Genomic DNA, 57,552 nt, shown 5'->3' on the forward strand with positions numbered 1-57,552 from the left:
ATCTCGTTCACCAGGGCGAGCGCGGCCGCGATCAGGTTGTCGCGGCGTTCGAGCTGACGTGGAGACATCGCCTCCACCGGCCGTGGTGACAGGTCAACCTTGGTCACCCGCACCATGATACGGGCCGGGGCCGCTCAGGAGTATGACGCCGACCGGCCGCCTTCCGTTCGCCGGGCGGTCACCGCGGCGCCCGGGGGCGTCCGGGGAGGTCATCGGGGGTCGTCGGAGCCCTCCCCGGCCCGCCGGCGGCGCGGCCGCTGCCGCAGTTCGCGGATCAGCGCCTCCTGGACGGCGGAGGCGACCAGCCGGCCGTCCCGGTCGTAGAACTCGCCGAGCGCCAGGCCCCGGCCGTCCGAGGAGGACGGGCTGCGCTGGGCGAACAGCAGCCACTCGTCGGCCCGGAACGGGCGGTGGAACCACATCGCGTGGTCCAGCGAGGCCATCATCAGCCGGGGCGGCTCGGTGCGCTGGAGGAAGTTCGGCTGCTGGTGCAGGCCGGCGGTGGAGGCCAGGGTGAGGTCGGACAGGTAGGTGAGGGCGCAGACGTGCAGCAGCGGGTCGCCGCCGGGCAGCGGGGAGGCGATGCGCAGCCAGACGAACTGCTGCGGCATGCCGGGCACGGCCGGCGGCACGCCCGGGGCGTCCGCCGGGACGAAGCGCAGGTCGAGGTCGCGGAAGCCGTCGACGTCGGTGTCGGGGCCGCCGTCGCCGATCGCGGTGCGGGGCTGCCCGCCCCAGTGCGAGAAGGCGTCCGGCAGGCTCTCCGGGTCGGGCAGCTCGGGCATCTCGCGGTGCCGGTCGGTGCTCGGCTCGGCGTTCTTGAAGGAGGCGGAGAGGGTGAAGATCGCCGCTCCCCGCTGCAGCGCGGTGACGCGGCGGGTGGTGTAGGAGAAGCCCTCGCGGATCCGCTCGACCTCGTACTCGATCGGCTCGGTGGGGTCGCCGGGGAGCAGGAAGTAGCCGTGCAGGGAGTGCACGGCGCGGTCCGCGGCGCAGGTGCGGCCGGCGGCGGTGAGCGCCTGGGCGGCGACCTGGCCGCCGAAGGCGCGCATCGGGGCGCCGGCGTGGCAACGGCCGCGGAACGTGTTCTCGTCCAGCTGCTCGATATCCAGCAGGCCGGCGAAGGAGCCGGTGGCCCGGTCGGTGCGGACGTGCTGCTCGGTCAGGTCGGTCACGCGCCCATAGTGGCAGAGACCGGCGACGCCGTGGTGTGACCTGGGTAACGCGGGCGGGGGCCGGACGGCGGATAGAACCTGTTCCAGTTCGAGACCGGCGCCCCGGATTGTCGGACCCCTCACCTAGCGTGCTCGCCATGACGCAATCCGCACACGCGTACGCCTACCTGCGCCCGTCGGCCGTCCTGGACGGTGCCGGCGGCCGGCGGCTCGACCTGGCCACCTCCGGCGGCGCCACGCCGCTCGGTGCGGCGGCCAACCCGCGCTTCTTCGCCGGCTTCCTGGCCGACCCGGCGCCGGCCGCCGCCGCGCTGCTCGCCGTCGCGGACGTCGCCGCCGCCCGTTACCACCAGCCGCAGCGGCGCGCCTCGCTCGACCCGGTGGTCACCGCCAACGGGGACCGGCTGCGCTTCGAGTCCTTCTCCGGCTGCTGCGGCGTCTACGCCCGGCTCGACGTGCTCCGGGCCGGGCTGGACGGCGACGAGATCGGCCACGGCACCACCAACGTCGACGTCAACGACCCGCTGCGGGAGGCGCTGACCAGGATCGGCCCGGCCGATCCGCTGCACCTCGCGGTCGGGCCCGACGCGCTGGAGGTCACCGGCTTCGACGGGCCGCTGGTGGAGAGGAAGGTGCCGCTGCCGGAGCGCTGGCTGCGCGGCTTCGCCGAGACCCAGGTGGTCGCCGCCGGGTTCGACCTGCGCGCCGAACTGCCCGCCGCCGAGGCCGTCCGCTTCCTGCGCGCCCTGCCGCGCGGCGGCCGCGGCGCCACCGGCTGGGTCGTCCCCGCCGGGCGGACGCTGCGGCCGACCACCCGCCCGGTGCCCGGCGCGGTCTGCCTGCCCGGGCCGGAGCGGCTGGTCGCCCTGCGGAGGGTGCTGCGGCACGCGCTCGCCCTGCGGATCTACGGGCCGCCGGCCGCCGCGGCGCCGGCCGCCTCCGCCTGGGAGGTGGTGCTGCCCGGCATGCGGCTCACCCTGACCCTCTCGCCGGACGCCTCCCGCGGCTTCTCCGGCGAGGGCGGCGTGCTCACCGCGCTCGCCGGGAGCACCGTCGAGCAGGACGCCGAACTGGTCGCGGTGCTGCTCGCCTGGGAGCCGCGGATCGACATCGCCGAACTCGCCGAGCAGGCCGGGATCTCCGCCGAACGCGTCCGCGCCGCGCTCACCCGGCTCGGCACCGCCGGGCAGATCGGCTACGACGCCGCCGAGGCCGCCCACTTCCACCGGCAGCTCCCGTACGACGCCGGGCGCGCCGAGGCGGCCAACCCGCGGCTGCGGGCCGCCCGGGAGCTGGTCGCGGCGGGCGCGGTGCGGTTCGAGGAGGGCGGCGCCACGGCCGCCGTCACGGTCGGCGACCACCTCCAGCGGGTGCGCACGGACGCGGCGGGGCGGGCGGGCTGCACCTGCCTGTGGTGGGCCAAGTACCGGGGCGGGCGCGGGCCGTGCAAGCACGTGCTGGCCGTCGCGATGGCGCGGGAGGCGGCGGGGCCGGGGTCGGCAGGGGTGGAGGCACGGGGATGAGCGGGTCGACGGTGGAGAGCGTGGCGGGGGTTGTGGTGACGGGCGCGACGGTGACGGAGACGGTGACGGAGACGGGGGTGGCGGCCGTGACGGACGCGACGACGACGGTGGTGCGGGCGGCGGCCGCGGCCGAGGACCGGGTCGAGCGGCTGCTGGCCGCCGTCCGCGGCGGGCGGGTGCCCCGGGTGCCCGCGCTGGTCGACGCGATGGACCGCGCGCAGCGCCGCGCCGCCCTGCCCGCCCTCAAGGCGCTGCGCAAGGAACTGCGCGACGACTGGTCGAAGGACGGGCTCGCCGCCCGGCACGCCCTGATGCTGGCCGGAGCCGGCTGCCACCCCGGCCCGGCCGGGGCCGCCACCTGGCTGGCCGGCGGCGACTTCACCGCCCGCGACTGGGCAGGCGGCCCCGAGCTGGCGCGGATGGTCGAGGCGCAGCCCGCCGACTGGCAGGTCGAGGTGGCCGCCCGGCTGGCCGACCGCTCCGACCGCACCGGGGGCTGGTGGCCCTACTACCGGCTGGTCGCGGCCGTCATGCGGCGCACCGGCTGCCCGGTGCCGCGCAGCGAGACCTTCGTCCGCGCCTGGTTCGTCCAGGCGTTCACCGACTCCGGGCCGCGCCCGACGCTCGCCGAGCAGCTGCGGGCCGACGCCTTCACTCCGGTTCTGCTCCCCGTGGTCCTCGAACTCGCCGACGTCTCGTACGAGTTGACCAGGCGGCGCAGCCCCCGCCCCGGAGACGTCTGGCCCGAGGCGATCGCCGAACTGGCCGCCACCGGCGAACTGGACCGCACCGCCCTGGTCGACCGCTGCCTGGCCCGGTTGCTGCGCGGCGGCAAGCCGGGCGACCAGCGGGCCTTCCTGGAGGTGCTGCGCGCCCTCGCCCCCACACCCGAGGAGTACGCGGCGCGGGTGCGCGACGTCCTGGCGCTGCTGGACGGGCCGTCCACGCTCGCCGGGCACGCCCAGGAGGTGCTGGCCGGGCTGGACGAGGCCGGGCTGATCGAGCCCGAAGTCCTGGTCGAGGCCTCGGCGGTGGTGCTGTTCCGGAGCGAGAAGAAGCTCGTCCGGGCCCAGCTGGGCTGGCTGGAGCGGGCCGCCCGGCGCTCGCCCGAGCGGGCCGGCCCGGCCGCCCTCGCCGCCGCCGACGCCTTCGGCCACCCCGACCCGGGCGTGCAGGAACGGGCGCTCAACGTGGTGGCCCGTCAGCTCGCGGCGGCCGGCGAAGCGGTGCTGCCCGACCTGCGGCAGGCCGCCGAACTGCTGAACCCCGTGCACCACCCCCGCGCCGGCGAACTGTTCGGCGCGCCGGTCGGCGCCGACGCCCCGGCGGCGGACCCGGACGAACTGCTGCCGCCCGTCCCCGCACCGCAGCCGCTCGGGCCGCCGATCGACTCGGCGGCCGAACTCGCCGAGGAGCTCTCCGCGCTGCTCGCCGTCGACGTGCCCGGCGTCACCGCCTTCGAACGGGTGCTGGACGGCCTCGTCCGGCACGCCCACCGGGACCGGGACGGGCTGCTCGCCGCGCTCGAACCCGTCCGGCGGATCCACCGGTGGCAGGGCGGCAGCCGCTGGGGGGACTGCACACCCGCCGACGTGCTGTACGTCGTCGCCGCGCTCGCCGGCGAGATACCGCCGCGCCGGCTGTGGGACGCCCGGCACGGCACCGGCCGCTCCCCGCTGCGCGACTCGGACGACACCGTGTACGGCAGCGCGCTCGGCGCCCGGCTGGAGGAGGCCGCCTGGCAGGTCACCGCGACCCGCCCTCCGTACCTGCTCGCCACCCCGACCGACGCCACCGGCGCCCTCGCCCCCCGCGTGCTGGTCGAGCGGCTGGCCGGCTACGAGGCGGCGGGTGTGGAGCCCGGGCCGGCCGACCTGTCCGCGGCCCTGCTCAGGGTCGGTCCGCCGAACGGCGGCGACGCCGGGGGCGCCGAGGCGCTGCGCGCCGCCGACGAGCTGGCCTCGCCCGCCGGGCGGTGGCTCGCGCACTGGCTGCGCACCGGCGGGCTGCCCGCCCAGCCCTGCGAACGCGTCCTGTTCGCCCCCGGCCGGGGTTCCAGGAGCGGCCACCGCTACGAGGAGCGCTGGTGGGAGGACCTGCGGCGCACGGCCGTCGCCCAGCCCGGCCTCGACGCCGCGCCCAAGGGCTCGGCCGCCGAACACCTCGCCCCGGAGTTCCGGGGCCTGCTCGCCGCCACCGAGCCCAGCGTCGCCCGGGCCCGCCTGGGCGACGACTGGTTCTGGCTGCAGGGCCTCCCGGCGCACTGGGCCGCGATGCTCCCCTGGCACCGGGAGGAACTCGCCGCCCGCTGGCTCGACCACTTCGCCCAGGGCGCCGACCGGGACGAACGCGGCCCCGGCCGGCTGCTGCCGCTGCTCGCCGAATCCGGCGGCCCGGCCGGGCTCGCCCTGCACCTGGCCCTCGCCTACGGGCTCGGCGCCCGGCACGCCGAGGACCGCACCGGCGCCGTCGACGCCCTGCTGGTGCTCGCCGCCTGCGGCCAGCTGGACGCCGAACTGCTCGGGCGCGAACTCGGCGAACTCACCGCCTGGGGCACCGTCAAGGCCGGCCGGCTGGCCGCGGCCCTCGCCCTGGCGGCCGGGACCGGGGCGCACCGCACGGCGTGGTCGGTGCTCCGGGCCGCGCTGCCCGGCCTGCTCGCCGCCGCCGAGCCGACCACCCGGGGCCTCGGCGACCTGCTCGCCCTCGCCACCGACTGCGCCCGCCGCAGCGGCGCGCGCGGACCGGTCGCCGAGGTGACGGCACTCGCGGAGCGCACCGGCTCCGCCCGGGCGGTCAAGGAGGCGAGGACGCTGCGCGACCTCCTCGCGGGGTGATCCCGGGCCGGGCGCCGCTCGCGGCCTAGGGTGGGCGGATTGCCCCCCTCACTGCCCCCCTCGGGCCGACCGGAGCGACCGTGCTGCACCTGCGACTGATCGTCCCGCCCGACCTGCGGGCCGCCGTGCTCGGCTGCCTGGACGACTCGGTCGGGGCGACCCACGTCGTCCTGCTCCCCGACGCGGCGGTGCGCCCCACCGGGGACGTGGTGCTGTGCGACGTCGCCCGCGAGTCGCTGGACGAGCTGCTGGCGGCGCTGCGCGGCACCGGGCTGCCCGAGCGCGGGGCGATCGACGTCTCCAGCCTCGACCTCACCCTGTCCGCCGCCGCCGACGCGGCCGAGCGGGCGGCACCGGGGGAGGGGGCCGACGCGCTGGTGTGGGAGGCGGTCTCCGAGATCACCCACGAGGAGTCCACCCTCTCCGGCGTCTTCCTGGCCTTCCTGACCGTGGCCACCATGCTCGCCGCCTGCGGCGCCGTCCTCGACAGCGCCGTCCTGGTCGTCGGCGCCATGGCGGTCGGGCCGGAGTTCGGTCCGCTGGCCGGGTTGTGCGTCGCCCTCGTCCAGCGCCGGGCACGCCCGGCGCTGCGCTCGCTGAACGCGCTGGTGACGGGCTTCGCGGTGGCGATGGCGCTGACCGTCCTGTTCGCGCTGGTGATGGACGGCCTCGGGCTGTTCAGCGAGCAGAAGTTCGACGCCGCCCGGCCGAACACCTCGTTCATCTGGCAGCCCGACGCGACCTCCTTCGTGGTCGCCTTCCTGGCGGGCATCGCCGGCCTGCTCTCGCTGACCTCGGCGAAAGCCGGGACGCTGGTCGGCGTGGCGATCTCGGTCACCACCGTTCCGGCCGCCGCCAACGCCGCCGTCGCGCTGGGCTACGGCCAGGTCCACCAGTTCTGGGGCTCCAGCGTGCAGTTGTTCCTCAACCTGCTGGGCATCGTCCTGGCCGGGGTGCTGACCCTGCTCGTGCAGCAGGAGGCCTGGGCGGCGCTCCGCCGCCGGTGGCGGAAGGCTTCCCGCGGGCAGCGGACGGATCCGGCCGGCGGCTGACGGACAACAGCTGACAGATAACAGATGACAACTTTCAGCGAACAACTTTCAGCGAACAGAATTTGAAATCTGTTCGCTGAACTCCGTCAGCTGTTCGCCGCCGGCCACCGGCGCCGCGGCGACCGGCGCCGCGTCCACCGCCGTACCCACCGGTGCGGCACCGTCCGCGTCGGACCGGGCAGCCGCGACGGCGCGCCACCACGGGTGCGGGGGCGGCGGGTCGGCGGGCTCGAAGGGCTTGCCGGGCCGGGGCGTCGCGAGGCGCGCGCCGAGGGCCCGGGCGGCGGCGACCACGCGCTCGGCGGGCTCCTCCCAGGGGTGCAGCGCCAGGTTGAAGGTGCACCAGTGGATCGGCAGCAACAGCCGCCCGCCGAGGTCGAGGTGCGCCCGCACGCCCTCCTCGGGCGTCATGTGCACCTCGGGCCAGAAGTCGCTGTACGCGCCGACCTGCATCATCGTCGCGTCGAACGGCCCCAGCCGGCGGCCGATCTCGGTGAACCCGGGGAAGTACCCGGTGTCGCCGCTGTGGAAGATCCGGTGCCCGCCGCCGCTCACCGCCCAGGACGCCCACAGGAACAGCGCGCTGGTGCGCGGGCCGCGGCTGCAGTAGTGCCGGGCCGGGGTGGCCGTGAGGGTGAGCCCGGCGACCTCCGCCGACTCCCACCAGTCCAGTTCGACGATCCGCCCGGCGGGCACCCCCCAGTGCTCCAGGTGCGCCCCGACGCCCAGCGGCACGGCGAACACCGCGTCGGTGCCGATCAGCGCGCGGATGGTCGCCATGTCGAGGTGGTCGTAGTGGTCGTGGGAGACCACCACGACGTCCACCGGCCCGAGTTCGGACAGCGGCAGCGGCACCGGGTGCAGCCGCTTCGGCCCGGTCCAGGAGAACGGGGAGCAGCGCTCGCCCCAGACCGGGTCGAGCAGGACGCGCCGCCCGCCGATCTCGGCGAGCACGGTGGCGTGGCCGAGCCAGCTGAGCCGCAGCCCGGACTCCGGGGGTGCGGCGAGGTCGGCCGGGAGCAGCCGGTGCACGGGCACGGCGGCGGCCGGGAAGCGCCGGGTCTTGTCCCCGGTGAGCTGGGCGCGGGTGATCTCCAGCGGGCTGCGCTCGTAGACCAGGCGGCGGGTGGGCAGCGGGTTGCGGAAGGCGCCGTCGGCGTACTGCGGCGAGTGGCGGATGCGGGCCAGCCGTTCGCCCCGGGGCTCGGCCCCGAAGGCCTCGGTCCGGACGCGGTGCCAGGCCGCGCGGGGCAGCCCGGCCAGGCCCGGTACGGCGCGGTCGGCGGCGGGGCCGGTGGACGGCGGGGCGAGCTGGGCGGACAGACCGGCGAGGCGGGAGAACCACGGGGCGGGGCGGGGCACGGCTCCTCCAAGGACGGTCACGGCTACCGGGCATGCCGGGGCGCGTACCGCAGGGGCCGGAGGGCCTGCTGCGGTGCGACAACCATCTCGTCGGAGGTTACTCGCCGTGGGCCGTTCGGACCCGGTGAGGAGCCGGTCGCGGGCCGAACGGCGTACCCGGGGGCCGACCGGGCCTGCCTGCCGGCCCGGGGGCCGACCGGGCCTGCCGGCCGCTCCCCCCGGCCGCTCCCCCCGGCCGCTCCCCCCGACCCGGTCAGGCGTAGAAGCGGGTGATCGTCTCCGCGACGCAGTGCGGCTTGGCGCTCGCCTCGCTGGTGATCGTGAACCGCACCACCGCCTGCACGCCGCCCGGCACCTCGGTGGCCGAGACCAGTTCGGCCCGCGCCCGGATCGCCGTGCCCACCGGCACCGGCGCCGGGAAGCGCACCTTCTCCGAGCCGTAGTTCAGCGCCATCCGCACGCCCTCGACGCTGTAGCACTCCTTCGCCAGCACCGGGATCATCGACTGCGTCAGGTAGCCGTGGGCGATGGTCGAGCCGAAGGTGCTCTCCTTCGCCCGCTCCGGGTCTACGTGGATCCACTGGTGGTCCCCGGTGGCCTCGGCGAACAGGTCGATCTGCCGCTGCTCGATCGTGTGCCACTCGCTGGTGCCCAGTTCGGTGCCGACGGCGGCGGTCAGCTCGGCGAGGGAGGCGAAGCTCGTCACGGTGCGCTCCTGGAAGGGGACGGGCCCCGAGGCGGGGCCGGAACGCCGGAAGCGTATGCCTACCCGTTGGTATCTGTCAGGAGCGGTCCGCGAATCCGGGGCGGCCCCGGGCGAGTCCGGGGCGGCCGCCGACCAGGCCCGGGCCGCCGCCGGCCGCCGACCAGGTGGCGCTCCGCCCGCGCCCGGTCGGGAACAGCCGCCGGCCGCTGACCAGTTCCGGCACCAGCCCGACGAACAGCGGCTCCGGATCGCCCACCCACGGCCGCAGCCCCGAGCGCAGCACCCGCCGTACCGTCGCGGGGTCGCGCAGCACGTCGGCCCGCCCGTGCACCAGCACGCTCCAGCCGGTGCGGGTCACCGGGTCCAGCAGGTCGGCCTGGAAGGCCACCACCGTGCCGTCCAGCCCGCGCGCCGTCGCGCTGCCCCGGCGGACGGCGAGCACCAGCAGGCCGTCCAGCACCTCGAACGAGACCGGGAGCACGGCCGGCAGCGCGTGCTCGGTGTACACCACGCGCCCCACGGGCACGGTGCTGAGCAGCCGCAGGCACTCGGCCTCGCCCAGGGTCTCCACACGGTCCTCACGCTCCATGCGTCCGATCGTCCTCCGGTCGGCGCGCGCGTCGATAGGGCCCATGGTCCCTGAGCGGACGGGTCGAGAGCCCCGCCGGCGGCCGTCCGGGGCGGTAGCCTGCCCGGCGGCGCAAGGTCGCGCGCCCGGCCGGTGGACGGCGGCGGGGCGCGGTGGGCGGCGGCCCCGGGAGCGCCCGGGGCCGGCACGGGAGGGGGCGGACGGATGGCGGGCGGGGTCGACCTGGTGGTGATCGGGGCGGACGGCGGGCCCGACCGGGCCTTCGGCGGCTCGGCGCGGGCGGCGCACGGCGCGCGGCTGCTGGCCGAGGTGCTGCCCGGGATGTTCTTCGACACCGGCGCGGCCGGCTGCCGGCTCGCCGTGGTGCCCCCGGACGCGGACGCCAACGCGATGCTCACCGCCGTGCGGGAGGCGGCGCAGAACCCGGGCCGCTGGCTGCTGGTGTGCCTGGTCGGCCAGTTGGCGGCCGATCCGCGCGGTCGCCGGCTCGCCCTGGTCACCGCGGGCAGCACCCCCGACAACGCCTACCGGCGCGGCCTGGCCTGGGACTGGGTGGTCAGCGCGATGGTCCACGGCGACCACGAGGAGGCGCTGCTGCTGGTCGACGCCGTCGCCGACCGGGACACCTGGACGGCGCTCGAACGCGGTGGTGGCGAGGACGGCGCGGGCGAACTGCTCAGCTACCCGCGTGTCCCGCTGTGGGGCCGGGTCGGCCGGTACGCCCCGGGCAGACGCGGCCGGGACGCCGTCCTGCCGGGCGGTGAGGGATCGTTCGGTCACGCCCTCGCCACCGTGCTGCGCGGCGGCGTCCCGGGAGCCCCCGCCGCCGTCTCCGTGCCGGACCTCCAGCCGGCCGTCGCCGCGCTGCTCGACGGCGGCGATCCGGCTCGCGGCGGGGCCGGCGCCCCGGCCGCGTCCGCCCGGGGCGTACCGGCCGCCGCGCCCGGCGCGCGCCTGCTCGTTCCGCCGCCGGGCGGGCGCCTGTTGATGCGCAATCGGGCCGCTGTTCGGGGCGCATTGGCCGGATTGTCGCTTTCCGAAGAACTGTTGGCCGTCCTGTGGCGGGAAAGTGCCCCGACGGAACCGCCTCCCGCGTAAGGTCAGGGGGCCTGAGGTGTTGCCGTGATGGGGTGGGTTGGCGAAGAATCGATCCCCGGCGGAAACACCGGCAGGGCGACGGAATTCTTCTGGCGGCCGTGGATCACGGATCGTTCGGTCGCGACGAGGTGGGTCGATGCGGCAGCGCGGAAATGTGTTGCGCCCTGGGGCGGTTGGGGTCGGTGGGGCGGTTCTGGTGTTGCTGCTCGGCGGGTGTGCGAGCGATGGTTCCGCGGGTTCCGCCGATCGTCTCGGGACTGCCGTGCCCACGGTTGCGGGAGTGAACCCGGTAACTCCTTCGAGTGGTTCGGCAAACGGCTCGAACGCGCCGACCGACGGGCCGGAAGGCGCCGCCGGCCGTTCCGCGCTGAGCACCTATCAGGACTGGTGGCGGGCCCAGGCGGAGGCTTTCGGACGCACCGATTCGGACGGCATCACCCTGGAGGCGTACTCCTCCGGGCGCGCACTGTCCGACACGGTGGCAGGGCTGCGGCAACTGCGTGACGCCAAACTGGTGATGACCGGCGAGCCGCGCAATTCCCCCGTGGTCAAGGCCGTCGACCTGAAAGCCGATCCGCAGACCGTCGTGATCGAGGACTGCGTCGACGTTTCGGGCTGGCACCGCGTCGATGCCGTGACCCGGGCCGCGCGCGAACCGGCCGGATCGCTGAACCGGTACGTCGCCACCGCGTCCCTGCGCAACTTCCAGGCGCATTGGCTGATCTACGACTTCAAGCGGGAGGTGGGCCGGACATGCTGAACGCGGGTGAAGCGGGCCGGCGATTCGCGGTGGCCGCATCGCTGTCCGCCGGATTGCTGTTGTCCCAGACCGTGCCGGCGATGGCGGACGAACCGCCGTCGGCCGGAGCCGAACAATGCTTTCCGAGCGTGATCTGCGAACACGCCGACAGCGGCACGAAGACCACTCCCGGCTCCGCGCAGCCCGGTGGCGGCGGTGGCGGCGGGGGCGGGGGATCGGAGGGCCCGCCGGTGTGCGGGTTCCACGACCACGTCTGGGCCTGCCACGACCCGCAGCTGGGCTGGTTCAACAACAGCGAGGGGTGCTACTTCAACACGCTGGACAAGCCGCTGCCCGAGGGCGACAAGGCGTGGGCGGGGCACAAGCCCTCCGAGGGCGTGATCTACTCGAAGGTCTGCCCGCAGACGGACGGCGGGCTGGGCGGCACCGAGTTCGTCTTCGTGGAGAACGGCAAGGACCCGCAGAAGCTGATCTCCCCGGAGGACGCCGCCCGGCAGCTGGTCTACCACGAGATCGTCTACCCGGTGCCGCAGGTCGGCATCGCGCCGCAGGGCACGGCCGTGGTGAACAGCCCGGTCTGGCTCTGGGCGAAGAACGCGACCCCGCCGAAGTCGGACCCCCTGGGGGTGTCGGGCGCCAAGGTCACCGTCACCTCCCGGCTGGAGCGCGTCGAATGGGACCTCGAAGGCCGGAAGGTCGTCTGCGGCACGGCCGGAACGCCGTACGAGGCGTCCTACGGCGCGGCCAAGTCCCCCGACTGCGGCACCGAGTTCACCACCGGCTCGGGCAGCAGGAAGGACGGCGTGTTCACGGTGACGGTGAAGGCGGTCTACGCGGCCGACGTGGTCATCACCGGCTCGGTGAACAAGACCTTCACCATCCCCGGCCTGGTCCGGGTCGGCCAGGCCACCACGCTCAAGGTGGCCGAGGTGCAGGTCCTCAACTGACCGTACGGGCAAGGGCGTACGGGCAAGGGCGTACGGGCGAGGGTGGTGAGGGGCGGGGACGCGCGGGGGCGGACCGTCCGGCGCCGGACGGCGGTCCGGGACGACGACGAGGCACGACGAGGCACGACGAGGGACGAGGGAAGGGCGGAACCCGGTGGACAACCGTACGTATCCGACGCCGGGGGCCGGCACAGCCGCGGGCGCCGCGGTGTCCGTGGCGGTTGCGGACCAGCAGGGCGACGGCGACGGCAGGCGCCGCGGACGGGCCGCGCCGCACACCCCCGGCCGGGCCATGGGGGCCCGGCGCCGCCGCCCGGCGGTGCTCGCCATGGCCGTCGCGCTGATCGCCGCCGGCGGGCTCGGCGGCGCGGCCCTCTACAACAGCACCGGCCAGCGGGTCGCGGTGCTGGCGCTCGCCCGGGACGTCCCCTGGGGGCAGGTGATCACCGAGGACGACCTGGTCACCGCCCGGATCGCCGGGGACCCGGCGCTGAAGCCGCTGTCCGCCCAGGACCGCGGCCGGGTGGTCGGCCTGCGCGCGGCCACCGACCTCAAGCGCGGCGCCATGCTCACCGGCGCCGACGTCGCCCAGGCGCTCACCGTGCAGCCCGGGCAGGTCGTGGTCGGGGTGTCCGCCAAGCGCACCCAGCTGCCCGCCGGCCGGCTCCAGGCCGGGATGCAGATCATCGTCGTCAACACCCCCGACAACGGCCGGGCCGACTCGCTGCCCGCGACCGTCATCACCGTGGGCCGGGTGGACACCGACGGCAGCCAGGTCGTCGACGTCGCGGTGGGCGCGGCGGACGGGCCCCGGCTCGCCCAGTGGGTGCAGAGCGGACGGATCCAGGTGCTGCTCGCCCCGCGCGCCGCGGCCGGCGCCGCCACCCCGGCGCCCGGCGGCGGTGCCGCGAGCCCGGCCGCCGGGGCCCCGGCGGCGTCCGGCGCGCCCACCGGGGCGTCGACCGGGGCGTCGACCGGCGCACCGGCCGGTGCGCCCGGCGGCGGTGCCGCGCCCGCCGGCACCGGCAGCGCGCCCCCGGCCGGGACGGGTGGCGCCTGATGGCGGTGATCGCGGTGGTCGGCGGCCCCGGCGCCCCCGGCGCGACCACGACCGCCCTGGCCCTGCTGCTCGCCTGGCCCCTCCAGCCCGGCCGGCGCGTCCTCCTGGTCGAGGCCGACCCGGACGGCGGCGCCGTGCTCGCCGGCGCCCTGGAGGGCCGGGTCGAGGCCGTCTACGGGCTGCGCAACCTCGCCGTCGCCGACCGGCGCGGCCTGCTCGCCCAGACCATCTGGGAGCAACTGATCGACCTCTCGCCCGAAGGCGACGCGGACCGGCTGCTGCTGCCCGGCCTGACCGACCCCGCCCAGGCCCCCGGCCTCGCCTACACCTGGGAACCGCTCGCCGAACTGCTGCACGGCCTCGAACAGCAGGGCTACGACGTCATCGTCGACCTCGGCCGCTCCGGCGCCACCGGCCCCAGCGCCGTGCTCGCCCGCCGGGCCGACGTGGTGGCGGCCGTCGTGCGCACCACGCTGCGCGGGCTCAGCGCGGCCCGCCCCCGGCTCGCCGCGCTCGCCGAGGACCTGGCCGCCGGCGGCACCGGGGCCGACGCGCTCGCCCTGCTGCCGGTCGGCGAAGGGCCGTACCCGGCGGCGGAGGTGTCGCGGGAGCTCGGGCTGCCGGTGCTCGGGCTGCTGCCGCACGCCGCCCGCACCGCGCGGGTGCTCTCGGACGGCGGCGACACCACGGACCGGCGGTTCGTCCGCTCGGAGCTGATGCGCACCGCGCGCTCGGCGGCCGACCAGGTGCAGCTGCTGGTGCGCCGGCGGCGGCAGCGGCTCGCGCCGGGCGCGGCGTCGCTGCCCGCGGCGGGGGCGGCGCCGGTTCCGGTGGGGCCGGTTCCGGCCGGGCACGTTCCGCCGGGGCCCGCGGCCGCGCAGCCGACGCCGACGCCGACGCCGGTCCCGCCGTCCGTCCCCGTGCCCGGCCCGGTCCCGCCGTCCGTGCCCGTGCCCGGCCCGGCGGCCCCGTACAACGGCACACCGCCGTACAACCGCACGCCCCCGTACAACGGCACGCCCCCGTACGGCGTGCCGGGCCCGTACGGCCCCGTCGACCCGGCGGAGCAGCCCTCGTACGCCCCGCCGCAGGCCGTCCCGCCGGTGATCACCACCGGGCCGGTGGCGCCGCTCGCCGGGCTGGCGCCGCAACCGGCCGCACCGGCGCCGTTCCCGGCGCCGTTCCCCGCGCACGTCCAGCCGCAGCAGCCCGGGTACGGGTGGCGGCCGGCCGACCACGCCGACCGGCCCGGCCCGGACGAGCAGTGCCGGCTCCGGCAACCGGAGATGACGGATGGTCGGGAAGCAGCGAACGGCGGCCGGTACCCGCACAACCCCGGGGAGGTGCTCCGTGCGCGGTAGCCCCCTGCACCAGCACCCGGCGGCCGACCCGGCCGCCCTGCCCTGGGTCGCACCCGCCCCCGCCGGGCAGGCGCCCCAGCAACCCCAGCAACCCCAGCAGCCCCAGCAGCCCCAGCCCGCCCAGTACCCGCAGTACCCCCAACAGCCTTACCGCCCCGGCCCGGTGGCGCCGCAGCCCGCCGCCCCGCAGCAGGGCGGCGGCCCGGCCGGTCCCACCGCAGGTCCCACCGCCGTTCCCTCCCAGCTGCCCTCGCTCGACCTGCGCGGCGCCGCCACCCGGCCGGCCGTCGACCCGCAGGTCGCGCGCGAGCTCAAGCGCCAGGTCGCGGCCGAACTGCACCAGCAGATCAGCCGGTTGACCGCCTCCTCCGGCTCCGAGCCGGACCGGGCCACCCGCCGCCAGCGCGGCCGGGCGCTGATCGAGGAGGCCGTCGCCCGGTGGTCCGACGCCTACGCGCAGACCCACGGCATCCCGCCCACCCGCGAGCAGGACCGCGCCCTCGCCGAGGCCGTCTTCGACCTGCTCTTCCGGGCCGGCCGGCTCCAGCCCTACCTGGACGACCCGGAGATCGAGAACATCCTGATCAACGGCTGCGACGACGTCTGGGTCTCCAGGGTGCACCAACCCCTGCGCCAGGTCCCGCCGGTGGCCGACAGCGACGCCGAACTCGTCGAACTCCTCCAGGACCTGGCCCGCCAGCACGGCGGCGGCGAACGCGGCCTGTCCACCGCCAGCCCGACCCTCGCGCTGCGCCTGGAGGGCGGCATGCGCCTGCAGGCTCTCACCGAGGTCACGCCCCGCCCGTACGTGGCGATCCGGCGCCACCGGGTGGCCTCCGCGACACTGCCCGAGATGGTCGAACTCGGCACCCTGGACGGCACCCTGGCCGCCTTCCTGGCCGCCGCGATCCGGGCCCGGAAGAACGTGATGATCACCGGCACCCAGGGCGTCGGCAAGACCAGCCTGCTGCGCGCGATGGCCGCCGAGATCCCGCCGGACGAGCGGATCGGCACCCTGGAGTCGGAGTTCGAACTCTGGCTGCACACCCTCGGCCACCTGCGCCAGGTCGTCCCGATGGAGGCCCGCGAGGGCAACGGGGAACGCGTCGATGGCCGCCTGGCGGGCGAGTTGACGATCGGCGACCTCATCCCCGCCGCGCTGCGGATGACCCTGTCCCGGATCATCGTCGGCGAGGTCCGCTCCGGCGAGGTCGTCCCGATGCTGCGCGTCATGACCAACGGCGAGGGCGGCTCGATGTGCACCCTGCACGCCCGCGGCCCGCACATGGTCGTCGACCGCATCGCCGAACTCTGCCTGGAGTACGGATCGCACATGTCCGACGCGCTCGCCTACCGGCTCACCGCCAACGCCCTGGACCTCATCGTGCACGTCGCCATGGTCGACGAGACCGCCGTCGGCGGCCGCCGGCACCGCTTCGTCTCCCACGTCCTGGAGGTCACCGGCCTCGGCGAGAGCGGCCGGCCCGCGCTCAACACCGTCTTCGGCCCCCGGCCGGAGCTCGGCGAGCCCAGAGCCGTCCCGCACACCCCGCCGCAGTGCCTGGACGACCTGCGCCGGGCCGGCTTCGACGCCGCCCTGCTCGGCTCCCGGTACGGGAGTTGGGCCGCCCCGCTGCAGCTGCGGATCGGCGGTGGCGCGCGGTGATGCTGCTGTACGCCCTGTGCGGGCTGGCCGTCGCGGCCGGCCTGGTCGCGCTCGCCGCCTGGGCCCGCGGCTCCGAACCGGCCGGCACGGACGGCGAACCGCCCCGGGAGAACCCGCTGGCCGGCCGCGCCCATGTGTTCTGGTACGGCGCCCCCGGCACCGCCTCGCTGCGGATGGTCCGGCTGCGCCGCGTCCAGCTGCCGCTCGCGCTCCTCGGCGCCCCGCTGGCCTGGCTGTTCACCGGCATCCCGCTGACCGCGCTGCTGGTGCCGCTGGCCGTCTTCGGCCTGCCCTGGCTGTTCGACACCACCAGACCGGACACCCACCGGATCGAGCGGCTGGAGGCGCTGTCCGAGTGGACCCAGCGCATCGCCGACGTGCTGCTGCTCGGCGTCGGCCTCAACCAGGCCATCGTCACCAGCCGCCGCACCGCCCCCGCCGCCCTGGAAGCCGAGATCGGCGAACTCGCCGCCCGCCTGCAGGCCCGCTGGCGGCCCGAGGAGGCCCTGCGGTCCTTCGCCGACAGCCTGGCCGACGCCACCGCCGACAAGGTGCTCGCCGCCCTCGTCCTGCGGGCCGGCGACAGCGGCCCGGGCCTGGCCCGCACCCTCGCCGACATGGCCGACTCGGTGCGCGAGGAGGTCCGCCAGCGCCGCGCCATCGAGGCCGACCGGGCCAAGCACCGCACCACCATCCGCTGGCTGGTCGGCATCATCGTGCTGGTCGTCACGGCCGGCTCGTTCAACACCGAGTACACCCGCCCGTACGGCACCTTCCTCGGCCAGGCCGTGCTCGCCGTCGTCGCCGCGCTGTTCGTCGCCGTCATCGCCTGGATGCGGGCGCTGGCCTCGCACCCGCCGGTGCCCCGGCTGCTCGCCCCCGACCGGCGCAGCAAGGGCGGGCGCCGGGTGGGCGCGAGCCGTCCGGAGCCCGCCGAACCGCCCCTGGAGGCCCGGTGATCTCCCCCTGGTCCGTGCTGGCCGGCGCCGCCGCGGCCGGCGGCCTCGCCCTGCTGATCGCCGAACTGCGGCCCGCGCCACCGGACCTGCACCAGGCGCTGGACCGGCTGCACCGCGCCCCCGCCGACGGCCCGGAGGACCCGGACCATCGGCCGGGCTGGTACGACCGGATCGGCGAACGCACCCTGCAGGTGCGCGGGCTGTCCATCCCGCGCCGCGAACTCGCCCTGATCGGCCGCAGCCCGGCCCGCTTCATGGTGCACAAGCTGCTGTTCGCCGCGATCGGCCTGGTGCTGCCCGCCTACCTCGGCGCGATGGCCGTCCTGGTCGGCCTCGGCCTGCCGTTCGCGCTGCCGCTGGTCGCCGGTCCGCTGCTGGCCGGCCTGCTCTGGTTCGTCCCGGACGCCATCGTGCGCGGCGAGGCCAAGGAGGCGCGCACCGAGTACCTGCACGGCATCGCCGCCTACCTCGAACTCGTCGCGATGGAACGGGCCGCCGACTGCGGCCCGGCCGAGGCGCTGCGCCGCGCGGCCTCGGTCGGGCAGGGCGCGGTGTTCCGGCGGATCCGCGACGCGCTGGAGCGGGCCGCCACCGACCGGCTCCCGCCGTGGGCCGGACTCGACGCGCTGGCCGAGGAGTTGGGGCTCGCCCCGCTGCAGGACACGGCCGACATCATGCGGCTGTCCGGCAACGACGGCGCCGCCGTGTACGACACCCTGCGGGCCCGCGCCAAGGGCCTGCGCGGAGAACTCCTCGCCGAGGACCTGGCCCGGGCCAACGCCGACAGCGAGCGGATGGTCGCCCCCGGGGCCGCGCTGACCCTGCTGATGACCGTCCTGATCGTCTTCCCCGCGATCCACCAGATCCTCAACTGAGGCCGAGTGGCCCCAGGTTGTCACCTCACCACACCCCCGTCACCACACCCCCGGGAGACCCCGATGACCGTACGACTCGCCCGCCGGGCCGGCCGCCTGCTGTGGCCCGTCCTGCGGCCCGCGCTGCTGCCGGTGCAGTTCGCGGTGCTGTTGCTCACCTTCCGGCTCGGGCGGCTGCGGGCCGCCCGGGCGCGCGGCGACCGCGGCGCGATCAGCATCGAACTCGCCCTCGCCATCATCGCGTTGGTGGCCGTGGCCGGAGCGGTCGCGACGGCGCTGTACCTCCTGAAGGACAAGGTGGTCAAGAAGGTCGAGCAGGACCCGAACATGCCCGGCGGCGGCGGTGGCGCGGGCGGCGCCACCCCGTGACGCGCCGTACCCGCCGCCGCCGGGGCGACCGGGGGGCGATGAGCCTGAGCCTGGCCATCGTCTTCCCGGTCGTCCTGCTGCTCGTGCTGCTCGTCGTCCAGGCCTCGCTGTGGTGGTACGACCGGCAGGTCGCGCTCACCGCCGCCCGCGAGGGCGTGGACGCCGGGCGGGTGCAGGGCAACGCGACGGACGAGGTGAAGAACCGGGCGGCGCTGCGGCAGGCCGAGGGCTTCCTCGACCGGACGGGCGTGCAGGGCTACCGGGTGGGCACCGACGGGAGCACGGCGGACACCATCCGGGTCACCGTCGAGCTGACCCCGCCGCTGCTGATCCCCGGGCTCAAGGGCCCCACCGTCCGGCAGGTCGCGCAGGCGCCGCGCGAGCGGTTCGTGCCGCCGGCGGTGACGGGGTGAGCGGGCGGCGGCCGGGCTCCGGGCCGCCCCGGCCACGGTGGTGGCCGCGGCCCCGGCGGCGGGACCGGGGCGGGGTGGCGATCGAGGCGGCGATCATCGCGCCGGTCGTGGTCGCCCTGGTGCTGCTGGCGGTCGCCGCCGGCCGGGTGCAGACCGCCGCCGGCACCGTCGAGGCGGCCGCGCGCGCCGCCGCCCGGACGGCCTCGCTGCAGCGCAGCGTGGACGGCATGACCGGGCCCGCCGAGCAGACCGCCCGGGCCACCCTCGACCAGCAGGGTGTGGTCTGCCGGGACAGCCACGTCCGGGTCTCCACCGGCCCGCTGGACCTGCCGGGCGGCGCCGTCACCGCGGTGAAGGTCGTCGTCGAGTGCGACGTCGAACTGGCCGACCTGATCGGCGGGCCGTCCGGACTGCCCGGGACGAAGCACCTCGTCGGCGAGTTCACCTCCGTCGTGGACCGCTACCGGGGCACCTGACGGCGGGCCGCGGGCCCGGCGGGGACGGGTACGCAGGACCGGATGCGGCGCGCGGGCGCGCTGGGGGATTGGACACGGCCCGGGCGGGGGATGCGCAAGCGGAGAGCGCCCGGGGGGTGACGCGACGGAACCGAACGGCGCCCGGTGGGGGCCGGTGGGGAGGACGGCGTGCGGAATCGGGAAGGGGGATGAGCATGCGGCTCGATGCACGGCGGGCCGGAGCGCGGTGGGCCGGTGCCCGGTGGGCCGGGGCTCGGCGCACCGGTGCCCGGCGGCGCGGGTCCGATCGGGGCGCGGTCGCCGTGTTCGTGGCGATCTGTGCGGGCGCCCTGGTGCTCGTCATCGCCCTGGTGATCGACGTCGGCGGCCGGCTGCGGGTCGCCGAACGGACCGACGCCTACGCCCAGGAGGCCGCCCGGGTCGGCGGCCAGCAGCTCGACCAGGCCTCGGTGCTGCAGGGCCAGGGCATCAAGGTCCAGCAGACGTACGTCCGCGAGGCCGCCGACGCCTACCTCGCGATGTACGGCCTGCGGGCCGACGAGATCGATTTCTCCGACGACGGCAAAGTCGTCACCGTGACCGTGCGGGCCGACTTCAAGCCGGTCCTGCTGGGCGGCCTCGGGAAGCGGAAGGTTACGGGCAAGGGCAGTGCGACCCTCGTCCACGGAGTCGAGAAAGCGGAGACCTACTGATGGCCGCGCCACGTGCTGAGGACCAGGCCCGACCCGCCCAGGCCGGCCCGGTGAAGGGCCGAACCGCGAGCCGCCGGGCCGGCGCCCGCGCCGATGGCGGTGGCGGTGGACGGAGCGGGCCCGGAGCCGGACACCGCTCCGGACCGGGTACCGGACGCGGGCCGGGCCGTGCCCCCGGTCACGGGCCGGGCCGGCGGGGGCGGCGCGGCACCGGCGTGCTCACCGCGCTCGGCGCGCTGGCCGCCCTGCTCGCCCTGCTGCTCGGCCTGCCCGCCCTGCTGCTCTACGGCACCCGGGCGGTCGCCGCCATGGGCGAGGTCGCGCCGGACGGCGTCGGCCAGGCGCTCACCAGCGCGGACGACGGACGGCTGTTCCTGTGGTTGCTGGTGGTCGTCGGCTGGCTCGCCTGGGCCTGCTTCGCGCTCTCCGTCCTGCTGGAGATCCCGGCCCAGCTGCGCGGCCGGATCGCCCGGCGGATCCCCGCCTTCGGCTGGAGCCAGCGCCTCGCGGCCGGTCTGGTCGGCTCCGTCCTCGCCCTGCTGCCGGTGGCCGGTTCGGCCTTCGCCGCCGTCCCCGAACTCACCCACGCCGCCACCGCCCCGGCCCAGTTGGCGTCCGGCACGCAGCGGGCAGCGCTGCCCGCCGCGCAGTCCGCGCCCGCCCTGGCGCCCGCCGCCGAGCAGCAGCCCGGCTACACGGTGCGCGACAGCCGGCCCGCCGACAGCCTGTGGTCGATCGCCGAGCACCAACTGGGCTCGGGCGAACGGTGGGTGGAGATCGCCAAGCTCAACGACGGCCGGGTGATGGACGGTTCGGGCACCCGCTTCGACGCCGAGCGGCCGATCCAGCCCGGGTGGGAACTGCTGATGCCCGCCGACGCCAAGCCGGACCCGGCGAAGGCGCCCGCCACCTCGCCCGCTCCCGCTCCCTCCGCCGATCCGGGGGCGCAGCCCGCGAACCCGGCGCCGGCCGGGTCGGGGCAGGCCCCGCAGGCCGGCACGGAGCCGGGGGCGGGGGGCCACGCCACGGTGACCGTGCAGGAGGGGGACAGCCTGTCCGCCATCGCCCAGCGGGAGTTGGGGGACCCGGAGGCGTGGCCGAAGCTGTTCGACGCCAACAAGGGGGTGCAGGCACCGGACGGGGAACGGCTGACCGACCCGGACATGGTGGTGCCAGGGATGGTGCTCTCGGTGCCGGGGGCCACCGCCCCGAACCCCGCGCCCGCCCCGGCGCCCGCGCAGCCGCCGGCCACCCCGGCTCCGGCCACCCCGGCTCCGGCGACTCCGGCGCCCGCCGCCGGGACCCCGGCCCCGCAGGCCCCCGCGACCCAGGCCCCCGCGCCGTCGCAGGCGCCCGCGCCGGCCCAGGCGCACGCCGATCCGGCGCCCGGCGACGACAGCTACACCGTCGCCCTCGCCGCCTCCACGGTCGGCGTGCTGCTCGCCGCCATCATGATCGGCACCGTCGCCCACAAGCGTGGCACCCAGCTGCGCGCCCGCCGCCCCCGGCACCGGATCACCATGCCCGAGGCCGAGGCCGCCGCCTTCGAGAACGAACTGCGGGCCCGCCAGGACGACACCGGCCTCGACCTGCTCGACCGCGCCCTGCGCACCCTCGCCCGCAACACCGTGCGCGGCGGCAAGCGCCTGCCCGCCATCGTCGCGGCCCGGATCACCCCCGGCCACACCGTCGAACTGCACCTCTCCGGCCCGGCCGTCCCGATCGCCCCGTTCCGGGCCGCGCACGCCCCCAACGTCTGGTGGTGCAGCGAGGACTCCGGCGACCTGCTGGGCGCCGCCCAGGCCCGCCGCACCGCCGCGCCCTACCCGGCGCTGGTCACCCTCGGCACCGCGCCGGACGGCTCCGTCGTCCTCGCCGACCTGGAGGCCGTCCGGCTGCTCCACCTCTCCGGCCACCCGGACGACGCCCGGGACGTGCTGCGCACCCTCGCCGTCGAGCTCGCCCACAGCCCGCTCGCCGACAAGCTCCACCTGCACCTGGTCGACCTCGCCGAGGAGGTGCCGATCAGCGGCCCGGCCGCCGAGCGCGTCCACCGCCACGCCACGCTGGAGGCCGCGCTCGCCGCCCTCGGTCCGCGCACCGCGAAGGCCCGCGCCACCCTGGTCGCCGCCGACGCCGTCAGCCCGCGCGACGCCCGCAGCCGGGGCCAGGCCGACGAGTCCTGGATCCCGGAGATCGTGCTCTGCGCCCACCAGCCCGGCGGCGACCTGCCCGCCGAACTCGGTCGGCTCCTCGACGCCCGCCCGCGCACCTGCGTCGCCGTCATCACCCGCGCGCCCGAGCGCGGCACCGGCCCGGTCGCCCGCTGGACCCTGCCCACCAGCGGCCAGGCCACCATCCCCGGCCTGCACCTGACCGTCGAACTCCAGCGGCTCAGCGCCCCGGAGTACGAGCACGTCGCCGCCCTGCTGCAGGCCGCCGACGACACCACCCAGCACCCGGCCCCCGCCTGGACCCTGGACGGCCCGGGCTTCGACCCGGACCCGGACGACGCCGACACCGCCGAACTGCCGCCCGCCGTCCCGGTGCTGGCGACGGTCGGCGCCCCGGGCGCCCGGGACGAGGAGGAGGCTGGGACGGCGGGGCCGGTGGCGGCGGCGGGCCCGGCCGCGGCCGGGCCGCGGTTGCTCGCCCGGGTGATCGGCACCGGCGCCAGCCCGTTCGCGGGCACCGACCCGGTGGCGCCGGCTCCGGTTCCGGCTTCGGTTCCGGGGCCGGCGGCCCTGCCCGCCGCGGCGCCCGGCCAGGGCGGGGCGGGGGACGTGCCGCCCGGTCCGGCCCGGTTCGCCGTCAACGGCCAGGGCCGGCAGGCGGCGGTCGGCCCCGAGGGCGCCGACCCGTCCGGGCCGTCCGCGGCGTCCGGGCCGTCCGCGGCGCCGGAGCCGGCCGAGGACGAGGCGCAGGCCGTCGACGACCCCACCCGCGACCTGCGGCTGCCGGGCGTGCCGGAGAACGGCGACGACGCCGGCACGCCCGGGGCGGACGTGCCCACGGCGGCGCTGCCCGCCGTCGTCCCGGCCGTCCAGTCCGCTCCGTCCGCTCCGTCCGTTCCGGCGGTCCAGTCCGCCCAGCCGGTGAACGCGGTGCAGCCGGTCGCACCGCAGCCCGCCCCCGGCCCGGACGCCCCGGCCGCGGACGCCGCCGCCGGCCCCGGCGCCGTCGCGCCGCTCGCCCGGACCACCCCCGGCCGCAGCGACAGCGACGACCTGCTCGCCATCCTCCGGTCCCCGGAGGCGCACGCGACCCGCAACGCGCCCCGGATCCGCCTGCTCGGCCCGGTCGACGTGGCCGGCGCCCGCGGCACCGTCGAACCGGGCGCGCTGTCCCGGCTCACCGAACTCGCCATCTACCTCGCGCTGCGCCCCGGCGCCGACCGGCACGCGCTCGACCACGACCTGCACCCCGGCGCGGCCCACCTCGACCCGCACCCCACGGCGGCCGACACCGGCAGCCCGCTCCCGGCCAAACTCGCCGACCTGGCGGGCTGGTTCGGCACCTCGCCGGACGGCCGCGCGTTCCTGCCCACCGACACCGCCGAGGGCTACTCCTTCACCCCGGCCGTGACCTGCGACTGGGACGAGTTCCGCAGCCTCTACCGGCGCGGCATGCGCAGCACCAGCGCCACCGCCGACGCCGCCCTCGCGCACGCCCTGGCCCTGGTGCGCGGCGCCCCGTTCGCGGAGGCCCCGCCCGCCTCCTACGGCTGGGCCGAGGCCGAGCGCCAGGACATGATCGCGGCGATCGTCGACACCGCGCACGAACTGGCCGCCCGCCGCCTGCAGTACGGCGACCACCGCAGCGCCGAGGCCGCCGTCTTCCGTGGCCTCGCCGTCGCCCCCGACGTCGAACTCCTGCACCGGGACCTGTTCTACGCCTACGCGTCGGCCGGCGCCCGCGACCAGCTGCTGCGGGCCGTCAACCGCCTGGACGCCCTCAGCCGGCGCACCGGAAGGGAGTTGGACGCCGACACGGTCGCCCTGTTGCGCGACCTGCTCGCCGGGGCCTGAGGTCGACGCCTGAGGTCGACGCCCGGACGCCCGAGGTCGCGGGCCGTCCGTAGCCTGCCGCCCGCCGGGGAGGCGAGTCCGTCGACTCGCGTCCCCGGCGGGGCCGTTGTGCGGCCCGGGCGGTTCGTCACCGCACAATTCGGCGCCCCGGCCCGTGGGTTGACGGGGGTGGCGTCGGCCCGGAGGCGGTCAGGCCGCGCGCAGCCAGGTCCCGATGGCCGTGAAGTCGTCCTCACCGAGGCCGCGTTGGGGGTCGACGCGGTGGAGCAGCGTACGGGCGGGGGAGTGGGCGGCGACCCAGTGGCGGTCGGCCGGGGTGATCTCGTCGTCGACCCAGACGAACGGGCGGCCGCCGGCCCACGCGAGCAGCGGGCGGGTCTTCCAGTGCAGGCCGGGCGGTCCGCCGGGGCCCTGCGGGCCGTCCTTGCCCGTCACCGGCCAGTCCACGACGGGCAGTCGGGGCAGGCCGAGGCGGGGGGAGAGACAGTCGTTGGCGTCCTCCAACCAGGTCGTCGCCCACACCAGCGTGCAGGGCAGGCCCAGCAGGCGCGGCCCGAGCGCCGGATCGACCCGGGCGAGCAGCGGGTTGCCGTCCGGGCCGGAACCCGGGCCCGGGTAGGTGCGGTGACCGCCGGGCGGCGGCCCGCCGAAGGGGATGAGCGGTCCGTCGACGTCGAGGAACAGCAGTGGTACGTCGGCACTGGCCATGCCGGCACGATAGCGAGGGGCGCTCCGGCGCGCCGAACGGCGACCCGGCCTGGATCGGGCCCGCCGGGATCTCGTAGGGTGGCGCGCACGGAAGTGGTGAGAGACACCACGCAGGCAAGGGCATCAGACGCCGCTCTAGCGGCGGGGCGGGGCGGTGACCAGAAGATGGCGGAGACGACAGCTGTTTCCGGAGGTCCCGACCCGGCTGCGGACTCGGGCCCCTGGGACGCCGTGCCGCCGCCACCCGCGCGCCTGCCGTCCGCCGAGGAGCACCCGCCCGGCCCGGCCGCACTGTACGAGCCGCCGCCCGCGCCCCCCGCCCCGCCCGCGCCGCCGACCGGCTGGACGCTCACCGGCCTGCCCGCCGCCGCTCAGGCCGCCACGGCCACCCAGACCGCTCCGCTGGCCCCGCTGGCCCCGCACGCCCAGGTGCCGGGCGCGGGCGGGCTCGGGGCGGCGCCGCGCGGACGCATCCTGGTCGTCGAGGGCGGGTACGGAGGCACGGGCCGTCGCAGCTGGGGCGGTCGCGGCGGGGCGGGCCACGCGCCGGTGCTCTCCGCGATGCTCGCCGCCGTGTCGCCCCAAGTGCTGCTCGCCGCCGACGCGGTGGACGCCGTCCACCTCCCCGGCGCCGTCGACCCGCAGACCGTCCTCGCCCACCTGCGCGCCGCCGCCCTCCACCCCGGGCCGCTGCTGGTGCACCTGGGCGGGCACGTGATCGCCGACAAGCGCGGCGGACAGCTGCAGCTCACCCTGCGCGACGCCAAGCAGGACGGCCTGCCCTGGCAGGCGATCGCCGCCGAACTGAGCCACCGGCCGGCCGAGTGGCAGACCCTGGTCATCGCCGACCTGAGCGCCGACCAGAACGCCTGGCCCTACCTGCAGGGCACCGTCTCGCCGCTCAGCGAGGGCATCCCGCTGTGGGCCGTCGTCAGCCCGGACCCGGAGCAGATCGGCACCTTCACCCGCGCCCTGATAGAGGCCCTGCACGGCGGCCGCCCGGGCGCGGGCGACGTCCTCGCGCCGGAGCAGCTGCGGCAGCAGGTGTACTCGGTGCTGCGGCCGGACGTCGTCATCCTCGCCACGCACGCCAAGGACCGGCCGGTGTTCCGCAACACCGCGCGGCGCGGGGAGGGCCTGCCCGCCGACGCCGTGCCGGTACCCGTGCCCGCCGCCGCGCCGCCGGCCGTCCCGCCGCTGCTGCCCCGTCAGGCGGAGCCGCAGGACGCGGTCGTCGCGCCGCAGGCCGCGGCGCCGCCTGCGGTGCCGTCCTCGCCGGTGGGGGAACCGGACGTGGCGGCGGCTGGGGCGGCTGTGACGGGCGGGGTGGGGGGCGCCGGGCCGGTGAGCCTGCTCAAGCCCGGAGTGCCGCCGACCCCGCGCCGCCGGACCGGACCGGTCAGCCTGCTGAAGGCTGGCCCGGCGGTGGAGGAGGAGACGGCGGCGGGAGTCTCGCTGCGCAAGGCCGTCCCGGCCGACGCGGTGCCGGAGGCCGTGCCCGAGACCCAGGCCGAGGTTGAGGCCGTGGCCGAGGCCGCGGTGGCCGCTCCGTCCGGCGGGGTCACCCTGACCAAGCCCCGGCCGGAGCCCCAACTCCCGGAGCCGGAACTCCCGGAGCCGGAACTCCCGCAGGCCGAGCCGGAGTCGGCGCCGGTCGCGGAGGAGCCGCAGGACGCCGTTCCGGTCGATGCGGTGCCGGCCGATGCCGTGCCCGAGGACGAACCCCCGGCCGAGACCGGGCCGTCCGACGCGACCCCGGTACCCACCGAGCAGCCGGCCGCCGAGGAACTGCCCGCCGAGGCGCCGGTCACCGAGGCGCCGGTCACCGAGGTACCGACTGACGAGCCGCCCGCGGTCCAGCCCCGCGCCGACTACCGGGAGGTCATCGGACGGATCGTCCGCAGCGCCGACGCCGGCGACCACGCGGCGGCCACCGACCTCGCCTTCGCCCTCGAACTGGAGGCGATCGCCGAGCACGGCGCCGTCTCGGAGCCGGTGCTCCAGGTGCGCCAGGTCCGCGCCCACGTGTGCCGCCTGGCCGGCCGGCTCGGCGAGGCCGCGGTCATCTACCGTGAGGTCGCGCTGACCATGCTGCGCTCGCGCGGCGCGGACAGCCCGGAGACCCAGCAGGCGGCGACGAACGCCGAGGCCTGCTGGCGCACCATCACCGACCGGGCCGAGGCCGTCCGCATCGCCCCGGAGATCATCGAGCTCCGGGCCCATCTCCCGGGCCCGGACGGCCGCAAGCTGCGCGCCGCCGAGCGCCACCTCGCCCAACTGGTCGCCGCGCCCGCGGCCGACCGGACCTGAAGCCTGGGGCCCGAGGCCGCGGCGCCCCGCCGCCCGCCGCCGCCGACGTCGAAGCCGCGGCCGTCTCCCCGCCGGAGTCGGCCGCGGCTTCCGCACGGAGTCGGCGGCCGGGTAACAGGAGACAGAAAACAGCGAACAGATAACAGATGATGAAATCTGTTATCTGTTCGCTGTTACTTGTCAGCTGTCAGTCGTCAGCTCTCGGCTGCCGACCGCTGCCGCCGCTTACTGCTGGTCGTCGTCGCCCTGGATGTCGCCGGCGAGCGCGTGGACGAACTTGGCGCCGTCGATGGTGCCGAGGCCGCTGGCGAGGTCGTAGCCCTCGGTGGCGTTGTAGCCGGTGACGCCGTTCCAGCCGTTGTCACCCTGCTTGACGTCCACGATGCCGCTCCACTGGCTCGGCAGCAGGCTCAGGCCGTACAGGCGGCCGTTGATCTGGCCCAGGCGGTGGCCGGCGAGCTGGTCGGCGAGCGCGACGACGCCCGAGAACAGCGGGGTGGCCTCGCTGGTGCCGCCGGTGAGGTGCCAGCCGACCGCGGTCGGGTCGTAGGACTCGTAGGTCCAGGCGGCGCCGTCGACGGCCGCGCTCATGCTGATGTCGGGCGTGCCGCGGTGCTCGCCGGTGACGTTCGCGACGCCGGTCTGGTACCACGGGCGCGAGAAGACGCCGGAGACGCCGCCGCCGCCCGCGCCGGACTTGTCGTGCCACACCTTGTCGTCCGCGGTGCGCTTGCCCGAGTCGTCCAGGGTGAGCTGGGTGCCGCCGATGGAGGTGACCAGCGGGTCCGAGGACGGCCAGGAGTTGACCTTGTACGGGTACAGGTCGGTGCCGTTGAGCTGCGCGTCGGTGGCGCCGTTGTCGCCGGAGGCGGCGAGCACGGTGACGTTGCGGTCGGCGGCGGCCTTGAAGGCGTAGCGCAGGTCGGTGATCGACTTGAAGTCGCCCTTGTCGAAGCCCGGGAAGGTGTTCTCGGTGGCGCCGAAGCTCTGCGAGATGACGTCGCCGCGACCGGCCTTGATGAGGGACTTCTCGGCGTCCATCATCTCGGGCAGGCCGGTGGTGCCCTCGGTCTCGGAGACGCCGGTCTCGACGAGGACGATGTGCGCGTCGGGGGCGATCGCGTGGGCGTACTCGACGTCCAGCGTGGTCTCGCCGGCCCAGCCGGTGTGGTCGGGGTTCTTCGGGTCGAAGACGGGGACGTTGCCCCACTTGACGACCTCGACCTGGGTGTCGTTGATGCCCCACTGCTTGTCGAAGACCTCCAGGTCGTGCTGGATGGTCGGCGAGCCGAAGGAGTCGACGATGACGATCGTGCGGCCCTTACCGGTCACACCCTCCTTGTAGAGGGGGTTCAGGTTGTAGGCGGTGCGGTACTGCAGCGGCGAGTAGCAGTGGATGCCGATCTGGCTGACGCACTGGGTGGTGCTCAGCGGGGCGACGCGCGCCTCCGCGTTGTGGTGCCCGGCGGAGGCGGGGCGGACGTGGACGCCCGCGAGGCCGTGCGCGGGGGCGGCGGTCGCGATACCCGCGGCGGGTACGGCGACGGTGCCGGCCGTCAGGGCGGTGGCCCCCACGGCGAGCAGAGCCAGGGCGCGGCGGAGGGTAGCGGGGCTGCCCATGGGACTCCTTGGGACGCAGGGCTCGACCGGGTTCGGTCGGGTCGGTTGGGCTATCCCATCGAGTACCGCATGATCATGCCATAGTCATTCGGTGTGGTCATCGGGCCATGGGCATGGTCATCTTCGGCTACGCGAATAGGTAAAGGCCGTCCCAGGTGAAGGTAACCATGCACCAGGGACGGCCATGTGATGACACGTCAGTAGTATGGCAATGACGTCTTACCGGGCTCCGCCATTGACGTAGAGGGTCTGCCCGCTGACGTACGAGGCTTCCTCGCTGGCGAGGAAGGCGACCACGGACGCGATCTCCTCCGGCTGGCCCGCCCGGCGCAGCGGCGTGCGGTTCGCGACCTCCGCCTGGTGCTCCTCGGCGCTGCTGCCGACCCGCTCGGCGGTGGCGGCCGTCATCGCGGTGACGATGTAGCCGGGGGCCACGGCGTTGACGTTGATGTTGAACGGGCCCAGCTCGATCGCCAGGGTGGCGGTCAGCCCCTGGATGCCGGCCTTGGCGGCCGCGTAGTTGGCCTGGCCGCGGTTGCCGAGCGCGGAGCGCGAGCTGAGCGAGACGATCTTGCCGTACTTCTGCGCCACCATGTACTTCTGTGCGACGTGGCTGCAGTTGTAGGCGCTGGTCAGGTTGACCGTCAGGACGGCGTCCCAGTCGGCCTTCGGCATCTTGAAGAACAGGTTGTCCCGGGTGATGCCGGCGTTGTTCACCAGGATGTGCAGCCCGCCGAGGTCCGCCACGACCTGCGCGAACACCTCCGCCACGGCGTCGTAGTCGGCCACGTCGCAGCCGTAGGCGCGCGCGGTGCCGCCCTTGGCGGTGATCTCGGCGACCGTGTCGGCCGCCCGCTCGGCGGTGAGGTCGACGACGGCGACCGTCGCGCCCTCCTCGGCGAGCCGCCGGGCGGTGGCCGCCCCGATCCCCTGGGCCGCGCCGGTGACCACGGCGACCTTGCCTGCGAAACGCGTCACGTGAACTCCTCGAAGAGTGGGCGACGGCTGACAGATGACAGATGTCAACATCTGTTATCTGTTATCTGTCAGTTGTCGGTTGAAATCTGAAATCTGAAAGTTGAAGTCTGAAATCTGTTCGCCGTGAGCCGGGAGTGGCCCGCCGTCAGCCGTCAGCCCTTAGCCGTCAGGCGTTCTCGACCAGTACCGCCGTGCCCTGCCCGACGCCCACGCACATGGTGGCCAGCCCGCGCCGAGCCCCGGTGCGGTGCATGCGGTGCAGCAGGGTGGTGAGGATGCGCGCGCCGGAGCCGCCCAGCGGGTGGCCGAGCGCGATCGCCCCGCCGCTGGGGTTGACGATCTCCTCGGCCCGCTCCCGGCTGAACCCGATGCCGTCGGCCGAGGCGAGCGCCTGGGCGGCGAAGGCCTCGTTCAGCTCGGCGGTGTCCACGTCGTCGAGCGACCAGCCGGTCCGCCCCAGCACCTTCTGCGTGGCCGGCACCGGCCCGATGCCCATCACGTCGGGGTGCACCCCGGCCGAGGCGCCGGCCACGTACCGCCCGAGCGGCTGCAGCCCGAGGTCGCGCAGCGCCTCCTCGCTGACCAGGACCAGCCCGGCCGCGCCGTCGTTCATCGGCGAGGCGTTCCCGGCGGTGACGGTGCCGCCCGGCCGGAAGGCGGGCTTGAGTCCGGCGAGCTTGGCCAGGCTGGTGTCCTCGCGGATGCCCTCGTCCTGGCTCACCGTCACCCCGTCCGGCCGCAGGACCGGCACCAGTTCGGCGTCGAAGTGCCCGTCCTTGCGGGCGGCGGCGGCCCGCTGGTGGCTGCGCAGCGCGAAGGCGTCCTGCCGCTCGCGGTCGATGCCGTACCGGCTCGCGACCTCCTCGGCGGTCTCGCCCATGCTGAGCACGCCGTGCAGTTCGGTCATCCGCGGATTGGTGAGCCGCCAGCCGAGCCGGGTGTCGTAGGTCTCGATCCGGTGCGGGAGCGCCTCGTCGGGCCGGGGGAGGACGAACGGGGCGCGGGTCATCGACTCGCAGCCGCCGGCCAGCACCACGTCGGCCTCGCCGGAGCCGATGGCCCGGGCGGCGAGCGTGACGGCCTCCAGGCCGGAGGCGCAGAGCCGGTTGACGGTGGCTCCGGGGACGGTCTCGGGCAGTCCGGCGAGCAGGACGGCCATCCGGGCGGCGTTGCGGTTGTCCTCGCCGGCCTGGTTGGCGGCGCCCCAGTAGACGTCGTCGATGCGGGCCGGGTCGAGGGCGGGTACGTCGGCGAGCAGGGCGCGCAGCACGGTGGCCGAGAGGTCGTCCGGGCGGACCGTGGCGAGCGCTCCGCGCAGCCGGCCGATGGGTGTGCGGCGGGCCGCGGCGAAGTAGACGGGACGCACGTCGTGCTCCTTGTCGAGGGGTTTCGGGAGGGGCGTTCGGGAGGCGGTTCGGAGCTGTTCGAGGGGCGTTCAGAAGGCGTTGACGCCGGTCAGGGCGCGTCCGATGAGCAGTTGGTGGATCTGGCTGGTGCCCTCGTACAGGGTCATCACCCGGGCGTCGCGCAGGTACTTGCCGACCGGGTACTCGTCGATGAACCCGTACCCGCCGAACACCTGGAGCGCGTCGTTGGCGGCCCGGACCGCGGCTTCGCTGGCGAAGAGCTTGGCCATCGAGGACTCGGTGGCGAACGGCAGGCCGCGGTCGATGCGGTCGGCGACCTGCCAGGTGAGCAGCCGGGCGGCCTCGACGTCGACGGCGATGCCGGACAGCAGCTGCTGGACGAGCTGGTGCGACGCGATCGGCTTGCCGAACTGCTCGCGCTCGCCGGCGTAGCGGACGGCGGCCTCCAGGCAGGCGCGGGCGATGCCGACGCAGCCGGCCGCGACCGACATCCGGCCCTTGGCGAGGGCGGCCATCGCCACCGTGAAGCCCTTGCCGACCTCGCCGAGCCGGGCGCCGTCGGGCACCCGGACGGCGTCGAGGGCGAGCGCGGCAGTGGCCTGGCCGCGCAGGCCGAGCTTGCCGTGGATCTCGGTGCGGGTGAAGCTGGGCAGGTCGGTGGGGACGAGGAAGGCGGTGATGCCGCGGTGGCCGCGCTGCTCGGGTGCGTCGCCGCCGGTGCGGGCGAAGACCAGGGCGACGTCGGCCCAGGTGCCGTTGGTGATGAAGGTCTTGGCGCCGGTGATCAGCCAGTGGTCGCCGTCGCGCACGGCCCGGGTGGTGAGGTTGGCGGCGTCCGAGCCGGTGCCGGGTTCGGTGAGGCCGAAGCAGCCGAGGGCCTCGCCGGAGGTGAGCCGGGGCAGCCAGTGCCGCTTCTGCTCCTCGGTGCCGTAGGCGTTGATCGACTTGCCGACCAGGCCGAGCGAGACGGAGACGATGCCGCGCACCGCCGAGTCGCCACGCCCCAGCTCCTCCAGCACCAGGCAGTACGCGAGGTGGTCGCCGCCGCTGCCGCCGTACTCCTCGGGGAGGGTGAGGCCGAGGAAGCCGAGCTTCGCCAGCTTGCCGATGATCGCCCGGTCGACGGACTCGTCGCGGTCCCACTGGGCGGCGTACGGGACGATCTCGCGGTCGGTGAAGGCGGCGGCGAGGTCGCGGACGGCGCTCTGCTCCTCGGTCAACTCCAGGTTCACGGCGGGGCCACCTCGTTAAACTAGCGCTGCAAGTTTTACGATGGACTGTAGCCCCGCCGGACCGCGCTGGGAAGGGGCACCTGCCAGAATCGGCCCCCGGCCCGCACGGTCCCACCCGACCGGACGAACACCGCAAGAACCGCACGGACAACACGCACCGCACGGACAACACAACACCGCACGTACAGCACGCACCGCGCGTACAGCGCCTACCGCACCTACCGCACCTACCGCACGTACGGCACCTGCCGCACGGGCACGCACCGGCGTGCCGCACGAACTGGAGGCGACGACCCGATGGCCCGCCCGCGCACCCCGCTGCTCAGCCGCGAGCGCATCGTCGCCGCCGCGCTGCGGCTGATCGACGAGGAGGGGCTGGACGCCCTCTCCACCCGCCGCCTCGCCGCCGGGCTGTCGGTCAGCGGGCCGTCGCTCTACAACCACTTCGCGACCAAGGACGAGATCCTGGACGCGGTGGTGGACACGGTCATCGGCGAAGTAGATTTGTCGATGTTCGGCACGGACGGCCCGGCCTGGCCGCAGGCGCTGCGGGACTGGGCCCGCTCCTACCGGGCCGCGCTGGCCGCCCACCCCAACATCGTCCCGGTGCTCGCCCAGGGCCCGGGGCGGCGGCCGAACGCGCTGCGCCTGGCCGACGCCGTCTTCGGCCACCTCGTCGACGCCGGGTGGCCGCGCGGCCAGGCCACCCGGATCGGCGCGCTGATGCGCTACTTCGTCACCGGCTCGGCGCTCGCCTCCTTCGCCGCCGGCTTCCCGGCCGACGCCGGGGTGTACGACGCGGCGGACTACCCGCACCTGGGCGAGGCGCACCGGCTGGCCGGGCACGGCGGCCGGGTGGACGAGGGGGCCTTCGAGACCGGCCTGGAGGCGCTGCTCGACGGGCTGGCACTGCGCTACGAGCGTCTGACCGCGCGGTCGTAGCCGCGCGGGCGTAGGCGCACGGTGGTCGCCACGCGGTCGGCGCCGTGCCCCGGGCCGCAGCCCTCCCCCCTCTGTCACCGCTAGCGGATCTACCGGTTCCCAGCCGGCCTGTCGGCGCCGGCATTCCTACCAGGGCTCGCGCGCCACGAAGGCCGGACGCAGCTCCGGGTCCACCGGGTCGTAGTAGCGGTGGTACACCGGCGTCAGCCCGCCGGAGACCGGGGGCACGATCCAGCTCCAGTCCGCCGGGGTAGGCCGGCCGAGCCGCTGCTCCTGGGCGACGTGCTTGAGGAAGCGCACCGACTCGGTGTGGTGGTCGGCCATCGTCACCCCGGCCTCCTGGAAGGAGTGCAACACCGTGACGTTCAGCTCGACCAGCGCGCGGTCGCGCCAGAGCGTGCGGTCGCTGGAGGTGTCCAGGCCGAGCCGCTCGGCGACCGTGCGGAGCATGTCGTACCGGTCGGCGTCGGCGAGGTTGCGGGCGCCGATCTCGGTGCCCATGTACCAGCCGTTGAACGGCGCGGTGGGATAGCGGACGCCGCCGATCTCCAGCGTCATGTCGCTGATCGCGGGCACCGCGTACCAGCGCAGCCCGAGCCCGGCGAACCAGGCGTGCTCGGGGTGGCTCAGTGGCACCTCCAGCGTGCTGTCGTCTGGCAGCTCGAACCAGGACGGCCGTTCGCCCGGGCGTTCCTGGACCAGCAGCGGCAGCACCTCGAAGCGGTCCTCGGCGCACTTCCAGCCCAGCTCGCGGGCGCGGGCGGTGAGTTCGACGCCCGCCGGGTCGCCGACCACGGTGCCGCGCTCGGCGGCGGCGCCCTCGGCCGGGTGGCCGGCGTAGCGGACCAGCTGCTGGTTGAGGATCCGCGCGGCCGGGCGGCCCGGCCGGTCGGGGGCGAACACCGAGACCACCGGGCGGATCCGCCCGCCGTTGCCCGCCACCCGCAGGTGCTCGAAGCACTCGGCGGCGATCTCCTCGGCCGTGCTCAGGTGCCGCAGGTCGCGCACCACCAGGCTGCGCCAGTAGAGCCGGCCGATGCAGCGGGCCGCGTTGCGCCAGGCGAGCTTGGCGCCGTAGGCGAGTTCGGCGGGGGTGTGCCGGTAGCTGCCGGTGCGGTCGATCTCGTCCAGGACGGCCCGCAGCCGCTCCGCGGGCGCGCCCGCGGCGGGCTGCTCGTGGTGGAACTGCCGGATGAACGTGGCCGCTTGGCCGGGATCGGTGAACGGCGGCGGCGCGGGCGGCAGTTGCACGGCCGCCGCCGGGGGAGCGGGCGGCACCGCTACGGCCGCCGGCTCGGGCCGCACCGGGGCGTGGCGGTGGCCGTCGTAGCCCTCGCGGCCGCCCTGGCCGTCCTGGCCGTCCTGGCCGTCCTGGCCGTCCTGGCCGTTCGCGGTGTGGGCGGTGTGGACGTCGTGGGTGTGGGCGTACGGGCAGCCGCCGACGCCGGGTGCGGCGGCGGGCCTGCGGGTGCGAAGCCGGTTGAAGATCAAGGACACATCCCTCCTGGCGAACAGGAGTACCGGAGGTGGCCGGTCCGGCGCAGAGAGTGAACGATTCGGCCCCCGCACCAGCGCTCGTCGCGCTAGGGTGCGGGGGCCGAAGGTCCGACTGTCGGATCGACCGATGGTCGGTCGTCAGCTCGTGGCGTCGGCTCGTCGCGTCGGCTCGTGGCGTCAGCCCATGTCCTCCAGGCGGACGCCCTTGGTCTCCTTCAGGTACTTCGCCACGAAGACGGCCGACAGCGCCGCGAAGGCCGCGTAGGCCAGGTACGTCGCCGAGAGGTTCCAGCGCGACAGCGACGGGAACGAGACGGTGATCGCCCAGTTGGCGATCCACTGCGCCGAGGCGGCGACGGACAGCGCGGCGGCCCGGATCCGGTTGGGGAACATCTCGCCGAGCATCACCCAGACCACCACGCCCCAGGACATCGCGAAGAACAGCACGAAGGCGTTGGCGGCGATCAGCGCGACGGTGCCCTGCAGGTCGGGCAGCGTGACGTCGCCGCCGCTGCCGGTGGCGGAGGAGAACGCCCAGCCGGCCGCGGCCAGGGCGACGGCCATGCCGCAGGAGCCGATCAGGGCGAGCGGCTTGCGGCCGATCCGGTCGACCAGCAGGATCGCGATCACGGTGCCGAGGATGTTGATGACCGAGCCGATGAAGCTGATCAGCAGCGAGTTGCTCTGGTCGATGCCGACCGACTGCCACAGGATCGACGAGTAGTAGAAGATCACGTTGATGCCGACGAGCTGCTGGAAGACCGACAGGCCGATGCCGATCCAGACGATCGGCAGCAGGCCGAAGCGGCCGCCGAGCAGGTCGCGGAAGCGCGGGCGGTGGTCGGAGTCGATCAGCGCCTGGATCTCGGCGATCCGGGTGTCGGCGTCCACGCCCTCGGCCTCGACCGCGGCCAGCACCTTGCGGGCGTCGGCCAGGCGGTCGGCCTGGATCAGGAAGCGCGGCGACTCGGGGATCACCGAGGCGAGCACGAAGTAGACCGCGGCGGGGACGACGCACACGCCGAGCATCCACTGCCAGGCCTCCAGGCCGAGCAGCTGCCCGCGGGTGTCACCGCCGGCCGCCTGCGCCAGCAGCCAGTTGACCAGCTGGGAGATCGCGATGCCGAGCACGATCGCGGCCTGCTGGAACGAGGCCAGCCGGCCCCGGTAGCGGGTCGGGGCGACCTCGGCGATGTAGGTCGGGGCGATCACCGAGGCGATGCCGATGGCCGCGCCGCCGAGGACGCGCCAGACGGCGAGGTCCCAGGCCGAGAACGGCAGCATCGAGCCGACCGCGCTGACCGCGAACAGCAGCGCGCCCGCCTTCATCACCTTGATGCGGCCGTACCGGTCGGCGAACCGGCCGGCCAGCGCGGCGCCGAGCGCCGAGCCGAGCAGGGCGGACGAGACGATCAGGCCGGTCACGCCGTCGCCGACGCCGAACTTCGCCTGGATGCCGGAGACCGCGCCGTTGATCACCGAGCTGTCGTAGCCGAACAGGAATCCGCCGAGGGCCGCGGCGGCGGTGATGAAGACGACGAATCCGAGGCGGCCGGGCGCGGAGGCCTCGACCGCCCCGGAGGGCTGCTGGGTGACGCTCACGATCTGACTCCTGGTACTCAACTCTGAGCTCGGTAGCCGCGATCGTAACCCTTATTCATTCACTTGTTGTACGCCGGGTCGTTCATCTTTCGCCCCGAGAATTCGTAAGGTGAATTAGCAAATTTCGGAGCGAGCGGGGAGCGGGCGGCGGCGGACCGTTACGCCGGGGAGGACAGCGACAGCCCGAACCGGCCCTCCTGGTCCGTCCACCAGCGGTCCAGCCGCAGGCCGGCGGCCGCCAGCTCCCGCGCCACCCGCTCCCGGCGGAACTTCGCCGACACCTCGGTGCGCAGCTCCTCGCCCGCGTCGAAGTGCACCGGCAGGTCCAGGGCCGGGATCTTGACGGTCTGCGCCCGCAGCGCGCGCAGCCGCATCTCGATCCACTCCCGCTCCGGGTCCCAGAGCGCGACGTGCTCGAAGGCGTCCGGGTCGAAGTCGGCGCCCAGCTCGCGGTTGAGCACGTTGAGCACGTTGCGGTTGAACTCGGCGGTCACCCCGGCGCCGTCGTCGTAGGCGGCGACCAGCACCGCCGGGTCCTTGACCAGGTCGGTGCCGAGCAGCAGGAAGTCGCCGGGATCGAGGGCGGTGCGCAGGCCGCGCAGGAAGGCCGCCCGCTCGTCGGGCAGCAGGTTGCCGAGGGTGCCACCGAGGAAGGCGACCAGGCGGGGGCCGCCGCCCGGGGGCAGGCCGAGCCCGGCCGTGAAGTCGGCGAGCACGCCGTGCACCGCGAGGCCCGGGTACTCGGCGGCGATCGCCGCGCCGGCGCCGGTCAGCGCGCTCTCGCTGACGTCCACCGGGACGTACGTCTCCAGGCTCCCGCCGGTGCGCAGCGCGTCCAGCAGCAGCCGGGTCTTCTCGGAGGAGCCGGAGCCCAGCTCGACCAGGGTGCGGGCCCCGGTGGCGGCGGCGATCTCGCCGGCCCGGGCGGTCAGGATGGCCCGCTCGGCGCGGGTCGGGTAGTACTCGGGCAGCCGGGTGATCTCCTCGAACAGCTCGCTGCCCCGGGCGTCGTAGAACCACTTCGGCGGCAGCCACTTGGGCCGGGAGGTCAGGCCGTGCTGCACGTCGTGGCGCAGGGCGGTGCTGAAGTGGTCGGCGGGCAGCAGTCGGGTGAGTTCGAAGGTGTCCATGACAGCGTGGTTCCTCTGTTCAGAAAATGAAGGGAGAGTTCTGGTTCAGGAGCCGCTCGGGAGCCGGTGCACGGTGACCGCGCCCGCCTCGACCAGCAGCAGCGAGCCGTCCGGGACGGGCGACCAGCCCGGGGAGTCGTCGTACGGCTCGGAGGCCACCACGGTGCCCAGGCCGGGCAGCGCGAGGTGGTACAGGGTGTCGCCCCAGGCGGTGGCGGCGAGCGCGCGGCCGTCACCGAGCAGCAGGTTGAGCCGCGCGGTGGTGTGCGCCGCGACGTCCGCGACGGTGCCCGCCAGCGCCTCGCCGAGGCCGGCCCCGGCACGCAGCCGGTGCAGGGTGAGCGCCCACAGCAGCGCCGAGTCGGTGCGCGCCTCCAGCTCCAGCAGCTCGGCCGGAGGGAGCAGTGCCGCCAGCGCGTCCAGCTTGTCCGGCCAGCCCGCCACCGCGCCGTTGTGGCTGAACAGCCAGCGTCCGGCGGCGAACGGCGCGGCGGCCGCCGCGCCCGCCGCGCAGCCCTCGGTGGCCGAGCGGACGGCCGCCACCAGCGAGCGGGTGCGCAGGACCCGGGCGAGGTCGGCGAAGGCCGCGTCCGCCCAGATCGGCCCGGAGCGCCGGTAGCGGGCCGGCACCTCGTCGCCGTCCGCCCACCAGCCGAGGCCGAAGCCGTCGGCGTTCACCGTGCCGTACCGCTGCTCCCGGGGTGCCCAGGACTGCCGGTGCAGTGCGTGCGGCGGCAGCACCAGCAGCTCCTGCGGTGCCAAGGGCTCGCCCAGGTAGGCGAGGTGACGGCACATCAGGTCGTCTCCGCGTCGCGGGCGGTGCGGAACCCGGCGAAGATCTGCCGCCGGATCGGGTAGTCCCAGTTGCGGAACGTCCCCCGGCAGGCGACCGGCGCCACCGCGAAGCAGCCGCCGCGCAGCACCTTGTACTCGGGCCCGAAGAACACCTCCGAGTACTCCCGGTACGGCCAGGCCCGGAAGCCCGGGTAGGGGCGGAAGTCGCTCGCCGTCCACTCCCACACGTCGCCCATCAACTGCCGCACACCGTAAGGGGACTGGCCGTCCGGGTAGCTGCCGGCCTCGGCCGGGCGCAGGTGGCGCTGGCCGAGGTTGGCCTGCTCGGGGCCGGGCGGGCCGTCGCCCCACGGGTAGCGGCGGGAGCGGCCGGTGGTCGGGTCGTGCCGGGCCGCCTTCTCCCACTCGGCCTCGGTCGGCAGCCGCCGCCCGGCCCACCGGGCGTACGCGTCGGCCTCGTACCAACTGACGTGCAGAACCGGCTCGTTCGCCGGGACGGGCTCCACGCTGCCGAAGCGGCGGCGCAGCCACTGGCCGTCCTCGCGGCGCCAGAACAGCGGGGCGGTCAGGTCGGAGCGCAGCCGGTGCTCCCACCCCTCGGCCGTCCACCAGCGCGGGTCCTGGTAGCCGCCGTCGTCGATGAACCGCTGGTAGGCGGCGTTGGTGACCGGTGCGGTGTCCAGAAAGTAGCCGGGCAGCTCGACGGTGTGCGCCGGGCGCTCGTTGTCCAGCGCCCACGGCTCGGTGTCCGTGCCCATGGTGAACGGGCCTGCGGGGACGAGGACTTCGGCGGGCATCGTGACCGCGTCGGTCGGCGCCGGCGGGGGCGGCGGGGCGGCCAGGGCGGGCTCGCCCAGGCGCAGCTGGTGGGTGATCAGCATCGTCTCGTCGTGCTGCTGCTCGTGCTGGGCGATCATCCCGAAGGCGAAGCCGGCGTCCAGCAGCGGCGCGCCCTCCAGCGGGCTGGCGGCGAGCAGGTCCAGCACCCGGCCGCGCACCTCGTGCGCGTAGGCGCGGGCCTCGGCGGGCGGCAGCAGCGGCAGACTCGGCCGCTCGGCCCGGGGGTGCTGGAAGGCGTCGTACAGCGGGTCGATCTCCGGGTGCATCGGGTCGCGGCCGCCGACGTTGCGCAGCAGCCAGAGCTCTTCCTGGTTGCCGATGTGCGCCAGGTCCCAGACCAGCGGCGACATCAGCGGCGAGTGCTGGGCGGTCAGGTCGCGGTCGTCGACGCAGTCGGTCAGTGCGGCGGTACGGGCGCGGGCGGCCAGCAGCTCGGCGGCGATGGTGTCGCGCAGCGCCTCGGCGTCCGGCGGGGCCGCGTCGCCCGCCGCGCGGTCTGCCGGTGCGGCGGCGGGGGGTCGGACATCGGTCATGATGCGGGCTCCTTCCCGGGAGTGCGGCGGGTGCCGGAGCGCAGCGCGTCCAGCTGGTCGTCGGCGGGGCAGCGGCCGCGCGCGGGGTAGCGCTCGGCGAACTCGGCGACGGCGGCGCGCAGCCGGTCGGCGCCGGGCAGGCGGCCCAGGGCGGCGTCGGCGGCGGCGAAGCAGGCGAGGGCGGCGCGGCGCAGCTCGGGGTCGGCGACGGCCAGGGTGGCGGCGCGGCGCCAGACGTCGGTGCGCGGCGGGCGCGCGCCGGCCGGTCGGCCCGGCGCCGCGGCGGTCGCGCGGGAGCGGGCGGTTCCCGGGGCCGCGGCGGCTTCGAGCGGTTCCAGGGCGGCGAGGGCGGCCTCGGCGGCCACCGGGTCGTCCAGCAGTGCGGTGGTCAGCGCGGCGGGGACGACCCAGCCGTCCCCGGGCTGCGCGTCGATCATCCGCAGCTCCAGGTGGCCGCGCGGGCGCACCGGCGGGAACAGCGTGGTGCGGTGGTAGTCCAAGTCGTCGAGCGTGGGCGGGCGTTCGGCGCCGCCGTGAATCCAGTCGCGGAACGTCAGCCCGGGCGGGGCCGTCCATGCGACGCCCTCCGGCCGCTGGACGCACAGCAGTTGGGCATCCAGCACGTACTGGGCCCAGGCCTCGCGGGGGTCGCCGTGGTCCGGTGCCGGGGCGAGGGTCCGGGTCGGGTCCATCCGGGACCAGACGGTCTGCCGGGTGGACCGGTGGCCGGTCGGCCGGCCGTCCAGCAGTGGGGAGTTGGCGAAGGCGGCGACCAGGACGGGGCCGAGCAGGTGCGTCAGCCGCCAGCGCCGGGCGAGCGCCTGCGGGCCGTCCGCCTCGCCCGCGTCCAGGCACACCTGCACGGAGGCGGTGCCGGTCATCATGATCCGGCCCCACGGGCCGGCGGAGTCGAAGAACCGCTCCATCGCGAGGTAGCGGGGGTGGTCCAGCACCATGCGGCGGGGGCGGGCGAGTGGGTCCGTCCCGGTGCCGGTGAGTCGCAGGCCCCGCGCCGCGAAGGCGGCCCGCAGGGCGGTGAGATCGCGTCGGGTGTCGTCGACGCAGGCCACGAGGCCGGTGGCGGGCGGGGAGCTGAGCTCGACCTGTCCGCCGGGTTCGAGCGTGAGGCGTGAACCGGAGGGGAGCGAGGTGCCGTCCGGGCCGCCGAGCGGCAGCGACTCCAAGGCGGCGTGGACCAGTTCGGGGGGTACGGGCTGGTCCGGACATCGGTCGTCGTGGACGAACCACTCGACCTCGACACCGACCAGCCGGGGCGGCCCGATCTTGAAACAGACGCCCGACACGTGGCTGCGGGCCACGGACTCGGTGAGCGGCGTCACCCCCGCCGGGGGTGGCTGCGCGTTCTGCCGGTCCGGGGGAGTTGCGCGGGAGACGGGTATCACCGGACTCACCATCCTCGGGATCACGAATTGCGGCCCGGTCTACCTTGCCCAGTCTGCTACGGAGCATGCGAGGGCGCTTCGCAAAAATCGCGTGAACGTTCGTTTCCGCAGGTCAGTGGTGATGCGAACGGGTGATTCGGCCGGATCTCAAGGAGATCTCGGGTGGCTTTCGAACGCCTTTCGGGCGGCTTCCGGGAGGGTTCGGTGCGGGGGGCGTGAACGGCGCGGCGGGCGTGCGGCCGGAGGGGGGAACGGGAGTGGGGTACATGTTGGTACGAGGTGAATGCGGGGTGTGGGGGAGGGCGCTGGCGGCCCAGGCGCGGGCCTAGAGCCGTTGCAGCCGGGTCACGACGGTGTCCAGCAGTGGGCCCGGCAGCGCGTAGTTGAGTCGCAGCGAGCCGGCGCCGCCCGGCCCGAACTCCGTTCCCGCGGTGGACTCCAGGCCGCAGCGCTCCAGCAGCGCCCGGCGCGCGTCGGCGGGCGGCAGGCCGAGCGCGGCGGCGTCCAGCCAGAGCAGGTAGGAGGACTGCGGCGCCGAGCGGACGGCCGGGCCGAGCAGGCCGGTCAGCCGGGTGCGGGCGGTGGCGAGGTGGGCGAGCAGGGCGTCCAGCCACGGGCCCCCCTCGGCCAGCGCGGCCCGCTGCGTCGTCTGCTCCAGCAGGCCGCCCTCCCAGAGGCCGTAGCCGGACAGTTCCTCGGCGAACGCCGTGCGCAGCCGAGGATCCGGGACGAGGGCGAAACTGCTGGGCACGCCGGAGCAGTTGAAGGTCTTGCCGACCGAGTTCAGGGTGACGGTGCGGTGCCGCAGGGCCGGGTCGACGGTGGTGACGGCGACGGGATGCGCGTGGCCGGGGTGGGTGAGGTCGCCGTGGACCTCGTCCGAGACCAGCACGGCGCCGGCCTGCGCCGCCCGCTCGGCGAGTGCGCGCAGCTCCTCGGCCGGCCACACCCGGGCGGAGGGGTTGTGCGGGCTGCTGAGCAGCACGGCGGCGGTGGGGCGGGGGATCGGGCCGCCGGGGAACCGGTAGCCGTCCGGGCCGAGCGGGAGCGGCAGTTCCCGGTACGGGAAGCGGGCGGCGCGGCACAGCTGGGCGAAGCCGCCCCACTCCGGCGTTGCGAAGGCGACCGGGGCCTGCGCGGGTGCGCCCTCCTGGCGTCGCACGGTCTCCAGGAGGATGCGCAGTGCCGTGCGCGGGCCGCAGGGCAGCAGCAGGACCCAGTCGGGGTCGACTTCGGTGCCGTGCCGGGCGCGGTACCAGCGGGCGACCAGTTCCCGCCCGCCCGGGTCGCACACCGTGTACCCGTACGCCCGGTGCCGGGCCCGCTGCTCCAGCGCCGCGGCGACGGCGGGCGGGCCGGGCAGGTCCATGTCCGCCAGCCCCATCGGGATCACCCCGGGGGCGGTGGCCCGGGCCCACTTGCTGCTGCCGGTGCCGCTGCGGTCGAAGGGGGCGTGGAAGCCGAAGTCGAAGCCGAAGTCGGGGGCGGTGCCCGGGGTGGCGGTGGGCATCGGGCGGGACCTCCCGGGGGCGGGGGACGGACGGTGAGGAGTGGGGGCGGGCGGGGGCGGGCGGAGCCCGGCTGACGGCTGACAGATGACAACTTTCAGATTTCAGATGTTGAAATCTGTCGGTTGAAAGTCGTCATCTGTCAGCCGTCGCCGGCTCGTGCCAGGTAGGCCTCCAGCCCCCGCCGGCCGCGGTACATCATCACCGCGTGGTTGGCCCGGAACAGCGGGTGCAGCGGTAGGGCGAGGCGGCGCAGCAGGGCCTTGCCGGGCCGGGCGTCCTCCTCGAACAGCACCAGGCTCCCGGCGCCGCCGGACCGCCCGGACGGGTCCGGCGTGACGGTGAACCGTGCCCAGCCGTCGAGGTCGCCCCGCATGACCGCCTCCAGCACCCCGGCGTGCGGGTCGTGCAGCCGAGTCTCCAGGCCGATCACCAGCCGGTACGGCAGCAGCGCCCGCACCACGACGTCCCCGGACTGCGCGCCGGTCCGCCGGATCTCCCGCACCTCAGGCCACCACAGTGGGTAGCCGTGCACGTCCTCCAGTGCCGCGTACACCGCGGCCGGCGGCGCCGTGAGGCGCCACACGCCCCGGAAGCGGTAGTGGTTGGGATCCACGTGCTCAGCCTAGCGACGCGCCGGGTGCCCGCGGGCGGCTTCCGGGCCCACTCCGTTCGGGTGGGTGCGGTGAACGCTCCGTGAACATCGACGGCCAGGAGGCGGGCACTCCGCTTGCACCCGTTCGGGGTGCAAGGGAGGATCTTGCGTGCTTGTAGTCTCAGCTGTCACAGCGGTGGCAGTCGGGCGCCGCACCCCGGGACCGGGACCGCGGGCAGAACTGGAACACAGAGGCAACCGGACTGCAGGCGGAACCGGAGTGAAGGAGTCACAGGCATGCGGCGACCGAGCTGGGTACCGGAAGGTACGGACCTGGACAAACCGAACGCCGCGCGGGTCTACGACTACTACCTGGGGGGCTCCCACAACTTCGAGGTCGACCGGGAGATGGCCCGCAAGGCGCTCGCCCTGTGGCCGGAGCTGCCGCAGATCATGCGCTCCAACCGGGCCTTCCTGCGCCGCGCCGTGAGCTTCCTCGCCGAGCACCGCGTCAGCCGCTTCCTGGACATCGGCTCCGGCATCCCGACCTTCGGCGCGGTGCACGAGATCGCCCGCGGGATCCGACCCGAGGCGAAGGTCGTCTACGTCGACCGAGACCCGGTCGCCGTCGCGCACAGCCGCCTGCTGCTCGCCGAGGACCCGGCCAGCTCCGTCGTCCAGGCCGACGTGCGCGACGTCGCGGACCTGCTCGCCCGCCCCGAGGTGGTCGAGCTGCTCGCGGAGGGCGAGCCGGTGGCCGTCCTACTGGTGGCCGTCGCCCACTTCGTCAGCGACGACGAGGACCCGTGGAAGCTGATCGGCACGATCCGTGACGTGCTCCCGCCGGGCAGCGCGCTGGTCCTCTCGCACGCCTCCCTGGAGGGCCGCCCGGACCAGGCCGAGGACCACCAGCGGCTCTACCGGATGACTCCGACCCCGCTGACCATGCGCACCCACGAGCAGATCACCGAGATGTTCGCCGGCTTCGAGCTGGTCGAGCCCGGCGTCGTCTACCTGCCGCAGTGGCGCCCGGACCAGCCCGAGTCGGTCGGCGAGAACCCCGAGCGGATGGTCGGGGTGGCGGGCGTGGGGTTCCGCCCTTGAACGTCCGGAACGGGCGAGGCGACGCCGGAGGCCGCGCGACCCGCGCGACGGCCCCCGGCCGATCCCGTGCTCGCTTCCGTACCGCCGCCGGCGGGCGTGTCGCCGAAAGTGTGCGTGTCGCCGCATGTGGACCTGTCGCCGGAAGAACTCCTGTCGACGCTAGAAACGCCGCAGCCCGCACCGGCACCGGCACCAGCACCCGCACCGGCACCGACGCCCACCGCGGCGCCCGGGCCCGTACCGGAGCGTTCGCATGAACGGGAGGCCCACCCCGGTGCCCGGCAGCGCCGAGCGGTTCCACGAGGACTGGGCCCGGCTGCTCTCCGCCGACCACGGCATCGCCATCCACCCCGAACTGCTCGGCCGCCTGGTCATGCGCACCGCCGCGCTGCTCCACCGCGCCCAGCTCGACGAGCCGTTCGAGCCCCGGCTGGCCGCGCAGGCCGGCGCGGAACTGGTCGACGCGCACTTCACCGACCCCGTACTGCTCGCCCGCGCGGTCGAACTGCTCCAGGCGCAGCCCGTTCCGGACGACCGCGGTCCCGCCCTGACCGGCGCCTTCGCCGCCGGCTGGGCGGCCGCCCTGCGCGAGCGCACCCTGCGCGAGCAGGAGGCCATCCGCACCGCCGCCGACGCCGCCCGCAAGGAGGCCGAACGCGCGCTGCGCGCCTCCGAGGCCCGCTTCCGAGCCCTGTTCGAGAGCGCCGCGATCGGCATCGGCATCGGCGACACCGACGGCAACATCATGGCCGTCAACAAGGCCCTCCAGGACCTGTTCGGCGCCGGCCCCGCGGACATGATCGGCCGCCGGGTCGGCGACCTCGTCCACCCCGAGGACACCCCGGGCGTCTGGGAGGCGTACGAGGAACTGATCAGCGGCAAGCGGGAGTACTTCCAGTTCGACAAGCCGTACTACCGCCAGGACGGCGAGGTGATCTGGACCCACCTGACCGTCTCGCTGATCCGCGACGACGACGGCACCCCGCAGTACCAGGTCGCGATGCTGGAGGACGTCACCGACCGCTACCGGCTTCAGGAGCGGCTGCGCCACCAGGCCACCCACGACCCGCTGACCGGCCTGCCCAACCGCGCCGCCTTCTTCGAGCGGCTGGAGAAGCTGTTCGAGGACCCGGCGCCGGGGGCCCGGTTCGGCCTCTGCTACGTCGACCTCGACGGCTTCAAGGTGGTCAACGACAGCCTCGGCCACGACATGGGCGACGAGCTGCTGGCCGCCGTCGCCGACCGGCTGAAGACCGCGCTGACCCCGCTCGGCCACCTGGTGGCCCGGCTCGGCGGCGACGAGTTCGTCGTCCTGCTGGAGAAGTGCCGGGGCGAGCAGGAGGCGGTGGCCGCCGCCAAGACGGTGCTCAAGGCGCTGGCCGGGCCGGTGCTGATCGGCGACCACAAGCTCGCCGTGGGCGCGAGCGTCGGTGTGCTGGAGCGCCGGGTGTCCACCACCACCCCGGGCGCGGCCGTACGGGCCGCCGACCTGACGCTCTACCGCGCCAAGGAGGCCGGCCGCGGCCGCTGGACGCTGTTCGACCCCAAGGAGAACGCCCGCGCGGTCAACCGCTACGCGGTGTCGGTGCGGATGCCGGCCGCCCTCGACCGCGGCGAGTTCTTCATCGACTACCAGCCGCTCTACCGGCTCGCGGACGGCCGGATGGCCGCCGTCGAGGCGCTGGTGCGCTGGCGCCACCCGCAGCTCGGCGTGCTCGGCCCGGACGAGTTCGTCACCACCGCCGAGGAGACCGGGCTGATCATGCCGCTCGGCCGCTGGGTGCTGGAGCAGGCCTGCGGCCAGGCCGCCGAGTGGATCAAGCAGTACGGCGACGCCGCACCGCAGTTGAACGTCAACCTGGCGGTCCGGCAGGCGCGCAGCGCCGCCCTGGTCACCGACCTCGCCCGGATCCTCGACAGCACCGGCCTGGACCCGGCCCGGCTCCAGCTGGAGATCACCGAGTCGACGGTGGTCGGCCCCGAGGACGAGGCGCTGCGCACCCTGCACGGGCTGGTCGACCTCGGGGTGGCGCTGGCCGTGGACGACTTCGGCACCGGCTGGTCCAACCTCGCCTACCTGCGGGACCTGCCCGTCTCCGGCCTGAAGATCGCCGGTTCGTTCGTCGGTGACCTGCACGACCCTGCGAAGGACGAGGCCACCGGCTGGCGGATCGTCAGCGGCCTGGTGTCGATGGCGCACGCGCTCGGGCTGACCGTCACCGCCGAGGGCGTGGAGACCCTCAAGGACGCGGAGCGGCTGCGGACCATCGGCTGCGACTGGGCGCAGGGCTGGCACTTCGGCCGCCCGGTGCGGCCGGCCGAGATCGCCCGGCGGATCGTCGAGGAGCCGGGCGGCCGCCCGGTCGGGGCGGACTGAGCCGGGCCGACCGGCCGGGGCGGCGCCGACCCCGGGTGTCTCGATCTTGGTCCGGGCCGGGCCGTCTATGCTGCGTCGCTATGACGACGCCACCCGACGACTCCATCCGGCCGTTCCGCATCGACGTCCCGGACGAGGACCTGGACGACCTGCGCCGGCGGCTCGACCGGACCAGGTGGCCGGACGAACTGCCGGGCGCCGGCTGGGAGTACGGCGTCCCGCGCGGCCACCTGAAGGAGCTCGTGCACCACTGGCGCCACGGGTACGACTGGCGGGCGGCCGAGGCCCGGCTGAACCGGTGGCCGCAGTTCATGACCACGATCGACGGCGCCGACGTCCACTTCGCCCACATCCGTTCCCCGGAGCCGGACGCCACGCCGCTGCTCGTCACGCACGGATGGCCGGGCTCCATCGTGGAGTTCGAGCACATCGTCGGCCCGCTCACCGAGCCGGTGGCGCACGGCGGCGAGCGCGCCGACGCCTTCCACCTCGTGCTGCCGAGCATCCCCGGCTTCGGCTTCTCCGGCCCCACCCGCGACACCGGCTGGGAGTACCGGCGCGTCGCGGCCGCGTTCGCCGAGCTGATGCGGCGCCTCGGCTACCCGAACTACGGTGTCCAGGGCGGCGACTGGGGATCGGCCGTCTCCCGCGAACTCGGGCGCACCCGCCCCGGGCAGGTGATCGGTGTCCACCTGAACCTGATCCCCGGCGCCGCGGCGGCCGCCGAACCCACCGAGGACGAGCTTGCCGCGCTCGGCCCCGCCGAACGCGAACGCACCCTCGCCTCCTGGGAACGGACCAAGGCCTGGAACCGCGACAAGCAGGGCTACGCCGACATCCAGGCCACCCGCCCGCAGACCCTCGCCTACGCCCTCACCGACTCGCCGGTCGGCCAACTCGCCTGGATCGCCGAGAAGTTCCAGGAGTGGAGCGACACCCGCGACCACCCGCACGGCGCCGTCGACCGGGACCACCTGCTCACCAACGTCATGCTGTACTGGCTGACCGGCACCGCCGGGTCCTCCGCCCGCCTCTACTACGAGCGGGCCCACGCCGACTACTGGGGCGCGCCACCGGAGCCGTCCGCCGCCCCGACCGCGTTCGCGGCCTTCCCCGAGGAGAACTTCCTCGTGCTGCGCCACATCGCCGAGCGCAGCAACAACATCGTCCGGTGGACGGAGTTCGACCGCGGCGGGCACTTCGCCGCGATGGAGCAGCCCGAGCTGCTGGTCGGCGACATCCGGGCGTTCTTCCGCGACCTCGGCTCCGCCGCCTGACGGCCACCCGACCGCAGCGGGCACGGATCGTCGGGTGGGGCGGGGGTCGCTCTTCCTACGGTGGAGATCAGTAAGGGAAGGACGGGGCAAGCGTGTTGGAGCACCTCAACCGGGCGATGGACGACATCGAACGGCGACTGGACGGCGAGGTCGACGTGGCCGAGCTGGCGCGCGTCGCGATGACGTCGGAGTACCACTTCCGGCGGCTGTTCTCGATGCTCGCCGGAATGCCGCTGTCGGAGTACGTCCGGCGCCGGCGGCTGACCGTCGCCGGCGCCGAAGTCCTCGACGGCGAGCAGACCTTGCTCGACATCGCGGTCCGGTACGGCTACACCTCGGGGGAGGCGTTCGCCCGGGCGTTCCGGGCGATGCACGGCGTCGGCCCGGGCGAGGCCCGGCGTCACGGCGCGGCGCTCGTCTCCCAGCCCCGGATGTCCTTCCGACTCGTCGTGGAAGGAAGCAGCAGTATGGAATACCGAATCGTCGAGAAGCCGGACTTCCGCGTCGTCGGGAAGAAGGCGCGGGTGCCGCTCATCTACCGGGGCGTCAACCCGCACATCGCCGAGTTCATCAAGGGGATCGGCGCGGAGACCGTCGAGCGGATCAACGCGCTGACGGGCAAGGATCCGCTCGGCATCGTTTCGGTGAGCGACGACTTCTCGCCGGGCCGGGAGGAGGGCTCCGAACTCGACTACTGGCACGCGGTGGTGGCGCGCGAGGACGCCGTCGTCCCGGACGACCTGGACGTCCTGCCCGTCCCGGCCGGGACGTGGGCGATCTTCACCAACGCCGGGCCGTTCCCGCAGGCCCTGCAGGAGATGTGGGGGGACGTGTACGGCCAGTGGTTCCCGTCGAACCCGTACGAGTCCCGGCCGGGTCCGGAGATTCTGGTGGTCCGCCTCGTTCCGGGCACGGGGGACGCGAACGCCGAGCTGTGGATCCCGGTGCTGCGGACGGCCCGCTGACCGGCGAAGGGGTGGCGGGTTCCGCGATGGCAGCGAACAGCTGACAGCGAACAGATGACAGGTGACAGGAAACAGATGACAGATTTCAACATCTGAACGCTGAAATCTGAAAGTTGTCCGCTGTCATCCCGCCGCTGCCATCCCTCCGACCGCCAGCGCCCCCGCCGCCGTCCGCCGACCCCGTTCGGCCCAGCAGCGCCCGCCGCCGCCCATCCCCGCCCCGCATGCTGGGGCGCGGGCGGGCGGCGCGACGGCCGCGTCCGAGGGCCCAGCGGAAGGCAGCAGCGATGAAGCAGACCTCGGTGACCACCAACGGCCCCTGCTGGGTCGAGCTGGGCACCTCCGACCCGGCCGCCGCCAAGGCGTTCTACGGCGAGCTGTTCGGCTGGCGCGCCGACACCGACGTGCGCCCCGAGGCCGGCGGCTACACCCAGATGCACCTCGGCGACGCCCCGGCGGCCGCCGTCACCCCGCTGTACGCGCCGAAGCAGCCCACGGCCTGGACGGTGTCCTTCGCGGTCACCGACGCCGACGACACCGCGGCGCGGATCAAGGACGGCGGCGGCGCGCTGTTGATGGAGCCCGCAGACGTGTTCGACCTCGGCCGCTTCGCGGTGGCCGCCGACCCGTCCGGCGCGGTCTTCACGCTCTGGCAGGCCCGGGCGTTCCCGGGCGCCGGGGTGTTCAACGCCCCCGGCTCGCTCGGCTGGGTCGAACTGCTCACCCGCGACCCGGGCGGTGCGATCGCCTTCTACCCGGCCGTCTTCGGCTGGTCCGTCGCCAGGTCCGAGCACTACACCCAGTGGGGCCTGGCCGGGCAGGACTTCGGCGGCATGCTGGTGATGGGCGAGAACTTCCCGGCCGAGGTGCCGCCGCACTGGCTGCCGTACTTCTCGGTCGCCGACGTCGACAACACGGTCGAGCGGGCGGTCGCCCTCGGCGCGGACGTGCTGATGCCCGCCTACTCCATGCCGGGCGGCCGGCGGATCGCCGTGCTGCGCGATGCCCAGGGTGCCGCGTTCGGCGTCTACAGCGCCGGTGCGGGCGGCTGAGGCGGCTGCGGCGGCCGAGCCGAGCGCCGCGCGGCCCGGGCGCGCCGGCCGCCCACCGCCGCGCCGGCCGTGACCAGCAGCGCGCCGAGGGGCACCACGTCACCGATCAGGTCGTACCAGGTCCGCGTGCCGGGCGCGGTGAGCGGCAGCCGGACGGTCAGCGCGCCGGTGGCGTCGGTGCCGAGCCGGGCGAGCTCCCGGCCCTGCGCGTCGAAGGCCGCCGACACGCCGGTCAGCGAGGCCTGCACGGCCGGGCGGCCGGTCTCGGCGGCCCGGATCGCCGCCAGCGAGACGTGCTGCTCGGGCGCCCAGGTGCGCTGGAACGTCGAGGTCGAGGACTGGTACACCAGCACCCGGGCGCCGTCCCGGGCGGCGGTGCGGGCCATGTCCGGGAACGCGGACTCGAAGCAGATCAGCGCGCCGACCGGCAGCGGCCGGCCCGAGCGGTCGGTCGCCGCGAGCAGGTGGAAGGCGGTGCCGGGCGCCCGGTTCTCGCCCGCCGCCCGGCTGACCCCGGCGATCCAGCCGAGCGCCGGCCGCATCGGGATGTACTCGCCGAACGGCACCAGCCGGATCTTGCGGTAGCGGTCCACCACGCCGCCCGGCGCGACGAGCACCGCGTCCTTGGAGATCCGCCCGTCCGCCTTGCGCGCGTCCTCCCCGGCCAGCAGCTGCGCGCCGGTGGTGGCGGCGAGCCCGCGCAGCCGGTCGAGCGCGGCCGGGTCGTGGTCCAGGTCGGCGGTGGTGCTGCTCTCGCCCCAGACGATCAGGTCCACGGGCCGCCCGACCAGCGCCTCGGTGGTCCGGGCGCTCGCCTCGAAGCGCTCCTGCGGGTCCTCCACGATGCCCGGCTGCACCAGCGCGACCGTCACCGCCCCGTCCCGCACCGGCGCCTCGCGCAGCGCGAACAGCAGCGGCCCGGCCGCGAGCACCAGGAGGGCGCTCAGCGCGGCGACGGCCCGCGGCCGCCAGTGCACCGCGGTCAGCAGCACCAGCACCCCGGTGTTGACGGCCGCGACGGCGGCGCTGACCAGCCAGATGCCGCCCGCGGAGGCCAGCGCCAGGACGGCCGGGTGCTGCCACTGGGTGGCGCCGAGCAGCGCCCACGGCCCGCCGAGCGCGTGCCAGGACCGCGCGTACTCGGTGGTGACCCACACCGCGGGGACGACCAGCAGGGCCAGCAGCGCCCGCCGGGTGGTCAGCGGCGGCCGCAGCAGCCGGTGCACGGCGTACCCGAGGCCGCCCTGCAGGGCCCCGAACAGGGCGGCGAGCACCGGCAATCCGGGGCCGATGGACGGCACCAGCCAGTACATCGCGGTCAGGATGAACCCGGCGCCGAACCACCAGCCGCGCACCGCCGCCTCCCGTGCCGAGGGCGCCCGCTGCATCAGCAGCAGCCCGGGCACGAGCGCGATCCACGCCAGCCAGGCCTGCCCGGCGGCCGGGAAGGCCAGCACCGGCACGGCCCCGCACGCCAGCGCCCCCACCCGCCCCCGGTACCGGTGCGGCGCGCGCGGCGCCCGGTCGTCGGCGGTGGTCGTGCTCAGGTCTGGGCTGGCGGTACCGGTGCGGCGCGACATGACCCGTATTGTCCGCTTGGGCCGCGATCGGTGCCAGACGGCTGCACACGGGGTTGACGCCGGTCGTCGGAACGACCGGTACCACCTGCGCCGACCGCGGGCCGGTCCGGCCGGGCGCGGCGGCCACCGGTGACACCACCGGCGGCCGCCGTCCGGCGTCGGCCGGTCAGCCCTCGTCGCCCTCCAGGTCGCCCTCGGTCTCCAGGAACGCCGCCTGCAGCTGCTCGATCAGCGCCGGGTCCGGCTTCTCCCACAGGCCGCGGCCGGCCGCTTCGAGCAGCCGCTCGCTGATGCCGTGCAGCGCCCAGGGGTTGGCGCCGGCCAGGAACTCCCGGTTGACCGGGTCGAGGACGTACTCCTGGGTCAGCTTCTCGTACATCCAGTCCGCGACCACGCCCGTGGTGGCGTCGTAGCCGAACAGGTAGTCGACGGTCGCGGCCATCTCGAAGGCGCCCTTGTAACCGTGGCGGCGCATCGCCTCGATCCAGCGCGGGTTGACGACCCGGGCGCGGAAGACGCGGGCGGCCTCCTCGGTCAGGGTCCGCGTCCGGACGGTCTCCGGGCGGGTGGAGTCGCCGATGTAGGCGGTCGGTGCCTTGCCGGTGAGGGCGCGGACGGTGGCCACCATGCCGCCGTGGTACTGGAAGTAGTCGTCCGAGTCGGCGATGTCGTGCTCGCGGGTGTCGGTGTTCTTCGCGGCGACGGTGATCCGCTTGTACGCGGTCTCCATCTCCTCGCGCGCCGGGCGGCCGTCCAGCCCGCGCCCGTACGCGTAGCCGCCCCACACGGTGTAGACCTCGGCGAGGTCGGCGTCGGTGCGCCAGTCGCGGCTGTCGATCAGCTGGAGCAGGCCGGCGCCGTAGGTGCCCGGGCGGGAGCCGAAGACGCGGACGGTGGCCTTGCGCTCGTCGCCGTGCACGGCCAGGTCGGCCTGCACGTGCGCGCGGACGAAGTTGTCCGCCTCGGCCTCCTCCTGGGCGGCGGCCAGGCGCACCGCGTCGTCCAGCAGCGCGACCACGTGCGGGAAGGCGTCCCGGAAGAAGCCGGAGATGCGCAGCGTCACGTCGATGCGCGGGCGGCCCAGCTCGGCCGGCGGGATCGGCTCCAGGCCGGTGACCCGGCGCGAGGCCTCGTCCCAGACGGGGCGCACGCCGAGCAGCGCGAACGCCTCGGCGATGTCGTCGCCGGCGGTGCGCATCGCGCTGGTGCCCCAGAGCGAGAGCCCGACCGAGGGCGGGAACGCGCCGTCGTTGTCGGCCCGGTAGCGGTCGACCAGCGAGGCGGCGAGGGCCTGGCCGGTCTCCCAGGCGAGCTTGCTGGGGACGGCCTTCGGGTCGACGGAGTAGAAGTTGCGGCCGGTCGGCAGCACGTTGACCAGGCCGCGCAGCGGCGAGCCGGAGGGGCCGGCCGGGACGAAGCCGCCCCGGAGGGCGTGCAGCACGGCGTCCAGTTCGTCGGTGGTGGCGGCCAGGCGGGGCACGACCTGGGTGGCGGCGAAGGCCAGCACCTCGCGGACGGCCGGCCGGACGGCGTCCGGCAGTTCGGCGGTGACCTTCTCGACGGCCTCGGGTGCCCAGTCCTGGGCCTCCATGGCCTCGACCAGGGCGCGGGCCTGTGCCTCGGCGGCGTCGGTGGCGCCCAGGGTGAGGGCGGCCTCGTCCAGGCCGAGCGCCTCGCGCAGGCCGGGCAGGGCGCTGACGCCGCCCCAGATCTGGCGGGCGCGCAGGATGGCGAGCACGATGTTGACCCGGTCGGTGCCGGTCGGGGCCTGGCCGAGGACGTGCAGGCCGTCGCGGATCTGGGCGTCCTTGACCTCGCAGAGCCAGCCGTCGACGTGCAGCAGGAAGTCGTCGAAGCCGTCGTCCTCGGGGCGCTCGTCGAGGCCGAGGTCGTGGTCGAGCTTGGCGGCCTGGATGAGGGTCCAGATCTGGGCGCGGATGGCGGGCAGCTTGGCCGGGTCCATCGCCGCGATGTTGGAGTGCTCGTCGAGGAGTTGCTCCAGGCGCGCGATGTCGCCGTAGGAGTCGGCGCGGGCCATCGGTGGCACCAGGTGGTCGACCAGGGTGGCGTGGGCGCGGCGCTTGGCCTGGGTGCCCTCGCCGGGGTCGTTGACGAGGAAGGGGTAGATCAGCGGCAGGTTGCCGAGGACGGCGTCCGGGCCGCACTCGGCGGACAGCGCGGCGGTCTTGCCGGGCAGCCACTCCAGGTTGCCGTGCTTGCCGAGGTGGATGACGGCGTGGGCGCCGAAGCCACCGTCCGCCTGCGCGGCCTCGATCCAGCGGTACGCGGCCAGGTAGTGGTGGCTCGGCGGCAGGTCGGGGTCGTGGTAGATGGCGACCGGGTTCTCGCCGAAGCCGCGCGGCGGCTGGATGAGGACGAGCAGGTTCCCGGAGCGGATCGCGGCGAGCACGATGTCGCCGTCCGGGTTCTGCGAGCGGTCGACGTACAGCTCGCCGGGGGCCGGGCCCCAGTGCTCCTCGACCTGCTCGCGCAGGCCCTGCGGGAGGGTGGCGTACCAGCGGCGGTAGTCGGCGGCGGGGATGCGGACCGGGTTGCGGGCCAGCTGGTCCTCGGTCAGCCAGTCCTGGTCGTAGCCGCCGGCGGCGATCAGCGCGTGGATGATCGCGTCGCCCTCGTGGCCGCCGTCCTCGTCGTGGAACGAAGGAAGGTCGTCCCCGAGGTCCATGCCCTCCGCGCGCAGCCGCTCCAGCAGGCGCACGGCGCTGGCCGGGGTGTCCAGGCCGACCGCGTTGCCGACCCGGGCGTGCTTGGTCGGGTACGCGGACAGGACGAGCGCGAGGCGGCGCTCGGCGGCGGGGACGTGGCGCAGCCGGGCGTGGCTGACGGCGGTTCCGGCGACGCGGGCGGCGCGCTCCGGGTCGGCGGCGTAGACGGTCAGGCCGTCCTCGTCGAGCTCCTTGAAGGAGAACGGGACGGAGATCAGGCGGCCGTCGAACTCGGGCACGGCGACCTGGGTGGCGGTGTCCAGCGGGGACAGGCCGTCGTCGCTGGCCTCCCACTGGGCGCGCGACCAGGTCAGGCACAGGGCCTGCAGGATCGGCCGGTCCAGGGCGGCGAGCGCGCCCGCGTCCCAGGCCTCCTCGTCGCCGCCGGCCTGCGCGTCGGCCGGGCGGGTGCCGCCGGCGGCGAGCACGGTGGTGACGATCGCGTCGGCTTCGCCGAGCGCGGCCAGCAGTTCGGGCTCGGCGCCGCGCAGCGAGGCGCAGTAGTACGCGCGGGCCTGCGCGCCCTGGTCCTCGATCGCCCGGCAGAGCGTCTCCACGAAGGCGGTGTTGCCGCTCATGTGGTGGGCGCGGTAGTACAGCACCGCGATGGTCGGGCCGTCGCTACTGCGGTCATTGTCGCTGTGGGCTTCGCGCTCCAGCGGCCCCCAGGCGGGTGCGGAGGCGGGCGGGGCGAAGCCGTGGCCGGTCAGCAGCACCGTGTCGGAGAGGAAGGCGCCCAGCTCGGCGAGGTTGGCCGCGCCGCCGTGGGCGAGGTAGGCGTGGGCCTCGGCGGCGATGCCGGCCGGGACGGTGGACAGCTCCATCAGCTGGGCGTCGGGGGCCTGTTCGCCGGTCAGCACGACGACCGGGCGGGGGCCGGCCAGCAGCGCGTCCAGGCCCTCCTGCCAGGCGCGGCGCCCGCCGAGCAGGCGGACCACGACGAGTTCGGTGCCCTCCAGCAGCGCCGGCAGCTCCTCGGCGGTCAGCCGGGCCGGGTTGCCGAGCCGGTAGGGGACCGGTCCGGTCGAGGCGCGGGCGCTCAGCAGGTCGGTGTCGGACGTCGACAGCAGCAGGATCATGCGAAGGCCCTCCCGGCCTCGTCGGTGGCCGGGTCGGCCAGGGTGGCCGGGTTGGCCTGGGTGGCCGGGGTGGCCGTGGTGGTGGCCGGGGACACGGGCGCGGGCATGCGACAGCGCTGGTGCATGACTGCCTTCCTCGGGGTCCGCGCCCCGGGCCGGTGGAGGACGGCAGGAGTTCCTGGCTCCCGCGGTCGACCGGCTCCCCGGTGCGCCGCGGTCACAGTGGCGGGACCGCACCGGGTTCGCACCGGTTTCCTCCCCTGCGCCGTCGCTGGCGTCGGGCGGTCCGCCAGGACCGCCCGGCAGCATCGTACGGGGTACGACTGACCTGCGGGAGAGCGGCAGGTGGCAGGACCGGTGGCGCGGGCGTCGGTGGGAGCGCGGGCGGGTGCGGGCACGGGTGCCGGGCGGGTACGGGGCGGGTGGCGGGTGGGTGCCGGGCGGTCCGGGAATGTGATGCAGCGGACTGAGGCAACCGATCGGATCATCTGTATGCTCGCCGCCATGCCACCGACTCCCGACGCCGCCGCGCCGGGCGCCGCGGCGTCCGACCGGGGGGTGCCAGACCGGGGGCGCGCGGACGCCTGCCCCGGTGCGCTGCGCCTGCACGCCGCCGACGACGGCGCCCTCGCCCGCATCCGGCTGCCCGGCGGGCTCCTGACGGGCCGTCAGGCGCTCGCGCTGGTCGAAGCGGCCGAGGCCCTGGGTGACGGCGAGCTGGAGACCACCTCGCGCGGCAACGTCCAGCTGCGCGGCCTGGGTTCGCACTGCGCGGCCGAACTCGCCGACCGGCTGCGGGCGGTGGGCCTGCTGCCCTCGGACACCCACGAGCGGGTGCGCAACATCGTCGCCTCGCCGCTGGCCGGCCTGCCCGGCTCCGGCGGCGCCGATCTGCGGGCCTGGGTACGGGAACTGGACGCGCGACTGTGCGCGAGCGACTGGGCGGCCGGGCTCTCCGGCAAGTTCCTGTTCGCGCTGGACGACGGGCGGGGCGACGTCGCCGCGCTCGACGCCGATGTGACGTTGATCGCAGGCTCGGACGCCGGTGCTTCTGATGTACCGGGCGCCCCGGGTGCCCCGGCGGCAGTCGCCCGGCCCGCGCTGCTGCGCCTCGGGCGCGCCGCGTACGGGGAGCCGGTCGCGCCCGGGCAGGAGGTGACGGCCGTCCTGGACGCCGCCCGCGCCTTCCTGCAGTCGCTGCGCGCCGCCGGCCTGAAGGCCTGGCACGTGCGCGAGGTGCCCGACCAGGTGCGCGACCTGCTGCCGTCCGGCACCGTGGAACTGCCCCCGTTCGCCGGTGCGGCGCCCGCCGTGGGCGCACTGCCCGGCGCACTCTCGGTGGGCCTGCGCTTCGGCCGCGCGAGCGCCGCCCAGTGGCGCGCGCTCGTCGCCGCCTCGGCGGGCGAAATCCGGCTGACCCCCTGGCGCGGCGTGGTGCTGCCCGGCGCCCCGGCCGACCGGCTGCCCGCGCTGGCGGCGGCCGGCTTCCGCACCGAGCCGGGCTCGGCCTGGGAGCGGGCCACCGCCTGCACCGGGCTGCCGGGCTGCGCCAGGTCGCTCGCCGACGTCCGGGCGGACGCGGCGCGCGCGCTGGACTCGGGAGCGGGCGCCGGCGTGCGACCGGTGCCCGAGCCCGGGGCGGGACCGGGGGCGCAATCCGGACCGGGCCCGCTGCCGGTGCACTGGTCCGGCTGTGAACGGCGCTGCGGCCACCCGGCCGGGCGGTGGGTGGACGTGCTCGCCACGGGGCACGGCTACCGGGTGACGGTCAACGGGCCGGCGACGACCGCGGGCCCTTCCGTGGACGTGACGAACGAGCAGACGGCCGAGGCGGTCGCCGCGGCCAGGAGGACCACGAAGTGATCGAGTACGAGAAGGACGGCGCGTCCATCTACCGCCAGTCCTTTGCCACCATCCGGGCGGAGGCCGACCTGGCCGCCCTTCCGGCGGACGTCTCCCAGGTCGCGGTGCGGATGATCCACGCCTGCGGCATGGTCGACCTGGTCGAGGACCTGGTGTACTCGCCCGGCGTGGTCGCCTCCGCGCGCGCCGCCCTGCACGCCGGGGCGCCGATCCTGTGCGACGTCAACATGGTGGCCAGCGGCGTGACCCGCAAGCGGCTGCCCGCCGACAACGAGGTGATCTGCACCCTCACCGACCCGTCGGTGCCCGAACTCGCCCGCGCCATGGGCAACACCCGCAGCGCCGCCGCCATGGAGCTGTGGCTGCCGCGGCTGGAGGGCGCCGTGGTGGCGGTCGGCAACGCGCCGACCTCGCTGTTCCGGCTGCTGGAGATGATCGAGGCGGGCGCGCCGCGCCCGGCCGCGGTGATCGGGGTCCCGGTCGGCTTCATCGGCGCCGCCGAGTCCAAGCAGGCCCTGGCC

The 57,552-nt window shown here is 75.4% G+C and carries 46 protein-coding genes and 1 riboswitch (2 of these 47 running past the window's edge); of the genes, 25 read left to right on the forward strand and 21 right to left on the reverse strand.

What is annotated here, in order from left to right; translation table 11 throughout:
* A protein-coding gene (locus ACPC54_RS28900; protein ID WP_498968956.1) for a TetR/AcrR family transcriptional regulator crosses the window boundary here: on the reverse strand, positions 1 to 107 show its 5' portion. Its footprint begins 544 nt before the window's first position; 107 of the gene's 651 nt are visible here — the first part of the coding sequence; its start codon is at positions 105 to 107; its stop codon lies off the left edge, out of view.
* A 102-nt stretch (positions 108 to 209) separates the two neighbouring features.
* Positions 210 to 1,175, reverse strand: coding sequence for an acyl-CoA thioesterase (locus tag ACPC54_RS28905; protein WP_498968958.1), 966 nt, complete (start codon positions 1,173 to 1,175; stop codon positions 210 to 212).
* Between the two features lie 137 nt (positions 1,176 to 1,312).
* Here ACPC54_RS28905 and ACPC54_RS28910 point away from each other — a divergent pair, with 137 nt between their 5' ends.
* The 3 genes from ACPC54_RS28910 (at position 1,313) to ACPC54_RS28920 (ending at position 6,587) form a co-directional block, all read left to right on the forward strand.
* Positions 1,313 to 2,698, forward strand: a complete 1,386-nt coding sequence (locus ACPC54_RS28910; protein ID WP_498968959.1) for an SWIM zinc finger family protein — start codon at positions 1,313 to 1,315, stop codon at positions 2,696 to 2,698.
* Positions 2,695 to 5,535, forward strand: coding sequence for a DUF7824 domain-containing protein (locus tag ACPC54_RS28915; protein WP_498968960.1), 2,841 nt, complete (start codon positions 2,695 to 2,697; stop codon positions 5,533 to 5,535). The genes ACPC54_RS28910 and ACPC54_RS28915 overlap by 4 nt, the downstream gene beginning before the upstream one ends.
* 80 nt (positions 5,536 to 5,615) lie before the next feature.
* On the forward strand, positions 5,616 to 6,587 hold the full coding sequence (locus ACPC54_RS28920; RefSeq protein WP_498968962.1) for a DUF389 domain-containing protein: 972 nt from the start codon (positions 5,616 to 5,618) through the stop codon (positions 6,585 to 6,587).
* 48 nt (positions 6,588 to 6,635) lie between these two features.
* On the opposite strand, the gene ACPC54_RS28925 is transcribed toward ACPC54_RS28920, so the two are convergent.
* From ACPC54_RS28925 to ACPC54_RS28935, 3 genes are all read right to left on the reverse strand, one after another.
* Positions 6,636 to 7,850 carry an MBL fold metallo-hydrolase gene (locus ACPC54_RS28925; protein ID WP_498969034.1) on the reverse strand — a complete coding sequence of 405 codons (1,215 nt, stop codon included), beginning with the start codon at positions 7,848 to 7,850 and terminating at the stop codon, positions 6,636 to 6,638.
* 352 nt (positions 7,851 to 8,202) lie between these two features.
* Positions 8,203 to 8,655 carry a MaoC family dehydratase gene (locus tag ACPC54_RS28930; protein ID WP_045701227.1) on the reverse strand — a complete coding sequence of 151 codons (453 nt, stop codon included), beginning with the start codon at positions 8,653 to 8,655 and terminating at the stop codon, positions 8,203 to 8,205.
* A 76-nt stretch (positions 8,656 to 8,731) separates the two neighbouring features.
* The gene (locus ACPC54_RS28935; protein WP_498968965.1) at positions 8,732 to 9,244 is read right to left on the reverse strand and encodes a pyridoxamine 5'-phosphate oxidase family protein; all 513 of its coding nucleotides are present in this window, start codon (positions 9,242 to 9,244) and stop codon (positions 8,732 to 8,734) included.
* A gap of 204 nt (positions 9,245 to 9,448) precedes the next feature.
* On the opposite strand from ACPC54_RS28935, the gene ACPC54_RS28940 reads away from it, so the two are divergent.
* The 13 genes from ACPC54_RS28940 (at position 9,449) to ACPC54_RS29000 (ending at position 23,948) form a co-directional block, all read left to right on the forward strand.
* Complete coding sequence (locus tag ACPC54_RS28940) at positions 9,449 to 10,342, forward strand: hypothetical protein (RefSeq protein WP_498968966.1); 894 nt, start codon at positions 9,449 to 9,451, stop codon at positions 10,340 to 10,342.
* Positions 10,343 to 10,478: 136 nt separating this feature from the next.
* A complete protein-coding gene (locus tag ACPC54_RS28945; RefSeq protein ID WP_498968968.1) occupies positions 10,479 to 11,102 on the forward strand; it encodes a hypothetical protein in 624 nt (207 codons plus the stop codon).
* Between the two features lie 128 nt (positions 11,103 to 11,230).
* Positions 11,231 to 12,049: a hypothetical protein gene (locus tag ACPC54_RS28950; protein WP_498968969.1), complete on the forward strand. Its 819-nt coding sequence runs from the start codon at positions 11,231 to 11,233 to the stop codon at positions 12,047 to 12,049.
* Positions 12,050 to 12,257: 208 nt separating this feature from the next.
* A complete protein-coding gene (locus ACPC54_RS28955; protein ID WP_498968970.1) occupies positions 12,258 to 13,109 on the forward strand; it encodes an SAF domain-containing protein in 852 nt (283 codons plus the stop codon).
* Positions 13,109 to 14,470: a P-loop NTPase family protein gene (locus ACPC54_RS28960; protein WP_498968971.1), complete on the forward strand. Its 1,362-nt coding sequence runs from the start codon at positions 13,109 to 13,111 to the stop codon at positions 14,468 to 14,470. The genes ACPC54_RS28955 and ACPC54_RS28960 overlap by 1 nt, the downstream gene beginning before the upstream one ends.
* The gene (locus tag ACPC54_RS28965; RefSeq protein ID WP_498968972.1) at positions 14,460 to 16,136 is read left to right on the forward strand and encodes a TadA family conjugal transfer-associated ATPase; all 1,677 of its coding nucleotides are present in this window, start codon (positions 14,460 to 14,462) and stop codon (positions 16,134 to 16,136) included. Before ACPC54_RS28960 ends, ACPC54_RS28965 begins: the two co-directional genes overlap by 11 nt.
* Positions 16,136 to 17,095 carry a type II secretion system F family protein gene (locus ACPC54_RS28970; protein WP_498968973.1) on the forward strand — a complete coding sequence of 320 codons (960 nt, stop codon included), beginning with the start codon at positions 16,136 to 16,138 and terminating at the stop codon, positions 17,093 to 17,095. Before ACPC54_RS28965 ends, ACPC54_RS28970 begins: the two co-directional genes overlap by 1 nt.
* Entirely contained in the window at positions 17,092 to 17,970 is an 879-nt protein-coding gene (locus ACPC54_RS28975) for a hypothetical protein (protein WP_498968974.1), read from the forward strand. Before ACPC54_RS28970 ends, ACPC54_RS28975 begins: the two co-directional genes overlap by 4 nt.
* 63 nt (positions 17,971 to 18,033) lie before the next feature.
* Positions 18,034 to 18,339, forward strand: a complete 306-nt coding sequence (locus ACPC54_RS28980) for a hypothetical protein (protein ID WP_498968975.1) — start codon at positions 18,034 to 18,036, stop codon at positions 18,337 to 18,339.
* A gap of 38 nt (positions 18,340 to 18,377) precedes the next feature.
* Positions 18,378 to 18,752, forward strand: a complete 375-nt coding sequence (locus ACPC54_RS28985) for a TadE/TadG family type IV pilus assembly protein (protein ID WP_498968977.1) — start codon at positions 18,378 to 18,380, stop codon at positions 18,750 to 18,752.
* 74 nt (positions 18,753 to 18,826) lie between these two features.
* Complete coding sequence (locus ACPC54_RS28990) at positions 18,827 to 19,228, forward strand: TadE/TadG family type IV pilus assembly protein (protein WP_498968978.1); 402 nt, start codon at positions 18,827 to 18,829, stop codon at positions 19,226 to 19,228.
* A 308-nt stretch (positions 19,229 to 19,536) separates the two neighbouring features.
* Positions 19,537 to 19,920 carry a hypothetical protein gene (locus ACPC54_RS28995; RefSeq protein ID WP_498968979.1) on the forward strand — a complete coding sequence of 128 codons (384 nt, stop codon included), beginning with the start codon at positions 19,537 to 19,539 and terminating at the stop codon, positions 19,918 to 19,920.
* A 215-nt stretch (positions 19,921 to 20,135) separates the two neighbouring features.
* Positions 20,136 to 23,948: a BTAD domain-containing putative transcriptional regulator gene (locus ACPC54_RS29000; RefSeq protein WP_498968980.1), complete on the forward strand. Its 3,813-nt coding sequence runs from the start codon at positions 20,136 to 20,138 to the stop codon at positions 23,946 to 23,948.
* Positions 23,949 to 24,137: 189 nt separating this feature from the next.
* Here the strand turns inward: ACPC54_RS29000 and ACPC54_RS29005 are convergent, their stop codons facing one another.
* A complete protein-coding gene (locus ACPC54_RS29005) occupies positions 24,138 to 24,656 on the reverse strand; it encodes an HAD domain-containing protein (RefSeq protein WP_498968981.1) in 519 nt (172 codons plus the stop codon).
* A 231-nt stretch (positions 24,657 to 24,887) separates the two neighbouring features.
* On the opposite strand from ACPC54_RS29005, the gene ACPC54_RS29010 reads away from it, so the two are divergent.
* Positions 24,888 to 26,966 carry a hypothetical protein gene (locus ACPC54_RS29010; protein ID WP_498968982.1) on the forward strand — a complete coding sequence of 693 codons (2,079 nt, stop codon included), beginning with the start codon at positions 24,888 to 24,890 and terminating at the stop codon, positions 26,964 to 26,966.
* Between the two features lie 225 nt (positions 26,967 to 27,191).
* Here the strand turns inward: ACPC54_RS29010 and ACPC54_RS29015 are convergent, their stop codons facing one another.
* The 4 genes from ACPC54_RS29015 to ACPC54_RS29030 all read right to left on the reverse strand — a co-directional run bounded on the left by ACPC54_RS29015 (position 27,192) and on the right by ACPC54_RS29030 (position 32,163).
* On the reverse strand, positions 27,192 to 28,586 hold the full coding sequence (locus ACPC54_RS29015) for a S53 family peptidase (protein WP_498968984.1): 1,395 nt from the start codon (positions 28,584 to 28,586) through the stop codon (positions 27,192 to 27,194).
* Between the two features lie 219 nt (positions 28,587 to 28,805).
* A complete protein-coding gene (fabG, locus tag ACPC54_RS29020) occupies positions 28,806 to 29,564 on the reverse strand; it encodes a 3-oxoacyl-ACP reductase FabG (RefSeq protein WP_498968985.1) in 759 nt (252 codons plus the stop codon).
* A gap of 166 nt (positions 29,565 to 29,730) precedes the next feature.
* Positions 29,731 to 30,930, reverse strand: coding sequence for a thiolase family protein (locus ACPC54_RS29025; protein ID WP_498968987.1), 1,200 nt, complete (start codon positions 30,928 to 30,930; stop codon positions 29,731 to 29,733).
* A 69-nt stretch (positions 30,931 to 30,999) separates the two neighbouring features.
* Positions 31,000 to 32,163: an acyl-CoA dehydrogenase family protein gene (locus tag ACPC54_RS29030; RefSeq protein WP_498968989.1), complete on the reverse strand. Its 1,164-nt coding sequence runs from the start codon at positions 32,161 to 32,163 to the stop codon at positions 31,000 to 31,002.
* A 297-nt stretch (positions 32,164 to 32,460) separates the two neighbouring features.
* Between ACPC54_RS29030 and ACPC54_RS29035 the strand changes: the two genes are divergently transcribed.
* On the forward strand, positions 32,461 to 33,105 hold the full coding sequence (locus tag ACPC54_RS29035) for a TetR/AcrR family transcriptional regulator C-terminal domain-containing protein (protein ID WP_498968990.1): 645 nt from the start codon (positions 32,461 to 32,463) through the stop codon (positions 33,103 to 33,105).
* Positions 33,106 to 33,231: 126 nt separating this feature from the next.
* On the opposite strand, the gene ACPC54_RS29040 is transcribed toward ACPC54_RS29035, so the two are convergent.
* The 8 genes from ACPC54_RS29040 to ACPC54_RS29075 all read right to left on the reverse strand — a co-directional run bounded on the left by ACPC54_RS29040 (position 33,232) and on the right by ACPC54_RS29075 (position 43,029).
* A complete protein-coding gene (locus ACPC54_RS29040) occupies positions 33,232 to 34,356 on the reverse strand; it encodes a nitric oxide synthase oxygenase (RefSeq protein WP_498969036.1) in 1,125 nt (374 codons plus the stop codon).
* A gap of 423 nt (positions 34,357 to 34,779) precedes the next feature.
* Complete coding sequence (locus ACPC54_RS29045) at positions 34,780 to 36,207, reverse strand: sugar porter family MFS transporter (protein ID WP_498969037.1); 1,428 nt, start codon at positions 36,205 to 36,207, stop codon at positions 34,780 to 34,782.
* A gap of 155 nt (positions 36,208 to 36,362) precedes the next feature.
* On the reverse strand, positions 36,363 to 37,334 hold the full coding sequence (gene egtD, locus ACPC54_RS29050) for an L-histidine N(alpha)-methyltransferase (RefSeq protein WP_498968992.1): 972 nt from the start codon (positions 37,332 to 37,334) through the stop codon (positions 36,363 to 36,365).
* Between the two features lie 45 nt (positions 37,335 to 37,379).
* Entirely contained in the window at positions 37,380 to 38,129 is a 750-nt protein-coding gene (gene egtC, locus ACPC54_RS29055) for an ergothioneine biosynthesis protein EgtC (protein WP_498968994.1), read from the reverse strand.
* A complete protein-coding gene (gene egtB / locus ACPC54_RS29060) occupies positions 38,129 to 39,502 on the reverse strand; it encodes an ergothioneine biosynthesis protein EgtB (RefSeq protein WP_498968995.1) in 1,374 nt (457 codons plus the stop codon). The genes egtC and egtB overlap by 1 nt, the downstream gene beginning before the upstream one ends.
* The gene (gene egtA, locus ACPC54_RS29065; RefSeq protein WP_498968996.1) at positions 39,499 to 40,917 is read right to left on the reverse strand and encodes an ergothioneine biosynthesis glutamate--cysteine ligase EgtA; all 1,419 of its coding nucleotides are present in this window, start codon (positions 40,915 to 40,917) and stop codon (positions 39,499 to 39,501) included. The genes egtB and egtA overlap by 4 nt, the downstream gene beginning before the upstream one ends.
* 313 nt (positions 40,918 to 41,230) lie before the next feature.
* Complete coding sequence (locus ACPC54_RS29070) at positions 41,231 to 42,415, reverse strand: MalY/PatB family protein (protein WP_498968997.1); 1,185 nt, start codon at positions 42,413 to 42,415, stop codon at positions 41,231 to 41,233.
* Positions 42,416 to 42,555: 140 nt separating this feature from the next.
* Entirely contained in the window at positions 42,556 to 43,029 is a 474-nt protein-coding gene (locus tag ACPC54_RS29075; RefSeq protein WP_498968999.1) for an SRPBCC family protein, read from the reverse strand.
* A 276-nt stretch (positions 43,030 to 43,305) separates the two neighbouring features.
* Between ACPC54_RS29075 and ACPC54_RS29080 the strand changes: the two genes are divergently transcribed.
* The 5 genes from ACPC54_RS29080 (at position 43,306) to ACPC54_RS29100 (ending at position 49,783) form a co-directional block, all read left to right on the forward strand.
* Complete coding sequence (locus tag ACPC54_RS29080) at positions 43,306 to 44,112, forward strand: SAM-dependent methyltransferase (protein WP_498969000.1); 807 nt, start codon at positions 43,306 to 43,308, stop codon at positions 44,110 to 44,112.
* A 253-nt stretch (positions 44,113 to 44,365) separates the two neighbouring features.
* Entirely contained in the window at positions 44,366 to 46,489 is a 2,124-nt protein-coding gene (locus ACPC54_RS29085; RefSeq protein ID WP_498969002.1) for a putative bifunctional diguanylate cyclase/phosphodiesterase, read from the forward strand.
* Between the two features lie 80 nt (positions 46,490 to 46,569).
* Positions 46,570 to 47,766 (forward strand): epoxide hydrolase family protein, encoded by a 1,197-nt coding sequence (locus ACPC54_RS29090; RefSeq protein WP_498969003.1) that lies wholly within the window; start codon positions 46,570 to 46,572, stop codon positions 47,764 to 47,766.
* Positions 47,767 to 47,858: 92 nt separating this feature from the next.
* Positions 47,859 to 48,731, forward strand: a complete 873-nt coding sequence (locus ACPC54_RS29095; protein WP_498969004.1) for an AraC family transcriptional regulator — start codon at positions 47,859 to 47,861, stop codon at positions 48,729 to 48,731.
* Positions 48,732 to 49,018: 287 nt separating this feature from the next.
* Positions 49,019 to 49,783: a VOC family protein gene (locus ACPC54_RS29100; protein ID WP_498969006.1), complete on the forward strand. Its 765-nt coding sequence runs from the start codon at positions 49,019 to 49,021 to the stop codon at positions 49,781 to 49,783.
* Here ACPC54_RS29100 and lnt read toward each other — a convergent pair.
* The 3 genes from lnt to ACPC54_RS29115 form a co-directional block, all read right to left on the reverse strand.
* Positions 49,759 to 51,363 carry an apolipoprotein N-acyltransferase gene (gene lnt / locus ACPC54_RS29105; RefSeq protein ID WP_498969007.1) on the reverse strand — a complete coding sequence of 535 codons (1,605 nt, stop codon included), beginning with the start codon at positions 51,361 to 51,363 and terminating at the stop codon, positions 49,759 to 49,761. The genes ACPC54_RS29100 and lnt overlap by 25 nt on opposite strands.
* 166 nt (positions 51,364 to 51,529) lie before the next feature.
* The gene (gene cobN / locus ACPC54_RS29110) at positions 51,530 to 55,168 is read right to left on the reverse strand and encodes a cobaltochelatase subunit CobN (protein ID WP_498969009.1); all 3,639 of its coding nucleotides are present in this window, start codon (positions 55,166 to 55,168) and stop codon (positions 51,530 to 51,532) included.
* Positions 55,165 to 55,293: a hypothetical protein gene (locus ACPC54_RS29115; RefSeq protein ID WP_498969010.1), complete on the reverse strand. Its 129-nt coding sequence runs from the start codon at positions 55,291 to 55,293 to the stop codon at positions 55,165 to 55,167. Before ACPC54_RS29115 ends, cobN begins: the two co-directional genes overlap by 4 nt.
* A gap of 65 nt (positions 55,294 to 55,358) precedes the next feature.
* A riboswitch (cobalamin riboswitch) is annotated at positions 55,359 to 55,424 on the reverse strand.
* A gap of 248 nt (positions 55,425 to 55,672) precedes the next feature.
* Between ACPC54_RS29115 and ACPC54_RS29120 the strand changes: the two genes are divergently transcribed.
* On the forward strand, positions 55,673 to 57,031 hold the full coding sequence (locus ACPC54_RS29120) for a ferredoxin-like domain-containing protein (protein ID WP_498969012.1): 1,359 nt from the start codon (positions 55,673 to 55,675) through the stop codon (positions 57,029 to 57,031).
* Positions 57,028 to 57,552, forward strand: the 5' portion of a protein-coding gene (locus tag ACPC54_RS29125; RefSeq protein ID WP_045699513.1) for a precorrin-8X methylmutase. The gene runs 102 nt beyond the window's last position; the window shows 525 of its 627 coding nt (coding positions 1–525); the start codon lies at positions 57,028 to 57,030; the stop codon falls past the right edge of the window. The genes ACPC54_RS29120 and ACPC54_RS29125 overlap by 4 nt, the downstream gene beginning before the upstream one ends.

This window comes from Kitasatospora sp. NPDC094028 (genome assembly GCF_049543595.1).
Taxonomy (GTDB): Bacteria; Actinomycetota; Actinomycetes; order Streptomycetales; family Streptomycetaceae; genus Kitasatospora.

What these genes read in the sequence shown, in the direction of transcription:
- lnt (WP_498969007.1), bottom strand. Translation starts at nt 51,363, where the DNA reads ATGTCGCGCCGCACCGGTACCGCCAGCCCAGACCTGAGCACGACCACC.
- cobN (WP_498969009.1), bottom strand. Translation starts at nt 55,168, where the DNA reads ATGATCCTGCTGCTGTCGACGTCCGACACCGACCTGCTGAGCGCCCGC.
- ACPC54_RS29120 (WP_498969012.1), top strand. Translation starts at nt 55,673, where the DNA reads ATGCCACCGACTCCCGACGCCGCCGCGCCGGGCGCCGCGGCGTCCGAC.
- ACPC54_RS28960 (WP_498968971.1), top strand. Translation starts at nt 13,109, where the DNA reads ATGGCGGTGATCGCGGTGGTCGGCGGCCCCGGCGCCCCCGGCGCGACC.
- ACPC54_RS29015 (WP_498968984.1), bottom strand. Translation starts at nt 28,586, where the DNA reads ATGGGCAGCCCCGCTACCCTCCGCCGCGCCCTGGCTCTGCTCGCCGTG.
- ACPC54_RS28915 (WP_498968960.1), top strand. Translation starts at nt 2,695, where the DNA reads ATGAGCGGGTCGACGGTGGAGAGCGTGGCGGGGGTTGTGGTGACGGGC.
- ACPC54_RS28935 (WP_498968965.1), bottom strand. Translation starts at nt 9,244, where the DNA reads ATGGAGCGTGAGGACCGTGTGGAGACCCTGGGCGAGGCCGAGTGCCTG.
- ACPC54_RS28985 (WP_498968977.1), top strand. Translation starts at nt 18,378, where the DNA reads ATGAGCCTGAGCCTGGCCATCGTCTTCCCGGTCGTCCTGCTGCTCGTG.
- ACPC54_RS29090 (WP_498969003.1), top strand. Translation starts at nt 46,570, where the DNA reads ATGACGACGCCACCCGACGACTCCATCCGGCCGTTCCGCATCGACGTC.
- ACPC54_RS29100 (WP_498969006.1), top strand. Translation starts at nt 49,019, where the DNA reads ATGAAGCAGACCTCGGTGACCACCAACGGCCCCTGCTGGGTCGAGCTG.
- egtC (WP_498968994.1), bottom strand. Translation starts at nt 38,129, where the DNA reads ATGTGCCGTCACCTCGCCTACCTGGGCGAGCCCTTGGCACCGCAGGAG.
- ACPC54_RS28970 (WP_498968973.1), top strand. Translation starts at nt 16,136, where the DNA reads ATGCTGCTGTACGCCCTGTGCGGGCTGGCCGTCGCGGCCGGCCTGGTC.
- egtD (WP_498968992.1), bottom strand. Translation starts at nt 37,334, where the DNA reads ATGGACACCTTCGAACTCACCCGACTGCTGCCCGCCGACCACTTCAGC.
- egtB (WP_498968995.1), bottom strand. Translation starts at nt 39,502, where the DNA reads ATGACCGATGTCCGACCCCCCGCCGCCGCACCGGCAGACCGCGCGGCG.
- ACPC54_RS29005 (WP_498968981.1), bottom strand. Translation starts at nt 24,656, where the DNA reads ATGGCCAGTGCCGACGTACCACTGCTGTTCCTCGACGTCGACGGACCG.
- ACPC54_RS29085 (WP_498969002.1), top strand. Translation starts at nt 44,366, where the DNA reads ATGAACGGGAGGCCCACCCCGGTGCCCGGCAGCGCCGAGCGGTTCCAC.
- ACPC54_RS28910 (WP_498968959.1), top strand. Translation starts at nt 1,313, where the DNA reads ATGACGCAATCCGCACACGCGTACGCCTACCTGCGCCCGTCGGCCGTC.
- ACPC54_RS28945 (WP_498968968.1), top strand. Translation starts at nt 10,479, where the DNA reads ATGCGGCAGCGCGGAAATGTGTTGCGCCCTGGGGCGGTTGGGGTCGGT.
- ACPC54_RS28940 (WP_498968966.1), top strand. Translation starts at nt 9,449, where the DNA reads ATGGCGGGCGGGGTCGACCTGGTGGTGATCGGGGCGGACGGCGGGCCC.
- ACPC54_RS29070 (WP_498968997.1), bottom strand. Translation starts at nt 42,415, where the DNA reads ATGCCCACCGCCACCCCGGGCACCGCCCCCGACTTCGGCTTCGACTTC.
- egtA (WP_498968996.1), bottom strand. Translation starts at nt 40,917, where the DNA reads ATGGTGAGTCCGGTGATACCCGTCTCCCGCGCAACTCCCCCGGACCGG.
- ACPC54_RS29115 (WP_498969010.1), bottom strand. Translation starts at nt 55,293, where the DNA reads ATGCACCAGCGCTGTCGCATGCCCGCGCCCGTGTCCCCGGCCACCACC.
- ACPC54_RS29080 (WP_498969000.1), top strand. Translation starts at nt 43,306, where the DNA reads ATGCGGCGACCGAGCTGGGTACCGGAAGGTACGGACCTGGACAAACCG.
- ACPC54_RS28980 (WP_498968975.1), top strand. Translation starts at nt 18,034, where the DNA reads ATGACCGTACGACTCGCCCGCCGGGCCGGCCGCCTGCTGTGGCCCGTC.
- ACPC54_RS29035 (WP_498968990.1), top strand. Translation starts at nt 32,461, where the DNA reads ATGGCCCGCCCGCGCACCCCGCTGCTCAGCCGCGAGCGCATCGTCGCC.